The 54,752-nt window shown below is 63.3% G+C and carries 59 protein-coding genes and 1 pseudogene (2 of these 60 only partly in view); 23 read left to right on the plus strand and 37 right to left on the minus strand.

From position 1 onward, the window contains the following. Positions 1–313, minus strand: partial view of a nuclear transport factor 2 family protein gene (locus ACWW36_RS29135; RefSeq protein WP_456142671.1) — the 5' portion only. The gene continues 218 nt to the left of window position 1, outside the view; the window shows 313 of its 531 coding nt (coding positions 1–313); the start codon lies at positions 311–313; its stop codon lies beyond the left edge, outside the window. Positions 314–412: 99 nt separating this feature from the next. On the opposite strand from ACWW36_RS29135, the gene ACWW36_RS29140 reads away from it, so the two are divergent. Then, entirely contained in the window at positions 413–2,026 is a 1,614-nt protein-coding gene (locus ACWW36_RS29140) for a class I adenylate-forming enzyme family protein (protein WP_456139374.1), read from the plus strand. Between the two features lie 3 nt (positions 2,027–2,029). On the opposite strand, the gene ACWW36_RS29145 is transcribed toward ACWW36_RS29140, so the two are convergent. After that, positions 2,030–2,449: a VOC family protein gene (locus ACWW36_RS29145; protein WP_456139375.1), complete on the minus strand. Its 420-nt coding sequence runs from the start codon at positions 2,447–2,449 to the stop codon at positions 2,030–2,032. A 78-nt stretch (positions 2,450–2,527) separates the two neighbouring features. Here ACWW36_RS29145 and ACWW36_RS29150 point away from each other — a divergent pair, with 78 nt between their 5' ends. Together ACWW36_RS29150 and ACWW36_RS29155 are read left to right on the plus strand one after the other, a co-directional pair. Beyond that, complete coding sequence (locus ACWW36_RS29150) at positions 2,528–3,316, plus strand: SDR family NAD(P)-dependent oxidoreductase (RefSeq protein WP_456139376.1); 789 nt, start codon at positions 2,528–2,530, stop codon at positions 3,314–3,316. Positions 3,317–3,332: 16 nt separating this feature from the next. Further along, positions 3,333–4,412, plus strand: a complete 1,080-nt coding sequence (locus ACWW36_RS29155) for an NAD(P)H-dependent amine dehydrogenase family protein (protein WP_456139377.1) — start codon at positions 3,333–3,335, stop codon at positions 4,410–4,412. Here the strand turns inward: ACWW36_RS29155 and ACWW36_RS29160 are convergent. Next, the gene (locus tag ACWW36_RS29160; protein WP_456139378.1) at positions 4,409–5,191 is read right to left on the minus strand and encodes an SDR family NAD(P)-dependent oxidoreductase; all 783 of its coding nucleotides are present in this window, start codon (positions 5,189–5,191) and stop codon (positions 4,409–4,411) included. The genes ACWW36_RS29155 and ACWW36_RS29160 overlap by 4 nt on opposite strands. A gap of 87 nt (positions 5,192–5,278) precedes the next feature. Here ACWW36_RS29160 and ACWW36_RS29165 point away from each other — a divergent pair, with 87 nt between their 5' ends. After that, complete coding sequence (locus tag ACWW36_RS29165) at positions 5,279–6,091, plus strand: mycofactocin-coupled SDR family oxidoreductase (protein WP_456142672.1); 813 nt, start codon at positions 5,279–5,281, stop codon at positions 6,089–6,091. A 7-nt stretch (positions 6,092–6,098) separates the two neighbouring features. Here the strand turns inward: ACWW36_RS29165 and ACWW36_RS29170 are convergent, their stop codons facing one another. From ACWW36_RS29170 to ACWW36_RS29195, 6 genes are all read right to left on the minus strand, one after another. Then, positions 6,099–6,506, minus strand: a complete 408-nt coding sequence (locus tag ACWW36_RS29170; protein ID WP_456139379.1) for a hypothetical protein — start codon at positions 6,504–6,506, stop codon at positions 6,099–6,101. A 25-nt stretch (positions 6,507–6,531) separates the two neighbouring features. Beyond that, a complete protein-coding gene (locus ACWW36_RS29175; RefSeq protein WP_456139380.1) occupies positions 6,532–7,206 on the minus strand; it encodes a hypothetical protein in 675 nt (224 codons plus the stop codon). A gap of 8 nt (positions 7,207–7,214) precedes the next feature. Continuing rightward, entirely contained in the window at positions 7,215–7,352 is a 138-nt protein-coding gene (locus tag ACWW36_RS29180; RefSeq protein ID WP_456142695.1) for a hypothetical protein, read from the minus strand. Between the two features lie 470 nt (positions 7,353–7,822). Continuing rightward, positions 7,823–8,887 (minus strand): hypothetical protein, encoded by a 1,065-nt coding sequence (locus ACWW36_RS29185; RefSeq protein ID WP_456139381.1) that lies wholly within the window; start codon positions 8,885–8,887, stop codon positions 7,823–7,825. Position 8,888: 1 nt separating this feature from the next. Next, the gene (locus ACWW36_RS29190) at positions 8,889–10,085 is read right to left on the minus strand and encodes a cytochrome P450 (protein ID WP_456139382.1); all 1,197 of its coding nucleotides are present in this window, start codon (positions 10,083–10,085) and stop codon (positions 8,889–8,891) included. 41 nt (positions 10,086–10,126) lie between these two features. Continuing rightward, positions 10,127–10,960 carry an SDR family NAD(P)-dependent oxidoreductase gene (locus ACWW36_RS29195; RefSeq protein ID WP_456139383.1) on the minus strand — a complete coding sequence of 278 codons (834 nt, stop codon included), beginning with the start codon at positions 10,958–10,960 and terminating at the stop codon, positions 10,127–10,129. A 98-nt stretch (positions 10,961–11,058) separates the two neighbouring features. Between ACWW36_RS29195 and ACWW36_RS29200 the strand changes: the two genes are divergently transcribed. The 4 genes and pseudogenes from ACWW36_RS29200 to ACWW36_RS29215 form a co-directional block, all read left to right on the plus strand. After that, positions 11,059–11,703, plus strand: a complete 645-nt coding sequence (locus ACWW36_RS29200) for a fatty-acid--CoA ligase (RefSeq protein WP_456139384.1) — start codon at positions 11,059–11,061, stop codon at positions 11,701–11,703. Continuing rightward, complete coding sequence (locus ACWW36_RS29205; protein ID WP_456139385.1) at positions 11,703–11,897, plus strand: (2Fe-2S)-binding protein; 195 nt, start codon at positions 11,703–11,705, stop codon at positions 11,895–11,897. The genes ACWW36_RS29200 and ACWW36_RS29205 overlap by 1 nt, the downstream gene beginning before the upstream one ends. Beyond that, positions 11,894–12,652 carry an SDR family oxidoreductase gene (locus ACWW36_RS29210; RefSeq protein ID WP_456139386.1) on the plus strand — a complete coding sequence of 253 codons (759 nt, stop codon included), beginning with the start codon at positions 11,894–11,896 and terminating at the stop codon, positions 12,650–12,652. Before ACWW36_RS29205 ends, ACWW36_RS29210 begins: the two co-directional genes overlap by 4 nt. Positions 12,653–12,778: 126 nt before the next feature. Beyond that, positions 12,779–13,108: pseudogene (locus tag ACWW36_RS29215) on the plus strand (SDR family oxidoreductase); the annotation flags it as partial. Between the two features lie 6 nt (positions 13,109–13,114). On the opposite strand, the gene ACWW36_RS29220 reads toward ACWW36_RS29215, so the two are convergent. Then, positions 13,115–13,957, minus strand: coding sequence for an SDR family oxidoreductase (locus ACWW36_RS29220; RefSeq protein ID WP_456139387.1), 843 nt, complete (start codon positions 13,955–13,957; stop codon positions 13,115–13,117). A 239-nt stretch (positions 13,958–14,196) separates the two neighbouring features. Between ACWW36_RS29220 and ACWW36_RS29225 the strand changes: the two genes are divergently transcribed. Then, a complete protein-coding gene (locus ACWW36_RS29225; protein WP_456142673.1) occupies positions 14,197–15,213 on the plus strand; it encodes an NAD(P)H-dependent amine dehydrogenase family protein in 1,017 nt (338 codons plus the stop codon). 106 nt (positions 15,214–15,319) lie between these two features. Here the strand turns inward: ACWW36_RS29225 and ACWW36_RS29230 are convergent, their stop codons facing one another. From ACWW36_RS29230 to ACWW36_RS29240, 3 genes are read right to left on the minus strand one after another with little or no spacing between them, the layout of a single operon-like run. Further along, a complete protein-coding gene (locus ACWW36_RS29230; RefSeq protein WP_456139388.1) occupies positions 15,320–16,243 on the minus strand; it encodes an SDR family NAD(P)-dependent oxidoreductase in 924 nt (307 codons plus the stop codon). After that, positions 16,236–17,318 carry an NAD(P)H-dependent amine dehydrogenase family protein gene (locus ACWW36_RS29235; protein ID WP_456139389.1) on the minus strand — a complete coding sequence of 361 codons (1,083 nt, stop codon included), beginning with the start codon at positions 17,316–17,318 and terminating at the stop codon, positions 16,236–16,238. Before ACWW36_RS29235 ends, ACWW36_RS29230 begins: the two co-directional genes overlap by 8 nt. 12 nt (positions 17,319–17,330) lie before the next feature. After that, the gene (locus tag ACWW36_RS29240) at positions 17,331–18,578 is read right to left on the minus strand and encodes a cytochrome P450 (protein WP_456139390.1); all 1,248 of its coding nucleotides are present in this window, start codon (positions 18,576–18,578) and stop codon (positions 17,331–17,333) included. A 141-nt stretch (positions 18,579–18,719) separates the two neighbouring features. On the opposite strand from ACWW36_RS29240, the gene ACWW36_RS29245 reads away from it, so the two are divergent. After that, positions 18,720–19,799 (plus strand): dihydrodipicolinate synthase, encoded by a 1,080-nt coding sequence (locus ACWW36_RS29245; protein WP_456142674.1) that lies wholly within the window; start codon positions 18,720–18,722, stop codon positions 19,797–19,799. Here ACWW36_RS29245 and ACWW36_RS29250 read toward each other — a convergent pair. Then, positions 19,770–20,915 (minus strand): ABC transporter substrate-binding protein, encoded by a 1,146-nt coding sequence (locus tag ACWW36_RS29250; protein WP_456139391.1) that lies wholly within the window; start codon positions 20,913–20,915, stop codon positions 19,770–19,772. The two genes, ACWW36_RS29245 and ACWW36_RS29250, sit on opposite strands and share 30 nt — an antisense overlap. 99 nt (positions 20,916–21,014) lie before the next feature. Here ACWW36_RS29250 and ACWW36_RS29255 point away from each other — a divergent pair, with 99 nt between their 5' ends. The 5 genes from ACWW36_RS29255 to ACWW36_RS29275 all read left to right on the plus strand — a co-directional run bounded on the left by ACWW36_RS29255 (position 21,015) and on the right by ACWW36_RS29275 (position 26,345). Then, on the plus strand, positions 21,015–22,118 hold the full coding sequence (locus ACWW36_RS29255; RefSeq protein WP_456139392.1) for an NAD(P)H-dependent amine dehydrogenase family protein: 1,104 nt from the start codon (positions 21,015–21,017) through the stop codon (positions 22,116–22,118). Positions 22,119–22,161: 43 nt separating this feature from the next. Continuing rightward, positions 22,162–22,794 (plus strand): TetR/AcrR family transcriptional regulator, encoded by a 633-nt coding sequence (locus tag ACWW36_RS29260; RefSeq protein ID WP_456139393.1) that lies wholly within the window; start codon positions 22,162–22,164, stop codon positions 22,792–22,794. Between the two features lie 119 nt (positions 22,795–22,913). Beyond that, a complete protein-coding gene (locus ACWW36_RS29265; protein ID WP_456139394.1) occupies positions 22,914–23,702 on the plus strand; it encodes an SDR family oxidoreductase in 789 nt (262 codons plus the stop codon). Positions 23,703–23,733: 31 nt separating this feature from the next. Continuing rightward, complete coding sequence (locus ACWW36_RS29270; protein ID WP_456142675.1) at positions 23,734–25,185, plus strand: aldehyde dehydrogenase family protein; 1,452 nt, start codon at positions 23,734–23,736, stop codon at positions 25,183–25,185. Then, positions 25,182–26,345, plus strand: coding sequence for an NDMA-dependent alcohol dehydrogenase (locus ACWW36_RS29275; RefSeq protein ID WP_456139395.1), 1,164 nt, complete (start codon positions 25,182–25,184; stop codon positions 26,343–26,345). The genes ACWW36_RS29270 and ACWW36_RS29275 overlap by 4 nt, the downstream gene beginning before the upstream one ends. A 37-nt stretch (positions 26,346–26,382) precedes the next feature. Here the strand turns inward: ACWW36_RS29275 and ACWW36_RS29280 are convergent, their stop codons facing one another. From ACWW36_RS29280 to ACWW36_RS29305, 6 genes are all read right to left on the minus strand, one after another. Continuing rightward, complete coding sequence (locus ACWW36_RS29280; protein WP_456139396.1) at positions 26,383–27,579, minus strand: cytochrome P450; 1,197 nt, start codon at positions 27,577–27,579, stop codon at positions 26,383–26,385. Between the two features lie 19 nt (positions 27,580–27,598). Beyond that, the gene (locus ACWW36_RS29285) at positions 27,599–28,435 is read right to left on the minus strand and encodes a mycofactocin-coupled SDR family oxidoreductase (protein WP_456139397.1); all 837 of its coding nucleotides are present in this window, start codon (positions 28,433–28,435) and stop codon (positions 27,599–27,601) included. 82 nt (positions 28,436–28,517) lie between these two features. Continuing rightward, a complete protein-coding gene (locus ACWW36_RS29290; protein ID WP_456139398.1) occupies positions 28,518–29,966 on the minus strand; it encodes an aldehyde dehydrogenase family protein in 1,449 nt (482 codons plus the stop codon). Then, positions 29,963–30,769 carry a carboxymuconolactone decarboxylase family protein gene (locus ACWW36_RS29295; RefSeq protein WP_456139399.1) on the minus strand — a complete coding sequence of 269 codons (807 nt, stop codon included), beginning with the start codon at positions 30,767–30,769 and terminating at the stop codon, positions 29,963–29,965. The genes ACWW36_RS29290 and ACWW36_RS29295 overlap by 4 nt, the downstream gene beginning before the upstream one ends. Further along, positions 30,766–31,569, minus strand: coding sequence for a mycofactocin-coupled SDR family oxidoreductase (locus ACWW36_RS29300; RefSeq protein ID WP_456139400.1), 804 nt, complete (start codon positions 31,567–31,569; stop codon positions 30,766–30,768). Before ACWW36_RS29300 ends, ACWW36_RS29295 begins: the two co-directional genes overlap by 4 nt. Continuing rightward, positions 31,566–32,396, minus strand: coding sequence for a mycofactocin-coupled SDR family oxidoreductase (locus tag ACWW36_RS29305; RefSeq protein WP_456139401.1), 831 nt, complete (start codon positions 32,394–32,396; stop codon positions 31,566–31,568). Before ACWW36_RS29305 ends, ACWW36_RS29300 begins: the two co-directional genes overlap by 4 nt. 74 nt (positions 32,397–32,470) lie before the next feature. Between ACWW36_RS29305 and ACWW36_RS29310 the strand changes: the two genes are divergently transcribed. Then, positions 32,471–33,070, plus strand: a complete 600-nt coding sequence (locus ACWW36_RS29310; RefSeq protein WP_456139402.1) for a TetR family transcriptional regulator — start codon at positions 32,471–32,473, stop codon at positions 33,068–33,070. A gap of 101 nt (positions 33,071–33,171) precedes the next feature. Here ACWW36_RS29310 and ACWW36_RS29315 read toward each other — a convergent pair whose 3' ends face one another. After that, positions 33,172–33,927: an SDR family NAD(P)-dependent oxidoreductase gene (locus tag ACWW36_RS29315; protein WP_456139403.1), complete on the minus strand. Its 756-nt coding sequence runs from the start codon at positions 33,925–33,927 to the stop codon at positions 33,172–33,174. Positions 33,928–34,011: 84 nt separating this feature from the next. Between ACWW36_RS29315 and ACWW36_RS29320 the strand changes: the two genes are divergently transcribed. From ACWW36_RS29320 to ACWW36_RS29340, 5 genes are read left to right on the plus strand one after another with little or no spacing between them, the layout of a single operon-like run. Beyond that, entirely contained in the window at positions 34,012–34,644 is a 633-nt protein-coding gene (locus ACWW36_RS29320; RefSeq protein WP_456142676.1) for a TetR/AcrR family transcriptional regulator, read from the plus strand. 12 nt (positions 34,645–34,656) lie between these two features. Next, a complete protein-coding gene (locus ACWW36_RS29325) occupies positions 34,657–35,667 on the plus strand; it encodes a zinc-dependent alcohol dehydrogenase (protein ID WP_456139404.1) in 1,011 nt (336 codons plus the stop codon). Between the two features lie 12 nt (positions 35,668–35,679). Then, positions 35,680–36,981 (plus strand): acyl-CoA dehydrogenase family protein, encoded by a 1,302-nt coding sequence (locus tag ACWW36_RS29330; protein ID WP_456139405.1) that lies wholly within the window; start codon positions 35,680–35,682, stop codon positions 36,979–36,981. Positions 36,982–37,016: 35 nt separating this feature from the next. Continuing rightward, positions 37,017–38,000: a phosphotransferase family protein gene (locus ACWW36_RS29335; RefSeq protein ID WP_456142677.1), complete on the plus strand. Its 984-nt coding sequence runs from the start codon at positions 37,017–37,019 to the stop codon at positions 37,998–38,000. A 1-nt stretch (position 38,001) separates the two neighbouring features. Further along, the gene (locus ACWW36_RS29340) at positions 38,002–38,967 is read left to right on the plus strand and encodes an NADPH:quinone oxidoreductase family protein (RefSeq protein ID WP_456139406.1); all 966 of its coding nucleotides are present in this window, start codon (positions 38,002–38,004) and stop codon (positions 38,965–38,967) included. 15 nt (positions 38,968–38,982) lie between these two features. On the opposite strand, the gene ACWW36_RS29345 is transcribed toward ACWW36_RS29340, so the two are convergent. The 8 genes from ACWW36_RS29345 to ACWW36_RS29380 form a co-directional block, all read right to left on the minus strand. After that, complete coding sequence (locus ACWW36_RS29345) at positions 38,983–39,483, minus strand: hypothetical protein (protein ID WP_456139407.1); 501 nt, start codon at positions 39,481–39,483, stop codon at positions 38,983–38,985. Further along, a complete protein-coding gene (locus ACWW36_RS29350; RefSeq protein WP_456142678.1) occupies positions 39,480–40,121 on the minus strand; it encodes a TetR/AcrR family transcriptional regulator in 642 nt (213 codons plus the stop codon). The genes ACWW36_RS29345 and ACWW36_RS29350 overlap by 4 nt, the downstream gene beginning before the upstream one ends. Positions 40,122–40,258: 137 nt before the next feature. Continuing rightward, positions 40,259–41,461 carry a cytochrome P450 gene (locus ACWW36_RS29355; RefSeq protein WP_456139408.1) on the minus strand — a complete coding sequence of 401 codons (1,203 nt, stop codon included), beginning with the start codon at positions 41,459–41,461 and terminating at the stop codon, positions 40,259–40,261. Continuing rightward, positions 41,451–42,017, minus strand: coding sequence for a carboxymuconolactone decarboxylase family protein (locus ACWW36_RS29360; RefSeq protein WP_456139409.1), 567 nt, complete (start codon positions 42,015–42,017; stop codon positions 41,451–41,453). The genes ACWW36_RS29355 and ACWW36_RS29360 overlap by 11 nt, the downstream gene beginning before the upstream one ends. After that, positions 42,014–42,883, minus strand: coding sequence for a TIGR03619 family F420-dependent LLM class oxidoreductase (locus tag ACWW36_RS29365; protein ID WP_456139410.1), 870 nt, complete (start codon positions 42,881–42,883; stop codon positions 42,014–42,016). Before ACWW36_RS29365 ends, ACWW36_RS29360 begins: the two co-directional genes overlap by 4 nt. After that, positions 42,880–43,710 carry a TauD/TfdA dioxygenase family protein gene (locus ACWW36_RS29370; protein WP_456139411.1) on the minus strand — a complete coding sequence of 277 codons (831 nt, stop codon included), beginning with the start codon at positions 43,708–43,710 and terminating at the stop codon, positions 42,880–42,882. The genes ACWW36_RS29365 and ACWW36_RS29370 overlap by 4 nt, the downstream gene beginning before the upstream one ends. A gap of 5 nt (positions 43,711–43,715) precedes the next feature. Beyond that, positions 43,716–44,039: a hypothetical protein gene (locus ACWW36_RS29375; protein ID WP_456139412.1), complete on the minus strand. Its 324-nt coding sequence runs from the start codon at positions 44,037–44,039 to the stop codon at positions 43,716–43,718. Beyond that, positions 44,036–45,310: an aromatic ring-hydroxylating oxygenase subunit alpha gene (locus ACWW36_RS29380; RefSeq protein ID WP_456139413.1), complete on the minus strand. Its 1,275-nt coding sequence runs from the start codon at positions 45,308–45,310 to the stop codon at positions 44,036–44,038. The genes ACWW36_RS29375 and ACWW36_RS29380 overlap by 4 nt, the downstream gene beginning before the upstream one ends. Positions 45,311–45,399: 89 nt before the next feature. Here ACWW36_RS29380 and ACWW36_RS29385 point away from each other — a divergent pair, with 89 nt between their 5' ends. Next, positions 45,400–46,317, plus strand: a complete 918-nt coding sequence (locus ACWW36_RS29385; RefSeq protein WP_456139414.1) for a LysR family transcriptional regulator — start codon at positions 45,400–45,402, stop codon at positions 46,315–46,317. A 13-nt stretch (positions 46,318–46,330) separates the two neighbouring features. Here the strand turns inward: ACWW36_RS29385 and ACWW36_RS29390 are convergent, their stop codons facing one another. The 8 genes from ACWW36_RS29390 to ACWW36_RS29425 form a co-directional block, all read right to left on the minus strand. After that, positions 46,331–46,837: a nitroreductase/quinone reductase family protein gene (locus tag ACWW36_RS29390; protein WP_456139415.1), complete on the minus strand. Its 507-nt coding sequence runs from the start codon at positions 46,835–46,837 to the stop codon at positions 46,331–46,333. 2 nt (positions 46,838–46,839) lie between these two features. Then, the gene (locus ACWW36_RS29395; protein WP_456139416.1) at positions 46,840–47,988 is read right to left on the minus strand and encodes an acyl-CoA dehydrogenase family protein; all 1,149 of its coding nucleotides are present in this window, start codon (positions 47,986–47,988) and stop codon (positions 46,840–46,842) included. 7 nt (positions 47,989–47,995) lie between these two features. Further along, positions 47,996–49,141 (minus strand): thiolase family protein, encoded by a 1,146-nt coding sequence (locus ACWW36_RS29400; RefSeq protein WP_456139417.1) that lies wholly within the window; start codon positions 49,139–49,141, stop codon positions 47,996–47,998. Further along, entirely contained in the window at positions 49,134–49,946 is an 813-nt protein-coding gene (locus ACWW36_RS29405) for an enoyl-CoA hydratase/isomerase family protein (protein ID WP_456139418.1), read from the minus strand. Before ACWW36_RS29405 ends, ACWW36_RS29400 begins: the two co-directional genes overlap by 8 nt. Further along, positions 49,946–51,157: a CaiB/BaiF CoA transferase family protein gene (locus ACWW36_RS29410; protein WP_456139419.1), complete on the minus strand. Its 1,212-nt coding sequence runs from the start codon at positions 51,155–51,157 to the stop codon at positions 49,946–49,948. Before ACWW36_RS29410 ends, ACWW36_RS29405 begins: the two co-directional genes overlap by 1 nt. Next, on the minus strand, positions 51,157–51,915 hold the full coding sequence (locus ACWW36_RS29415; protein WP_456139420.1) for an SDR family NAD(P)-dependent oxidoreductase: 759 nt from the start codon (positions 51,913–51,915) through the stop codon (positions 51,157–51,159). The genes ACWW36_RS29410 and ACWW36_RS29415 overlap by 1 nt, the downstream gene beginning before the upstream one ends. Further along, positions 51,915–53,081 carry an acyl-CoA dehydrogenase family protein gene (locus ACWW36_RS29420; RefSeq protein WP_456142679.1) on the minus strand — a complete coding sequence of 389 codons (1,167 nt, stop codon included), beginning with the start codon at positions 53,079–53,081 and terminating at the stop codon, positions 51,915–51,917. Before ACWW36_RS29420 ends, ACWW36_RS29415 begins: the two co-directional genes overlap by 1 nt. 98 nt (positions 53,082–53,179) lie before the next feature. Beyond that, the gene (locus tag ACWW36_RS29425) at positions 53,180–54,472 is read right to left on the minus strand and encodes an amidohydrolase family protein (RefSeq protein ID WP_456139421.1); all 1,293 of its coding nucleotides are present in this window, start codon (positions 54,470–54,472) and stop codon (positions 53,180–53,182) included. Between the two features lie 250 nt (positions 54,473–54,722). Here ACWW36_RS29425 and ACWW36_RS29430 point away from each other — a divergent pair, with 250 nt between their 5' ends. Beyond that, a protein-coding gene (locus ACWW36_RS29430; protein WP_456142680.1) for a carboxymuconolactone decarboxylase family protein crosses the window boundary here: on the plus strand, positions 54,723–54,752 show its beginning. Its footprint extends 501 nt past the window's final position; the window shows 30 of its 531 coding nt (coding positions 1–30); its start codon is at positions 54,723–54,725; its stop codon lies off the right edge, out of view.

Below are 54,752 nucleotides of genomic sequence, written 5' to 3' on the forward strand. Positions count from 1 at the left end.
CGTCGTAGCGCATCGTGATGACGTACCAGCCGTCACCGTCCTCATGCTCGGCGCGGCAATAGACCGAGCCCGTCGCATGATCGGCGTCGGTGAAATCGAACTGGTGCCCGCAGATCAGGTGAATGCTGCGGTAGAACCGCCGGAGGACCTCGTCGTACCAGCGCTTCAAGGCCTCCCGTCCGCGGCCCTGCGCGCCCGCCTCGACGTCCTCAGCGAAGAGCGCCACCAGTCCGTCCAGGTCACGGGCGTCCAGCGCCATGGCGTAGCGGCTCGGCAGCTGGCCGATCGCCAGACTGGACTTGATCCGATCCAGAGGGTCCGCAGGCGCCATGGCTGCAGTGTAGATCGCCGAGTCCGCCTGGCGAGAACCAGTGTTCTCGTTTTCGCGGAAAGGCCACTATCCTGTTGGGCCATGCCCTTCCCAACCATCACGCCCACGATTCCTGCGCTGGTGAGGTCGAGTGCCGCGCGTTTTGCGGACAAACCGTTCCTCATCTCCGACGGGCAGGTCTTGACGTACATCGACCTGGACATGCGTTCGTCGAAGTTGGCAACAGCCCTACTGGCCGAAGGCGTTGGCAAGGGTGACCACGTCGGAATCCTGATGCCCAACAGTGTGGAATGGGCGATCGCGTGGTTTGCGACGACGCGCATCGGCGCCGTCGCAGTTCCCCTCAATACCTTCTACAAAGCTTCTGAACTTGCCTGGACGGCCCGTCACGCCGACCTGAAAGCAATTCTGGCCCGGTCAGCCTTTCGCAACCACGACTTCGTCGAGCGGCTCGAGGAGGCGTTACCGGGACTGGCAGACCAGCAGGATCCCGGTCGCATCGTCCTGCGCAAGACGCCCTACCTACGCACGATCGCTGTATGGGGAGCGTGTGATCGCGCCTGGGCGACCGCTCTCCCCGACGAGGACTCCCCGCCGGGAATTGAGTTGGACTTCATGGTCGACGTCGAATCGTGTGTGACTCCTGCTGACGACGCAATGATCATCTACACCTCGGGCAGCACCGGAGACCCGAAGGCACCCGTACACACGCACGGCACACTCGTCCGCCACACCTACAATCTGACCTTCGACTACGGAGTCACCGCAGACACCGTGATGTTCACCGCCATGCCGTTCTTCTGGGTGGGAGGTCTGATCACCGGCGTGCACGCCGTCATTCACCATGGCGCCACACTCGTGACACAGCCCGCGTTCGATGCCGCCGAAGCGCTGGAACTGATCGAGCGCCATCGCGCGACCATTGCGCTCGGGTGGCCGCAGCAAGGCAAATCATTGTCGGAGCACCCTGATTTCGCACGGCGCGATCTCAGTTCGGTGAAGCGCACCAGCATGCCTGCCATGGTGCCGCCTCATCGGCGACCCCAGGGACCGAATGCGCTCGGCATGACCGAACTGTGCGGAAACCACATCGGAGTCGATCCTTATCCGCCGCAGCCACCGGATCGCGCTGAAACGGGCGGGGTCTCGATCGAGGGCCTCAGCCACCTCTTGGTTGATCCCGATACAGGAACACCGGTCCCGGTAGGGACGGACGGCGAGATCTGGGTGCGCGGTTACTCATTGATGCAGCGACTGTATAAGCGCGAACGTGAAGACGTTTTCACCCCTGACGGCTACTACCGCACCGGCGACTGTGGCGTCGCTTACGACGACGGCTGGATCAAGTTCACCGGGCGGTTGGGTGATCTGATCAAGACGGGCGGTGGAACCAACGTCACACCGAGCGAAGTGGAACTGGCACTGGCAGATTGCGACGGCGTGCTCGAGGCCTACGTCGTCGGCGCGGAGAGCGGAAGCAATGGCACTGTAGTCGCGGCAGCTGTCGTGCCGCGTGGGGATTCAGAACTAGATACGGAGGAACTACGGGCTCAGCTACGAACTCGTCTGTCGGCGTACAAGGTGCCGAAGTTCATCTGGATCACCCAGAAGGACGCGCTGCCGTTCACTGCGACCGGCAAGGTCAAGAAGTCAGACCTCGCCAAACAACTGAGCGGATTGCTGGGGGAACGATAACTGTCAGGGCAGGTTGGTCTCCAGCAGCGTCAAGGGGATCCCGAAAAGAGGCCGCAGTTTCACTTCGGTGACCGTGAAACCATCGCCCTCGACATGTTGGCGGAAGTCGGGCTGGGTGCCATGACGTATCGCGATGTCCTCGGCCACTTCGCAATCGGCTGTCCGCACGACCACGGAGAACAATCCGGCGCCGTTGCAGGCGAGGAAATCGGCCGCAGTTCCTGGCTCGTTCGGCGCCTCGGGCAGCGGCGATATCAACTCGAACCCGCGGTCCCAATCGAGCCTGATTGCGAGGCCGAGCTCCTCGTGGTCGAACGCCTGAAATTGAAAGCCCAGCGCTGTGAGGTATTCGGCCGCCCGATCGAGCCGCTCCCGTGCGATGGCGAAGACCACGTGATGCAGCACCGGCGGCGACTGGGTCATGCCGTTACCTTATGCCGGTTGTGAAGTCGGGTTTCCGAATTGCGGAAACTCATATTCTCACTGCGGTAGATTCGCCGCGTGGCGTTAGAACAGTTCCAGCTGGACAGACAGGTGGCGGTCGTGACGGGCGCCGGCCGTGGTGTCGGTGAGGGCATCGCGAAAGTGCTCGCGGAAGCCGGCGCGGCGGTCGTCGGGACCGCGCGCACGTCGTCCGAAATCGAGGCGACGATCGAAGAGATCACCGCTGCGGGCGGCAAGGGGCTCGCTTTGACGGCGGATGCGCTCAAGCGCGAGGACAGCGAGCGAGTGGTACGGACGGCGGTAGACGCGTTCGGCCGCATCGACATCCTGGTGAACAATGTGGGTTTCGCGACCTACGGCCCGTTCCTGAGCCTCACGTCAGACAACCTGCGCCGCACATTCGACTACTGCGTGACGTCGGCCTTCGACATGAGCCAACTCGTTGTGCCTCACATGCTGAAGGTGGGCCGCGGTTCGATCGTCAATATCTCCTCAGGGGCAAGCCGATTCGGCATTCGTGGGCTGCTGCCGTATTCCGTGGCCAAGGGTGGGCTCGAGGCGCTCACCAGAGCCATGGCACAGGAACTCGCGCCGAAGATCCGTGTGAACGCCATCGCCCTCGGCGCATTCTTGACGACCGGGCTGCAGTCGAGCTTCGACTTGATGCCGGGCTCCGAGGAGAAGCTGAAAGAGCGGACGCCGCTACATCGCATCGGCGACGTGGCCGACCTCGGCCGCCTGACTCTCTATCTATGCACGCGGGACTGCTACGCCACCAACTCGACCTTCATCGTCGACGGCGGCCTGCAAGGCCCCAATTCCGAATTGCCAATCCCCGATCTGTGACCACGTAGGAGCAAGCATGAGCGACAAGGTGTTGCGGGTAGCCGTCATCTCCACCGGGTGGATCAGCAGCCTGGCGATACGCGCGATAGTCCGCCGCTCGCATCTCGAGCTCGTCGGGGTGTGGGTGCACAGCGCAGAGAAGGTCGGACGCGACGCCGGCGAGATCGTCGGCATCGGCGACATCGGGGTGCCGACGACCAACGATCTCGACGACATCATCGCTTTGAAGCCCGACTGTGTCGTCTACGGGGCCGCGAGCGCGGAGATGGATGCCGCTGCGGTGCGGGACTACGTGCGCCTGCTCAACGGCGGACTCAACGTGGTCACCACGAACACGCCAGGAATGATGTTCCCGGACAGATGGATGCCCGAACTGGCCGATCAGGTGCGCGCAGCCGCGCTGGCGGCTGGGGTCACGATATACACCTCGGGGATCGAACCCGGTTTCGCCGGAGATCAGTTCGCGGTATTGCTCACGACGCTGTCGAACAGAATCACCTCGATTCGCGCGCAAGAGATCTTCGATTACTCGGCGTATCCCAATCAGGACCTGTTGATCACCGCGATGGGGTTCGGTAGACCGCTCGACTTCACGCCGCTGCTGGAGCTCGAGGGTGCACAGCAGTTCGCGTGGGGGCCGCCGATCGGGCTGGTGGCCAAAGCCCTCGGCGTCGAACTCGACCGTATCGACGAGTCTTACGAGCGCGCGCTCACCCCGCGCGACCTGTCCGTCGCGTGCGGAACGATTCCCGCCGGTACGGTTGGCGCGGTCCGCGCCGTGACCAGTGGCGTCGTCAATGGCCGCCCAGTGATCACTATCGAGCACATCAACCGGATGGCTCCTGATTTGGCCCCCGAATGGGCGACCGCCCCAAATGGCACATACCGACTGATCATCGAGGGTCAGCCACATATGCAATGCGATCTGAAGCTCGGGACTGAAGACACTCCGGAGTCGGGAAATGACAACGCGATGGAAGCGACGGCCATGCGCGTCGTCAATGCCATTCCCTATGTCGTCAACGCGGCACCGGGAATCGCAACATCGCTGGATCTGCCGATCACCGCGCCGCGCAACGCGATCGATATCGGCTAGACGGTGAACATCGGTCCACGGGGCGCGCCGCGGACCTCGTTGCCCCCATCGATGGCGAAACTCTGCCCGGTCATCCAGCTCGACTCGGGCCCGGCCAGATAACGGACGCCAGGAGCGATATCGTTGGAAACCCCAAGCCTGCCCAGCGGAACCCTTTCGAGGAAACTGCTCGTGAGCTCCTCTAGATGGATGTAGCCCTGGGTAGTCGCCGCTTCGGTCAGACCCGGGCGTACCGCGTTGACGCGGATGCCGCGCGGCCCGAGCTCAGAAGCGGCAACCCGGATCATCATCTCGAGCGCGGCTTTGCCCGCCGAGTAATGGCCAAGTCCCTCCATCGGGATCTTCGAAGAGGTCGACGAGATGAACACGATCGAGCCACCGTCGGTCATCAATGGCACCGAGTAACGCATGGCCAGAAAGTTCGACCGCAGGTTGCCCATAACCAGATCCGTGAATTTCGCGAGGTCCTGTTCCACGAGCGGGCCCGTGCCGCCAGTGGCGACGGTACCCACGACGATGTTCAATCGGTCGTGTACGTCATGGGCCGCCTGGGCGGCCGCCTTGACAGTGGCCTCGTCCTCCGGATCACCTTTGTGCAAGACGATTTCGGCACCCGGCGCGGCCTGAAGAACGTTCTCGCGGGCGGCCTCCAGCCTCGTCATCGATCTGCCCAGCAGGTACAGCGTCGCGCCGTCGGCGGCGAGCAGTTTGGCGCTGGCCTGTGCAATACCCGCCGAGGCGCCGAGGATGAACGCGGTCTGACCATCGAGCACACCCATGCAACCACGCTACCTTGCCGCCAAGGATGATTCTCCATATTCAACAATGCCGATTCTCACCTGCGGTAGCGTAAGTACGTGCCAGACATGACGGACAAGGTTGCGCTCATCACCGGCGCCGCGCGCGGCCAGGGCCGCGCACACGCGGAACGCCTCAGCGCCGACGGAGCCGACGTCATCCTCGTCGACATCGCCGGCCCGCTCCCGCCAAGTGTCCCGTATGACTCAGCGACCCCGGAAGACTTGGCGGAAACCGCGAAACTAGTCTCCGCCAACGGCCGCCGCGCAGTCACCGCGATCGTGGACACGCGCGATCACGAGGGCCTCTGCGCGGCCGTCGAGGATGCCGTCGCCGATCTAGGACGTCTCGACGTGATCGTGGCGAACGCAGGCATCTGCGTCCCGTCGACGTGGGATCAGGTGTCAGCGCGCGACTTCCAGGACACCATCGACATCAACGTCGTGGGTACGTGGAACACCGTGATGGCGGGTGCCAAGCACATAATCGCCGGCGGCCGTGGCGGGTCGATCATCCTCATCGGGTCAGCGGCGGGTGTGACGATGGAGCCTTTCATGATCGCCTATACCGCGAGTAAGCACGCGATCACCGGCCTGGCCCGTTCCTTCGCCGCCGAACTCGGTAAGCACATGATCAGGGTCAACAGCCTGCATCCGGGATCGGTAGTCACACCGATGGGAAGCGTAGAGATGGTCGAGGCCATGGCGAAGGCGGCGGCGTCGAACCCTGTTCTGCGGCACGGCTTCACCAAACAACTGCTTCCTGATTCGATCACCATGCCCGAGGACATCGCTAACGCAGTCGCGTGGCTCGCCTCCGACGAAGCGAGATACGTAACAGGCGCCGCAATTCCCGTCGACGTCGGTGTGACGGGAGCCTAGCGCCCGATCAGTGCTTCTCTCGCTCTTCGTGGATGCGCACCAGTTCGCGGAAACCGACGCGAGGATACTGCGGAACAGGCTGAATTCCCCAGTCGTCCCTGGCGGTCTGCTGCCCGGCGGCTTCCGGTGCACCGCCGAAGGGCGGTCCCGAAAGGGGGTATGGCTGAGTGCATTCGAGCGTGTCGTCAGAATATCGGACCTTCATCAGCTCGCTGCAGATCTCAGTCAGCGACAGGCTGGGCCATCCGTACCAGACGGCCAACGCCGGTACCGTCAGCGCGCCCTCGATGACGAGGCCGAACAAACAGACGAAGAGCCCCCGCTTCAGCCACTTGTGCATTCGGGCGAAAGGGGGGGTAGTACCGACCGGGAGTTCGGGCGAGGGGTCGGCTTCCGCCACGGCGTTTTCGCTCATGAGTTCGCTTCCTGATTCAGGGCGTTCAGTCCGAGAAGATCTCGCGGTTCACGGTGTGCAGGTACGGAATCGCCAGGAATGGCGTGATGTAGAAGATGTTGTAAAGCCACCAACCGAGCACAGGAAAAGCCACACCGGCGTAGCGCACGTCGGCGTACATCGTCATGTTGAGGATGTACCCCAGCCACACGATGAGGCCGAACCAGCAGGTGACGATCATCCACTGGTGGCCCCAGCGCCTCATCTGCAGGAAGGCGATTCCCGCGGCGATGCGCATCGGGAAGACGACGACGATGCAGATGATGATCCAGGACTTCTCGCCCGGTGCTCCCGCGCCGCCGATCCAAAGTTCGTTGTAGTGCCAGAAGTAACCGCCGTCCATCAGGTTGCCCCATGCGGTGAAGATCGTGCGGGTGATCAATGCATGGTTGGCGAAAATGTCCAGGCCCCAACCGATGCTGTTGATCGCCGCATCGAGAATGATGACGTAGCCGATCAGCGTGACCATCATCGGCCGCACCGAGAGCCCTGCGGTCTGCGCTCTGCGAAATAGGTATATTCCGCGGCAGAAGACGGGGAGACCCAGCGGTCCGAGCACCAGGGTGCCCATCAGTATGGTTCCGACGATCAGCCAGCGGTCGGCCGACTTCTGCGCACGGCTACTCTCGTCCTCGTGCAGGTCCAGCGTCATCGATGTCATGTAGCCGCCTACCAATCGTTGACGAAGAGCATCTGAAGTTGGATGAGAAACATCGCGATCAGCGCTCCGTAGACCACGATCTGGAAAACAATCAGGGCGCGGTAACGACGACGGTCCTGTTCGCTTATCGGCGGTCGCTCGGCCATCAGAAGGTTCCGATGTTCGAGAGCAGCCAGTACCAGAACCAGATGATCCCGACCATCGCTCCCCACGCGAACGTCAGCCGCAGCAACTCTTGGAACATGCGAGTCTCCTAACGTCTGTTCTCATTGTCGAGAACAACGATTCTCGCCGTGAGGATTGTTCAATGTCTGCCGAATGTCAACCAGGGCCGCTCGAGCTCGCGATCAGAGATCAGGCCCGCGGGGCAGTCAAACCGACGAACGGGACTGTCTGCTGACGATGGATGAGCCGGCCAACGGATTGGTGATCACACGCATCGGCGCATCGACGACATCAGGGATTGAGTTGATTGCAGCACCCTCGACCCGGAAAACCATTCCGCCTTCGCAGGGACAGGCCCGCTGATGCATCGTCGGTCGCCACTATGCCGACATCCGTTGTCCCACATAGTTAGCGGGCTCAGTCCAGTCCCGACATGGACCTCGGTAGCTTCTCATTTGAAGAACGGTCCTGGTCTACCGGACTCCTCGAGATGACCGTAGGGGTCGTACACCTTGACGTTCGGATACGGGTTCTGGTCGTAAGCGGGCCTCGACAGTCCCGCTTCACGAAGACCGGCGAGCACCGCCAGTGGTGCGGCGAACGAGACGAGACCCACCGTGACCGAGATAAGCAGCTGGCGAGTCAGCGTCACCTTCGGTCGGCCCGCGCGCGCTGGAAGCCAGCGCGCAATTCGGTTGATCAGCACCAGCTCATCGTTCTCGTCGCGGACACACATCACCGCGACCATGCCGAAGATGATCGAATCATAGATCGCCATGATCAGTGGAAAATGGATGTGTCCGATTTGCAGAACCGGCCCGACGGCTTCGGTGTAAAAGAAGATTCCTGCGCGCATCCATGTGAACTGGATCAGCCCGTTGATCGGGATTGCCACGATCGTCGCACCGATGAACACCGCGACCAGCCGGTGCCGGACAAGCCAATTCGAGCGTCGCATGAGCGGGTCGACGAGGCGGAGGTGTAACTGCAAGAATCCCAGCCCGTTGAGCAGGTAGTAGGCCGCATAGCCACCGAGGAACGCCAGCGCAGGTTCCAGATTCGGCGAAATGTTGACATACGGCCAGGACAGGGGGAAGTGCAACATGCGTGGATCGAAGATCGCGAACGTCGCCCAGTTGGCGAGCGGATCCAGGGCGCCTGTGATGAGCCCGGCGAAGGCGATGATGACCGCCCAGTGCACCTTTCGCTGACGCCATGACAGCCACACCAGAACCGAAACCAAGCCGATCGCCATGGGGATCGAACTGATAGCCACTGCGATCGGCCAATTGTCGAAGCCGAGAAACGGTGGATAAGGCGCGGGGCCTGGGTTGGGATTGGTCCGCTCAGGGTCGCCGTGCAGCCCGGACTGGACGGTCGCGGCGGTCACCACTGCGAAGATCAGATAGGCGACGATGAACAGTCCCCACCCGATCCGTGCGGGCCAAGGTGAGTGCCAGGCTTCGGCCGCGTCGACGGCACCTGATTCGGCGCTGGAATCAACGATATTCGTCATGTCACACCCTCACCGGAAGCGTCGCCCAGCCTCTGACGCTCGTGGTGTGAGCGCGCTTCGCGCTTGCATAGTCGACTTCCCAGTCAGGCCAACGGGTCAGCACTTCCTCAAGAGCGATACGCGCCTGAACCCGCGCGAGTGCCGCACCAAGGCAGAAGTGGATACCGTGTCCGAACGACAGATGAGCGGCCTGCCGGTGGATGTCGAATCGGTCCGCGTCGGCGAATTGGCGCTCATCGCGGTTGGCGGATCCGTTGATGAGCAACATGATCGAACCTTCTGGCACCGTCTGCCCGTAATGCTCGACCTCACGGGCGACATGACGCGCCTGTACGGGCGAGGGGGCCTCGTAGCGCAGCACCTCTTCGACCGCATGGGGGATGAGGCTGAAATCGGCAGCGAGCTCTCGGCGCTGATCCGGGTGGTCGGACAGCAGCTGGCCGGCGAAGCCGATCAACCGCGTTGTCGTCTCATTGCCCGCACCGACGACAGTGCCGGTATAGGTCAATACTTCCTCGCGGGTCAGCCGCCTACGGCTATCGTCGGGTTCTTCGACTTCGGCGTTGACCAGTTCGGTCATAAGGTCATCCGACGGATGGTCGTAGCGCCAGTCGATGAACTCCTCGAGCATCGAGCCTTGACGCGTCAGCATGTCGTCGGCGACGTCGACAAGGTCGCCTTCTTTCAACTCGAGCATCCGGTCGGTGTTGTGTCGGATCGCGAGCTGTCTGTCCTCGGGTATGCCTAGCAGGTATCCGATGGTGCGCATCGGCATCCAGGCGCCGAGGTCTGCAATGAAGTCGAATGCGTCCGCGTCCGCGAGAGGTTCGAGCGCACGCCTGCAGAACTCCCTGGCCAGCGGCTCGATAGCGGCCATGCGCCGCGGTGTGAACACACCCGACAACAGCCGTCGGTGCAAGTCGTGAATCGGGGGGTCTTCGAAGAGGATGATCCCGGGTGGCACGTCGACGCCGTTGAGGATGATGTCGATGGTTGTGCCCTTGCCGGACCGGTAGTCCTTCCAGTTCACCAGCTCACGCGCGACATCTGAGTGCCTGCTCAGTGCGTAGAAGCCGTACTTGTCGTTGCGATACAGCGGAGCGACGTCACGCAACTGCTTCCACACCGGGTACGGGTCGTCGTCGATCTCGAAGTCGAAAGGGTCGTAGTACGGCTCAACCTTCACCCTGTATGTCACCACCTGAGAATAGGCGTTATCGGCTGCGGATAGGCATTTTCTCATTCAGCCGGGCGGGCACTGTTTCCTTTGATCACCGGCATGTTCGTCCATTTTCCCTGGTCGTCGCGATACCACCCGGCGGCCGCCAACGATCCTCCGTCGGCGCGCATGACCGTCCACGAGACCCACCCCGCCAGCGGGCTAGCCAAGAACAGCACACATCCGGCGATGTCCTCAGGGGTACCGAATCGACCCATGGGAATCCATCGCGGAATGTTGTGTCGCTGCGACGGGTGGATCATGCGATCGAGCGGTACCTGTGCGCTGTCGGTGGTTTCCGGAGCGACCGCATTCACGCGGATGCCTTCTGGACCCAGTTCGAGCGCCAGACTCTTGGTGAACCCGGTGATCGCCGTCTTGAACGCCCCGTACACCGCGAATCCCGGGATTCCGCGAAAGCCCTCCACCGACGAGACATTGACGATGCTCGAAGTGCCGGCCGCAGCCCGCAACAGCGGCAACATCACGCGGGTGACCAGAAAAATATGCTTCAAATTCACGCGATAAATGTCGTCGATCTCTTCGTCGCTGAACTTTTCAAACCGCATCGGCCTCGTCACCATGTGACCGACGTTGTTGACCAGCACGTCGAGTCGACCGAACCGACCGCTGATCGTCTCTGCGAGTGCCGCGACGTCGGCTGCGTCTGTTGCGTCGCCTTCGACCACAAGGACCCGCTGCGTAGCCGATGCGCGAAGTTCTTCGGCACGTGCACGGTCCATCTCGAGCGCGACGACCAGGGCGCCGAGTTCGGCGAATGCCGAAACTGTCGCGCGGCCGATGCCGGCGCCACCACCGGTCACCAGGATCACCTTGCCCTCGAAGTCGATCACATCGCCTCCCGTGTCAGCAGATCGATACCGCAATGAGAATATTAATTCTCACATGCGAGAATGTCGTTGACATCGGCGAGGTGCACATAAGGAGGCGCATGACGGCGCGCGCCAAGATTCGCAGCTTCGTTTTCGCCGTCGAGTTCCGGGTCGCCGAATCGCGGCGGGTGGGGTCTGTACTCGCGAGTCACGAGCAGAATCTTCGCGGTCTCGGCGCGCAGTACGCCTTCGTCTACGAGTCGGTCGTCGAACCCGACAAGGTGCTAGTCGTCATCGGTATGCGGACCGAGCAACCACTGCTTGACCTGTTGCGCTCACCTCACTTCTTCGAATGGTTCGACGCCGTGGGTGTCGACGACATACCCGCTATTTTCGCGGGCGAGACTCTCGGGCGCTTCGACATCGGCGAAGCCCCGCTGCCAGGCGAGGAAGTGGTCGTCGCTGCCATCGCCCCAGTGCAGAGCGTCGATGACTTCATGGTTCGCGTGCGCGACTCGCTTGAAGACTTCGAGAAGGCGGGCATCAGCCGCACCCTCGTCTATCGGGCCTTCGATACTCCGAGCGAAGTGCTGTTCTTGCAGCAGCTAGCTAGCGTGCGCACCGCAATGCAATGGATCGAACGCTCGGAAATCGCTGCCAACTGGCTCACCGCGGCGGGCGTCGGGGGATATCCGCCAGTCTTCGTCGGTCGGTTCCTCCATGCGATGCGGTTACCGGACACGAGTCGAACGGACCCGGACTGATGTACGTCTGCCTGTGTCTCGGCGTGACGATCGAGACCGTGTCGGCCGCCGTCACGGCGGGCGCGATGACCTCAAAGCAAGTGTCCGAGGCGTGTGGCGCCGGGTCGGAGTGCGGGAGGTGCCGCCGCACTATCCGGGCGATCATCAATTCTCGGTCGGCTTATACAGATTCAGGCAAAGGAGGCAAAGTATGAGCGATCGGCACTCCAACATCGTCGGCACTCGGATGCTGATCGTCGGGGCGTCTTCGGGCATCGGTCACGCGCTGGCAATTGCCGCGCATTCCAGGGGAGCCAAGGTGGCCCTTGCCGCCAGGCGTATCGAACTCCTTTCCGCGCTGGCCGAACAACTCGACGGATCCGCCCACGAACTCGACGTCTCCGATCCGTCGGCGATCGAGCGGGTGATCGGCGAAGTCGCCTCCGGCTTCGGCGAGCTCGATGCCGTCGTATTCACAAGTGCGGTCGTGCCCTTCGCGCTCATCGAAGACACCGATGCGACGACCTGGTTGCATGCATACGCCGTGAATGCCGTAGGCGCGTCACACGTGCTGCGTGCCGCACTCCCCCACCTTGCCGACGACGCAGTCACTCTTGTCGCCTCGAGCCATGACGTCGGTCACCCTCGCGCCGGAGTCGCGGCGTACCACGCGAGTAAGGCTGCGCTGGATGAGATCTTGCGATCCTGGCGGGCCGAACACCCCGACCTCGCCGTCATCCGGGCCAGCGTCGGCCCGACCGCGGACACCGAGATCCTGCGCGGGGCCGACCGGGATCTGCTGGCCGAGCTGTATCGGGCGTGGGCGCAGGAGGGTCAGATTCCAGCCAAGATGTCTGCCCTCGACGACGTTGCCAACACGATGCTGTCGCTGATCGCTATGTCGCGGGCGAATCCGACGGTGGTCAGCGACATCGTGCACTTGGCACCCCGGGTTACCAAAGGCAATTAGAGGAGGCGACATGGATCTGGGGTTCGACGGAGCGAAGGCCGTTGTCACCGGTGGCAGTAAAGGCATGGGCCTGGCGATCGCCGAGACACTAGCTGCCGAGGGTGCGTTGAACGCGCTGGTGCACACACCAAGGCAGCACTGTGGAGCTTCACCAAGAACCTTTCGAAGAGCCTTGGGCCCGAAGGCATCCTGGTGAACTGCGTGTGCCCGGGCACCATCGTCACGGCCAGCTTCACCGGAATTCTCAAAGATGTCCTGGCCGCTGAGGGACTCGACTCGTCCGACCCGCACGACGTGATGAAGTGGGTGGAGCAGACCTACGGCCATCCCTGCGATGTCGGGCGTGCGGCCCTGCCCGAGGAGATCGCCTCGGCGACAGCGTATCTCGCCTCCCGCCGCAACGGCTATGTCACCGGCGCGACCGTCAACGTCGACGGAGGCTCTGACTTCATTTGAGGTCGATCACTCGGCCTTCGACATCTCCCCTGCCGCGGTATCAGCCCACTGCGCCTGATGGCGGCCCATCGTCATAGCACCGTTCCAGCCGCCGTCCGTCCACAGAATCCCGCCGCCCACCATACTCAGCCTCGGGCTGCCCAGGCACACCAGCGGCCAAGCCTGTTCCTCGGGCGTGGAATATCGTCCAACCGGTCCGACGGACGAATCGATGACCTCCTTGCCTGCGAAGTCCTGGAAGGCCGGCATCATTCCCGTCTCCGTGGGCCCCGGGTTGGTGCAATTGATGCGGATGCCTTTCTGGGCGAGTTCGGGATACCACCAGCCGACCCACGCGTCGATGACGTATTTCGAGTAGGCGTAGCCACTCCACGACCACGTCTTCTCATTGGCTTGCAGCCACGCCACCGCGCCGTCGAACCCTTTGGTCTCCAACAGTTCGGTGATGACTTTGATGTGGTCCTGCCACCCGATCGCTGCCGACGAAGAGATCACGCTGATCGCCGAGCCCTTCGACATCTTGGGCACCAGCTGCTCGGCGAGATGGCGGGCGCCGACGAAGTTCACCACGATGGTGTCCATTTCGCTGAACGGCGGACCGGGAAGCCCGGCGCAACTGAACAGGCCGTCGATTGGGCCGTCGATGGACGCCGCGACCTCCTCGATGTTGGCGCGGTCGCGCAGATCGATCGTCAGTGAGCGAGCGACCGGCACTGTGGTCGGGTTGATATCCAGCGCCGTGACGGTAGCACCGAGGTCGACGAGGATCTGTGCAGCCGCCTGGCCCATGCCGGACGCAGCGCCCGTCACGACGACCGATTTGCCCTGATAACCCAGTACGTCATCCATTTTGAGAACGATACTTTGCAGTTTTGCAAATTGCTACTCTCATCGTGTTCAATCAGCCAACTCCCTGAACTGGGCGGCGACGTTGGCGGGAGAACGAAACCTCCGAAAGCGAGAAGGCTGATTACCGCTGTGGATATGGTGGCGACATCTCCGATGACTCGCGAAGGGATCTACTCTTGACCGTCAGCACCCGTCCGATTCGGGTCATCCAATGGGCCACCGGTGCGGTGGGCACCGAGATGGTCACCGCGATCCTCGATCACCGGCCCGACATCGAACTCGTGGGAGCGCGCGTCTACTCCGACGCCAAGAACGGCACCGACCTCGGCACGATCGTCGACCGGGCGCCGATTGGCGTCACCGCGACGACCGATACGGAAGAGATCCTCGCACTTGATGCTGATCTGGTCCTTTACGCACCGTCGTTCACTGACCTCGACGACGTATGTGCGCTACTCGAGAGCGGCAAGAACGTGGCGACGCCGTCGTTCCTGTTCCACCCCAGGCGCATCCCCGAGGCGGACCGTGTCCTCCTGCAGGCGGCCTGCGACAAAGGCAACAGCACGATCCACGGCAGCGGCCTCAATCCTGGGAACCTATCCGGCGTGCTGCCGCTGGCGCTGTCCGGGATGAGCCGCACCATCGATCAGATCAAGTTGCAAGAGCGGGCCGATTGGACTCTATGGGAGAGCACCGAAATCACCTTCGACGGCATGTGGTTCGGCCGACCAACCGACGAGGTGACACCGACGGCGAACAAGTACCTCAGCTTCTTGGCCCGATTGTTCGTCGAACAGACCTGGTTCCTCTCCGACACGTTGAACGGGGGCATCGACGACGTAACGGTCGACCTCGAAACCGTTCCGGCGACAAAGGACTTGCAGATATTCAGCCGGGTGGTGAAGGAGGGAACCACTGCAGGGCAGCGATGGAAGTTCCGGGGCCTTCGCGACGGCCAGACGCTGATCGAGTTCGAGACGCTGTGGACGGTCGGCGGTGAATATCCCGAGCATTGGCCAAAGCCCCTGGACGGCTGGACGCTGACCATCGAAGGGGATCCGTCGATGCAGACGCACTTCTTCCCGTTGGCCAGCTTCTCCCGCGAAGCCACGATAGAAGAGCACGTTAAAGCGGGGCTGATCACGGTGGCGATGCAGGTCGTCAACGCCATCCCAGCCGTCTGCGATGCGCCCGCCGGCTTCGCGACGATGGCGGATCTTCCCTTGATCCGCTGCTACACGGGCTTCGGCAACTGACTGGAACGACGGGCCAACGATAATAGTGATTCTCATCTATGTAAAGCAGCGTTCTCATTGGAGCTCCGCGTGGCTCACGCGGGTATGAAGCGACGAATGTCGATCGTCATGCCGTCGTCGCGTCGAACGCCATCTCGTCGAAGATCGAACCGGGCACCAGGATCCCGGCAGCGTCGGTGATCTCGGGCAGACGTGATGCAACATCCTCGGCGCTGAGGGTTCCGGTCGGGCTGGTCCACCCGCGGGTGACGCCGATCTGAAGTGCCGCGACCCGGCCTCGGAAGGCGCTCAGCACGGTGTGCGTCTGCGTGCACGCCTCGCTCGCCAAGTACGCCACGACGGGCGCCACCTGATCCACGCGCAGAGTGTCCAGAAACGCACGCCCGTCGGCCGTCTCGGCGGCATCCGCCATCAGCGCCAGCGCCATGCGCGTGCCCGCCATCGGCATGATCGCGTTGGCCGCGATACCTGACTCGGCACCCTCCAGGGCCGCGACATTCATCAGCCCCAGAACCCCCATCTTGGCCGCTGCGTACCCGGCGAGGCCCGGCTGACCGAAGACTCCCGCCGCCGAGGTCACGAAAACCAGGCGACCGTAGGTGGCCTCCTTCATCACCGCGAAGCCAGGGCGAACGACGTGGAAGGCCGCCAAGAGATGGTGCCGTAAGAGCGCCTCGAACCTTTCGGTCGGCCAATCCTGGAACGAATCGTCATGGATGATGCCCGCATTCGCGACGATGACGTCCAGTCGGCCGAACTCCCGGAGCGCGACCGCAACCGCCTCGCTTCCCCCTTCCTGGGTGCTGGCATCCGCGGTGCACGCCACGGCGCGCCCGCCGTCGGCGACGATCGCCGCCGCGAGATCATGTGCGGGCGTTGGGCTCTGGCCTCGACCTCCGGTGTCACAGCCGTTGTCGTGCACCACTATCGCGGCGCCGCGGCGCGACAACTCGCGACAATAGGACTCGCCGAGCCCTCGAGCTCCGCCAGTGACTATCGCAACGCGGTCGACGAACGAGATCTCACTCATCGCTGGAACAGGACTGGGCGTTCGATACGGTGCGATTGGTCCAGTGCGGGACGAAGGGCGAGATCGTCGACAGGTCGTACAGTCCCGGGTCTGCGCTGATGACCGCTGGTATCGCGTTGATCGCGTGCATCGCGGTCGCGAGACAACCCTGCTCAGCGTGGTCCTCGCCGTGCGATCCGATCTCGAGATGAAGCCGCAAGTTGGGTTCTCCCTCGAACGTGACCTCGTAACCGATCTCTTTCGGCCAGTCCGGCGCAAGGTCGTCCGCCATCCGCGTGAGGTGCTCCACGGACAGTGTCACGTCCCCGCAATCGACGACCACGCCGAAGCGCATCGCGCCGACGGTGCCCGCCGGAATCTCACCTGCGGCCACGGTCAGCGCGCGGGGCGTGGTGGCGACTTCGCGATACCCCTCAACGTCGCGAATCTCGAGACCTAGCGACTGCGCAAGGACCGTCGCACTCCCGATCCAGGCGCTTGCGGCGTAGTCGGTGTTCGCCAGCAGCGGAGTCGTGTCGTCGGCGGCGAATCCGAACCCCATGGCGTTGAAGATGAGGTCGTGACTGGCGTAGGTGGAGTAGTTCAGCACCTCGCGAACGTTGATGCGATCTGCACGTTGGGTCAGCCGAGCCAGGATCGGTCCGAGTGATTCGCCGAAGAATCCCGGGTAAAGCCCCAAGCCGAGGAACGATGAGTTGCCTGCGCGGCAAGCACTTTCGATGCCGTCGGCCAGAGATTCGTGCAGCGACCGTGGGTGGATGAACCGGCTCCCGGTTGCCACGACGTTCTTGCCGGAGGCGAGCAGATCACACACGTCGGCAAAACATCCCGGGGTGTCCGTCTCGACCTTTCCCATGTACAGCACTACGTCCGCTTCGGCATTGATGAGCGCCTGGCGATCGTCGGTCGTCGTCACTCCGGCTTCGTCCATGCCGCAAAGCGTTCCGGCGTCGACACCCGCCTTCGAGGGGTCGTAAACCTTCACCCCGACGAGTTTCAAGTCGGAGCGCTCGACCACGTGACGCAGCGACATCATCCCCGTAACGCCCGTCGCCCACTGGATCACTCGAGTCATGTCAGCCCTTCCTCAGTCCCACACCACGTCCAGTCGTGGCGGCGAACGGAACATGGTGCCGGTGATATACGGCGGTGGTGCGTCCGGATCGAGTCGCAGTCCGGGAAGCTCGTCGAACAGCGCATTGAAGATCTTGGTGCTCTCCAGTCGCGCCAGGTGCATCCCGAGGCACACGTGGGCGCCGTGCCCGAAACCGATGTGCGGCTTGCGTTCCCGGAATATGTTGAACTTCTCGGGCTCGTTCCATCGGGTTTCGTCGTGGTTGGCACTCCCGAGGCTGAGCATCATCGTCGCGCCCTTGGGAATCCGTACCCCACCCATCTCCGTGTCGCAGGTGACCTCACGCATGAAGTTGAGCAACGGGGTCTCCCAGCGAATACCCTCCTCAATCGCCTGAGGCAATAGGCTCCGATCTTCGCGCACGGCGTCGAGCTGATCCGGGTGGGTCAGCAGTCCCATCGCCAGACTGGCGGTCGACCGCGACGTCGTCTCCGCACCCGCGGGCAGAAGGTTGCGCATGAAGCCGTAGATCTGCTCGTCGGACATCTTGACGCCATCGATCTCAGCGGCCGCGAGGATCGACACCATGTCGTCCTTCGGGGCCTTTCGCCGATCGGCGAGTATCCCGACGAAGTACTCCTTCATCTCGGCCGACGCGCGCATCGCACAGTCCATATCTCCGCGAAAGCCCAACAGGTTGATGGCCAGCCGGTGAAATTGCAGGACATCGGAGTCCGGTAGTCCCAGTAATGCCGCGATCACCCGGACCGGAACCGGCATGAACACCGCATCGACGAGGTCGACACGCTTGGCGTCTTTGAACTTCGAAATCGTCCGGTCAACCAGCGGCCCAACGAGTTCGGCATCCCATCGCTTCATCGATGAGCGGGCGAACGCAAACTCGTGCAGTTTGCGGTACACGGCATGTTCGGGTTCCTGCATCTCCAGAATCGTCGGTCCCTGGAGGGGGCGCACGACGTCCTCATAGCACCGCGTACTGAAGGTGATGTTGTCGGTGAAGATCGCCTTGACGGTGTCGAACGTATAGGCCGTGAACGTCTGAGGGCCGTCGCCGCTGTTGCCGACCATCCCCATCTCCGGCCAGCCGGCGTGCACCGGGCTCTGCGCACGCAGCTCCTTGAGCATCGGATACGGCGATGCGTCGCCGTCCGCGCCCATACCTTCGTTGAATTTCTCCTGCGCATCCCGGATGCTCTGTTCGAGTTCCTCTTGGCTTGTCCTGGTCGCCGGCTTGCCCATCACACGGCTCCTCCCTGCTACATGTGCCCGAACAACATACACCCTGATGGTTGGAAACCTACATGATGTAGGTTGAACGGATCCACCAACCACGGTGACCGCGAAACTGCAACCAGGAGCGTTCGATTGGCAACTCGAGTCGTGCAGTGGGCAACGGGTGCGGTCGGAACACCCGCGCTGGCCGAACTTATTGAGAATCCCGATTATCAGCTGGTCGGGGTCCTTGTATACGATCCCGCTAAGGCCGGTCAGGACGCGGGGGCGCTGTGCGGGCTGCCGCCGACGACGGGGGTCCTGGCAACGACGGACAAGGAAGAGATCTTTGCACTGGGCGCCGATATCGTCATCCACGCCGCCAGCAAGGCCCACGCCGTCGAAACCAACGCCGAGGACATCTGCCGGCTGCTGGCTTCGGGCACCAGCGTCATCACGACCACCTCCTACAACCACCTGCCTACCTACGGCAAGGAGACCGAGGCCGCCTTCGTCGAAGCGTGCCGCGCGGGCAACTCCCGCTTCCACGCCGCCGGTGAGAATCCCGGGTTCATGTTCGAACGACTCGTCGCGACAGTGACGGCGCTATCCAAGACGGTCGACAGAATCGATCTCTACGAGGCCACGGACGTGTCGGCCGTCGACAGTAGGCCGATGCTCGTCGACCTCATGGGCATGGGGCGACCCCCCGAAGACGTCAGCGCCGACTCGCTCATCATCAAGAAGCTCGACCTCGCCTATCGGCAGGCGCTCAACGCCACCGCCGATGTCCTCGGGATCACGCTGTCGCACGTCGACGTGTCCGTGGACGCCACCACGCTGCCGTACGACATCGAAGTGCGCGCCGGCACCATCGAGGCGGGAACGGTGGTCGGACAACGGTTCTCGTGGGTAGGCCATTGGTCGGGTCGGCCTCTGCTGGCCATCCATGAGGAATGGATCCTCACCCGAGACCTACCCCAGTGGGGGCTTAAGCCACTGGCGCCCGGCGAGAAGGCACCGTTGATCCGCGCCGTCATTAAGGGCAAGCCGAGCTTCGAACTGCAGCTCGATGTCGGGTTTGACGACAAGCCGGCCGATGGCACACACGCTCAGCCCGGCCATCTGATGATCGCGATGGGCGCGATACGTGCCATACCCGACGTGCTGGCCGCACCGCCGGGTGTGGTTGCCGCTCCGGTATTCGGTGCGATCCGGCTAGCCGGGGCTGACGCCAACCGCGCGTGAGATGTGGTCGCTTGGCGCGGCATGGAACACATGTCCGCTGCCGTCCGGCAGCACCCTGCGCGCGACCAGGTAGTCCGACCCCAGCCAGCCCTGGCGGATGAAGCGGCCGAACCGCAGGAACGTGCCCGGTGCACCGCTGGCCGACGGGACGAGCTTTACCTGCTCGATGCCACCCTTCACGCCCTCGCCGGTCAACGGCCGCGCCGCAGAAAGCCCACGAACGATCACCGTCGCGACGTCATGGCACAGGCCCGGCATCGAGTGTCCCGGCCTGCGGCCGTAGCGAGCCTCGAACCGGTCGAGGAATGCCTGCCCCACGGTATTGCGCTCGTCGTAGCTGTCCAATCCAATCCAGCCGCGAAGATGCCGCATCCAATCGGCATTGATATGCGCCATCTCGAACGCGGTGGTGGTGTAGCGCGGCGGATCCCAGCCTGCGGTGGCAAGCGCATCCGAGAATCCCCAAAGGCCGTGGCCGAACCCGACGTGCACCAGCGCATCGGGCTCGGCCGCCCGAAGCTCGGCGACCGCTACGGCCTTTTCGGCTTCGACCTGTGGAATCGCGACCGTTGTGACCACCTTCAAACCCGCTGCCGAATACGCCTTCTCGGCAAAGGCCAGATACTCCTTACCGATCAGCGATGTCTCATAGGCGATCGCGATGCGGGACCGGCCGTCGCCCAACATCACCGCGGCCAGCATCACTGGCTCCTCCGGCATCGAGCCGTTGTTGAGCGCGAAGGTCCATTCGCTCAGTGCGCCTTCGGAGCCCGACAGGATGATGTTCGGGACCTTCGCGACGCGGTCGGCGTGCGGTGTCAGCGGAACCGCGTTGTCGGACACATACGGCCCGAAGATCGCGAGGCAGCCCTCGGCGACCAGCTCGTCGTATGCGGTCTCCACGGCATGGTAGGTGCCGTTCGGCAGACCGATAACGTGGCGCTCGACCAGTTCGATCGGCCGGTCGACGAGTCCGGACGCCACCGCCTCGTCGAAGACCAGCCGCAAGGTGTCGACCGTGTCGTTGTCGACCCCGGCCTGCGTCGGATAGTCGTTGAGCAAGCCGACTTTCAACGGGGCCACCGAGCCGTACGCGCGAACCTCATCGTCTGCCATTAGGGCAACATACAACATGAAGGTTGTAGTCGATGGAACGGAAATCGTCGTTCACGGAATCGCATATGGCGATTCCCGCACGTTGGTAGCGTCGCCGCCATGTCCGTCGAATCGACCGCCGACAAGAAGTATCGCGTCATCCAGTGGGGCATGGGCAATGTCGGTACGCTTGCGCTGCGCCACATGGCCCACAATCCCACCTTCGACGTCGTCGGCGTCCTGTGCAACCGCCCGGAGAAGGTCGGCAAAGATGCCGGCGAGCTCGTCGGGGTCCCACCCATCGGCGTTCTGGCGACTACAGACAAGGACGCCCTCGAGGCCCTGGACGCCGACTGCGTCTTCTACGCGCCGCTGTGGTCGGACGTCGACGAGATATGCCGACTACTGCGCGGCGGCAAGAGTGTCGTCGCGTCGGGCGGCGCCTGGTGGCACCGGACCGAGACCAACAGCGCGGATATCGACAAGATCGAGGCCGCCTGCCAAGAGGGCGGCACATCGTTCCACGGCGGCGGAATCCATCCCGGGTACGCCGCGGACCTGCTGGTGCTCACCCTGGCCCGCATCGTCGGCAAGACCGACCACATTCACATCTACGAAGCAGTGAACTTCAACAAGGACACCCTGAAGTACCTAGACGAGATGGGATTTGGGAAGACACCGGCCGAGTTCGCCAAGAGCAATCTCTTCGCCGACGCGTGGTCACTGTTCGCGCAGTCGCTCACCATGGTGGTGGAAGGGCTGGGTAAGACCGTCGAGAAGTTCACGACCGACGTCGAACTGGGCCTCGCGACGCGCGACATTCCCTACGAAGGGTCCCCCGACATGGACATGCCCGGCCTGAAGGGCGTGATCAAAAAGGGCACCGTCGCCTCCCAACATCACCTGTGGACGGCATGGGTGGACGGCAGGCCGTTCATCACGCTGCACGAGCTCTACTCGTTCATCGAACACGACGCCATCGAACCCAAGCCCGACTGGGAGCCGTACTACCACTACCGAATCGTGATCCAGGGCGACCCGGGAACCGAACTGATCCTGCGCGGTGACCAGCATGCTCGCGATACGGCCCAGCCCGGCTATGTCGGCTATGCGTGGACCGCGATGGAGCCGGTGAACTCGATTCCCGCTATCTGCGACGCGCCGCCGGGTTTCAAGTCACACAGCGAGCTCGGACTGATGCCCGTGATCGGCATCGTGCGCTGAGGGTGCCGCAACCTACAGCCTGAAGGTTGCTACGATGCTGAGCATGGCCAAGCGTGGTGGCACCGATGTCGAACGCCGGGCGCGCGGGGATCAGACACGCCGCGATCTCGTCGACGCCGGCCGGGCGCTGTTCGTGGAGAAAGGATATTTCGACACCAGCATCTCAGACCTCGTGACGAGGTCCGGTGCAGGCACCCGCGGCGCGTTCTACCACCACTTCAAGGACAAGGCCGAACTGTTCCGAGCTGTCTTCGAAGAGGTTGAGCGCGATCTGACGCTGCGCTCCCTCGCCTCGCCACCACCGGGCACCGATTCGTGGGAGCGGCTGTCCGTCGGAATGCGCGGTTTCCTCGAGTCGGCACTCGAACCCGAGGTTCAGCGCGTGATGCTGATCGATGGTCCGGTGGTGTTGGGCTGGCAGACACTGCGCGCCATCCAGGAGAGCAACAGCATTGCCCTGATCAACGAGATGGTGGCCGAAGCCATCTCCGAGGGCATCATCGACGACCATCCGATCGGCGAGTTGACCCATCTGCTGGTCGCCGCGGTCGAGGAAGCCGCGCTCCTCGTCGCGCATGCCGACCGTCCAGGCAAGGCACGGGAGCGGGCGGCCAAAGTCCTTGAGCGGCTACTCCTCAGCTTTGCGGTGGAGCCGCGAAAGGTCCTGCGACGATAACCGCGTTGCCGTCGCGGCGGCGCTTTCAGCACCCACGTGGAAATGACTGTTTGCGATAAGTGAATATTGTCCTTCTACCGAACTGATAATGTTCCTCTCGACTTCTTCTAGGAGAGCCGATGCCCCAGACACCACCGCTGAGAGTTGCTGTCGTTGGAGCGTCCGCCGGCCTGGGCCGGTGCATCGCCATGGGCCTGGCGAATAAGGGTGCACAGGTTGCCTTTCTCGCCCGGCGCCGTGGCCGCCTGGAAAGTGCAGCCAAAGAGGCGGGCGGTGGAGCGGTCGCGATTGTCTGCGACGTCACCGACGCTGCGACCTGCCAGGAGGCGATGGCAGCAGTGGTCGAATCGTTTGGCGGCCTGGACGCCCTGGTCTACACCACCGGCGTCGGTGTGCTCTCGCCCTTGGCCGACGTCACCACCGAGCAGTGGGGGAAGTTGTTCGCCACCAACGTTACCGGTGCGTCCGTGATCACTGCGGCCGCCGCGCCTCACCTGGCGGCCTCTGCGGGGTCAGCGGTCTACATGTCGTCCCTCAGCGCCTCCTACTCGGCGCCCTGGCCGCTGCTCGGCGCCTACGCGGTTTCCAAGGCGGCGCTGGACAAGCTCGTCGAGGCGTGGCGCATCGAACATCCGAACATCGGCTTCACCCGACTGGCCGTCGGAGACTGTTTCGGGGGTGAGGGAGACTCACAGACCGAGTTCAACAAGGCCTGGGACCCCCAGGCGCTGGAAGAAGCCATCCACTACTGGATGGACAACGGCTACATGCAGGGCGGCCTCGTAGAGGCCGACCACCTCGTCGACGTGGTGCACTCCGTACTGCGTTGCGGCAACAGCAGTTTCATTCCGTATCTGACCTTGGCTCCTCGGCCGTCCGGCGCCGTGGCCGAACTCCGACAGTGGTAAGGGACATCAAACGGTGACGCACGAAACCCGCATGCTCATCGACGGCAAGCTCGTCGAATCCGAAACCGGCCGCCAGTTCGACAACATCAACCCGGCAACCGAAGAGGTGCTCGGCGGAACGGCCGATGGCACCCGAGCCGATATGGAGCGTGCGGTGGCGGCCGCCCGCCATGCCTTCGATCACACGGACTGGTCACGCGACGGCGAAGCGAGAGCTGCTGGTCTTCGCCAGCTTCAGGCGGCACTCGAGGCTGAGCGGGAGGAAATCCGCAGCGAGCTGATCGCCGAGGTCGGCTGTCCGTTGTTGAGCACGTTCGGACCGCAGCTCGACGTACCGCTCAAAGAGGCGCTGAGCTGGCCTGCCGACATGATCAGCCAGTTCCCTTGGAAGCGAACCCTTCCCGACAAGGATGCATTCGGCATGGGCACCCCCGCTGCGCGCGAGGTGTGGAAGGAACCGATCGGCGTCGTCGGCGTCATCACACCATGGAACTTCCCATTCGAGATCATCCTCAACAAGATCGGCCCAATCCTGGCCATGGGTAACACCGTCGTGCTCAAACCGGCACCGGACACGCCCTGGAATGCCACCCGCATCGGCCGGATCATCGCCGAGCACACCGACATTCCCCCAGGCGTCATCAACATCGTGACGTCATCGGATCACCTTGTCGGCGAGGTACTCTCGACCTCGCCGCTGGTCGACATGGTGGCGTTCACGGGTTCGACGGCCACCGGGCGGCGCATCATGAAGGCGGCGGCCGATACGGTCAAGCCAACCTTCCTCGAACTGGGCGGCAAGTCGGTGTACCTGGTGCTCGAAGACGACGGCGACATCAGCGCGACGGTCGGCGGAAGCGCCTTCATCATGATGCATGCGGGCCAGGGTTGCGCGATGCCGACCCGACTGCTGGTGCCGAACTCCCGGTACGCCGAGGCTGTCGAGATCGTCAAGGTCGCGATGGAGAAGAACAAGTACGGCGATCCGACCGACCCGTCGGTGCTGCAGGGCCCGCAGGTATCCAAGAGACAACAGCACCGGGTGATGGGCTACATCGAAAAGGGCAACCAAGAAGGCGCCCGCCTGGTCACCGGCGGCGGCATTCCAAAGCATCTTCCGAAGGGCTACTTCGTTGAACCGACGGTCTTCGCCGACGTCGACAACCGGATGACGATCGCTCAGGAGGAGATCTTCGGGCCCGTGCTGTCGGTGATCGGCTTCGATGACGACGACGACGCGGTGCGCATCGCCAACGACTCCATCTACGGGCTATCGGGCGTGGTGTTCGCCAACGACCTCGAACGCGCCAAGTCGGTTGCGAGCCGGATCAGAACCGGAACGCTCGGCATCAACGGCGGCCTCTGGTATGGCGCCGATGCGCCGTTTGGCGGCTACAAGCAGTCAGGCATCGGCAGGCAATGCGGCATCGAAGGTCTCGAGATCTTCACGGAGACCAAGACTGTCGGCTGGCCGGCGTCATGAGATCCAAGGCAGCAGTCCTGCGTGGTGTCGGCGTGGACTGGGAAGTCACCGAGGTGGAGTTAGACCCACCACATGCGGGCGAAGTGCTTGTCAAGATGGCCTACGCAGGTGTGTGTCATTCCGACGAGCACTTCTACACCGGGGACAGCGTGCCCAGCGCCGAGATGGAAGAAATGATGCGGGCTTCCGGTGTGCCGGTACCCGAATGGTTCCCCATGCTCGGCGGCCATGAGGGGTCCGGTGTGGTCGAGGAGGTCGGTCCCGAAGTAAAGACGCTCAAACCTGGTGACCACGTGGCAATCTCGTTCCTGCCGGCGTGCGGCAGCTGCAGGTGGTGTGCCACGGGGTACTCGTATCTCTGCGATATCGGCGCTGACCTCTACAGCAAGGCGATGACTACCGACGGCACGCGCCGCCGTCATCTCGGCGATGAAGACCTGATGGCGATGATGCAAGTCGGCACATTCGCCGAGCACGTTGTCGCGTCTGAACGCTCGCTGGTCAAGGTGCACGACTGGATCCCGCTCGAGGCCGCGTCACTGGTCTCCTGCGGTGTGACAACAGGTTTCGGATCGGGATCGGTTGCCGCGGGCACGAAGATCGGTGACACGGTCGTGGTGATCGGTGTGGGCGGAATAGGAATGAACGCCGTGCAGGGCGCGAAAGCCGCGGGCGCGAAGCAGATAGTCGCCGTCGATCCCAATGAGTTCAAGCGTGAGATCGCACCGACTTTCGGTGCGACGCACACCGCGGCCGATGCAAGCGCCGCACTGGAACTCGTCAAGGAGATCACGTGGGGCGTCATGGCCGACAGGGTCGTCCTCACGCCCGGCGTAGTGCCGGTCGACATGGTGATGTTAGGTATGATGCTGCTGCGCAAGGGCGGCACGTGCGTGCTCACCGGCATGGCCAAAGTGAGCGACATGATGGTGCCGTTGATCCTGCCCGACATGGTCAGCTCCTGTAAGACGCTGAAGGGCGTGCTGTACGGGGAAATGAACCCTCGCGATGCGATGCCGATGCTGCTGTCGATGTACGAGGCCGGCACGTTGAAGCTCGACGAGCTCGTCACTCAGAAGTACAAGCTGGACGACATCAACGAAGCGATGAAGGATCTGCGCGCTGGCAAGAACATTCGAGGGGTCATAGCCTTCGAGTGAGCAGTTGCGCTTTCTGATTCGCAGTCACACACGCGGATCACGGCAGGACCAGCCGCAGCCTTTCCCAGCCACGAACGGTCGATGTGGGCGCTAATTCCGCTGTCTCGTAGTCGATGTCCCACTCGGGCCACCGATTGAGTAGTTCATCGAGAGCAACGCGGCCTTCCAGCCGCGCAAGGTTCGCGCCGAGGCAGTAGTGCACACCCTTGCCAAAGGTCAGGTGCGAGATGTTGTCCCGGTGGATGTTGAAGGTTTCGGCGTCCTTATAGCGGCGCGAATCACGATTAGCCGCTCCGAACAACAGCAGCATCGCGCTGCCGGCGGGCACCGTGGTGCCGTAGCACTCGAAATCCTTTGCCATCCAACGTGCTACGTGCGGTCCAGTCGGCTCGAACCGCAGCGTCTCGTCAACAGCGCGCGTCAGCAGCGACCGATCCTGTTCGATCTCACGGCGTTGATCGGGATGCTCGGCAAGCACCTTGGCCAGCCAGCCGATGAGCCGTCCGGTCGTCTCGTTGCCTGCGCCGGCGACCACTTGCGTGTAGCGCAGGATTTCGTCGCGGGTGAGCTTGCGCGTCACGCCGTTCTCGTCTTCGAACTCAACGTTGAGCAAGGCCGTCATCAAATCGTCGGACGGATTCTTTGCGCGCCAGTCGATGTAGTCGGCGTAGATGCGACCATCCGCGATCTTGTCGGCGGTGACGACCTTCATCGGGGCGCCCGGCTTGGTGCGCAGGTTCGCATCGTTGGCGTCGCGGACCTGGACCTGCTCCGACTCAGGGATGCCCAGCAGCATGCCGATCACGCGCATCGGCATCATCGAGGCAAGCTCCGCGATGATGTCGAAGCCATCCGAACCCACATGCGGGTCAAGGCAGTTGACGCAATACCGCCGGATCTGGTCTTCGATCTCGGCCATCCGACGCGGCGTGAACACCCGAGACATCAGCCCGCGCAGCATCGTGTGCACGGGCGGATCCTCCATCATCATCACGCCCTTGGGCATGTCGAAATCCGACTGGATCAGTTCGAGGATGTCGCCGCGGCTGTTGGAGAAGGTCTCCCAGTCAGCCAGCGCCTTCTCCACGTCGGCGTACCGCGAGATCGCCCAGAAGTTGAAGCACTCGTTGTAATAGATCGGCGCTTCCTCCCGCAGCCGGGCATAGACCGGATACGGATCATTGACGATGTCGATGTCGTAGGGGTCGTAGTAGACGTCGTGCGCAATTGTCATGCCGCGGCGGTCCTTTCGATTACTTCAGGCAGCTGCCCGCGTCGACGGGAAGCGTAACGCCGGTGATGTACCGCGCCTCATCAGAGGCCAGGAACAGCACCGCGTTGCTGATGTCTTCGGCGGTCACCCAAGGGATGGGCAGCATATGGAAGGTCTGACAAACCGGGGCCATATCGTCGGGGCTTGGATTCTCCAGATCGGGACGGAACATCCCGTACGTCTGCTCGTTGTGCAGCAGTGGCGTGTTCACGTGGGTCGGATGCACCGAATTGACCCGGATCGACTGCGCGCCAAGCTCAACGGCGAACGTCCGCATCAGCCCGACCACGCCATGTTTGGCTGCGACATAGTGGCCGGTATGCGGATACGTTTTCAGGCCCGCGACCGAACTGGTCAAGATGATCGAGCCGCCGCGGCCGCCGGCCAACATATGCGGGACACCAGCCTTCACCGACTTCCACACCCCGGTGAGGTTGACATCGATCATCTCCTGCCAGATGTCTTCCTTCATCCGCTCGAGCCGCGTTCCGACTGTGCCTATGCCTGCGTTGGCGACGATGATGTCCAAACCGCCGAGTTGTTCGACCCCGCTGTCGACCGCGGCCTTGAGCGCGTCGTAATCGCGGACGTCGACTTCGGCTGTGACGATGCGCCGGTCCAGCGCCTTGACCAGGTCTGCGGTCTCAGCGAGGTCTTCGGGTGTCGCCGGCGGAGCCGGTGAGTCGGCGAACGGTTGGCAGATGTCGACGGCGATGATGTCGGCGCCCTCCTGCGCCAGCCGCACCGCGTGGCTGCGGCCCTGGCCGCGCGCGGCACCGGTGATGAATGCGACCTTGCCCTCTACCCGACCGGCCATCGAACCTCCCCGTTGACGTCGCTGACCATCTTCACCTGACGCCCATGTCGATGCTGTGCAGTTGCACAAATTCGTGCGGTCTTCACCGCATGCCGATGCGAATGTTCTTCACTTGAAGGAATTCGTGGAGCCCTTCGAGACCACCGGTGCGACCGAACCCGCTCTGCTTGTAGCCGCCGTATGGGCCTTGCGGTGAGATGTCGCTGAACGTGTTGATCCACACCGATCCGGCCTCGAGCTGGCGCGCGACCCGATGTGCCCGGCTCAAATCGTTGGTCTGGACAAATGCGTTCAAGCCGTATCGGGTGTCGTTGGCGATGCGCACCGCTTCGGCCTCGTCGCTGAACTTCATTACCGACACGACAGGTCCGAACGTCTCGGTTTGCGCCAGTGCGGACGCGTTGTCGACGACGGTGAACACCGTCGGCTCGACGTAGTAGCCGTCCGCCAGCTCACCACCAAGCCGCTTGCCGCCGACAACCAGTTCACCCGACCGCTGAGCCACCGCTTCGTCGATCACGCCGAGAATGCGGTCGGCTGCGGCCTGGCTCACCACAGGTCCGAACACCACCGCAGGGTCGAGCGGATCGCCGATCGTCGAGGCCTCGATAACCGCGACGAACTTCTCGAGGAACGCGTCGTACACCGGGTCCTGAACCAGCACGCGGCTGGCACACGCGCAGCTCTGCCCCGACTGCATAAGTGGGCCCTGATGCGCCGACAGCATCGCTGCGGCGCTGAGGTCCGCGTCGTCGAAAACGATGTTGGCCGACTTGCCGCCCAGTTCGGTGACCACCGGTGTCAGGTTGACCGCCGCTGAGGCAAGCACCTTGCGCGCGGTCGCATCTCCCCCGGTGAAGTGAATCTTGCGGACGCCAGGATGTCGCACCAAGGCGTCGCCGCCCTCCGGTCCGGCGGGGACCACGTTGACCAACCCCACCGGCAGCCCAACCTCGAGGCACAGTTCGCCGAAGCGCAACGCGGCCAGCGGCGCTACCTCGGATGGCTTCAGCACCACCGCATTTCCCGCGGCCAATGCTGGCGCCACACACGATCCGGTCACCACCAGCGATCCGTTCCACGGGGTGAGGACACCGACGACACCGTACGGCTCACGTTCGATCAAGTTGACGTCAAACGAGCCAGTCACCGGAGTCGAGATCCCGTGCGGTTTGTCGACGTAACCGGCGAAATGACGCAAGAACCGTTCCAGCAGAATTGCGTTGCCTGCGAAGGAGATTGGCACCGCATAGTCGTCCACGTTCAGATGGGCCAGATCGTCGAGGTTCTCGTGTACGGCATCGGCGAGGTCGAACAGCTGGTCGCGCCGCCGGTCGACGGTTCGCGACATCCATTCCCGATGCGCGTCCCACGCCGAGGCGACTGCGCGGTCGATCTCGTCGGGGCCTGCCAGCGGGATATGCGCGTTGGGTTGGCCGGTCGCCGGGTAGATGTGGGCGTACGTCCCGCCGGACGTTTCGGTGACCCGGTCGCCGCCGATCAGCAATCCGCCGGCCACTGTCGCTGTCACTGCGCCTCCTGACGCCACTCATCGAGCACGCGTTGCTTCTGTTCGCCGATCACCTGGTTGAGATGCGACGCCTTCGCCCATCCGTAGTAGGCGCCGAAATGCAAAGCCACTTCATCCATTTCGTCGAACGACACGTCGCGGCTCTTCAGCGCGGCGTAGACGTGACTCAGGATCGGGATCGGTGCATCCTGGAACGCCACGCACGCAACTGTGACCAGCCGTCGTTCCTTCATGCCCAGTCCGGGCCGCAGCCACATCTCGCCGAAGACGAAATTCAGAATGCCCGCACCGGAATACGGGTTGTCGCGGATCGGCGCGAAAGGGATGCAGTTGATGTCCCTGAACGACTGCTCGCCGGTCAATAGTCGCTCTTCCGGGTCGCTCGGTGTCACCAGCGGCAGCAGCGGTTCGGGCGGCGGCACCGTCTGCCCGCGCTCACGGTGGAGCCGGTCCCACTGCTCGTCGACGATGATGTTGAAACGGGATGCCTTCGGCCAGCCGCTGTACACCGCGAAATGCAGGACCGTTTCCCGCATTTCAACGATCGAGAGGTCATCGCTGTTCAAGGCTGCATAGACGTGGTCTCTCAGCGGTTCTTCCGCATCGGCGGCAGCCACGCACGGAAGCGTGATGAACCGCCGATCCCGCCTGCTCAGCCCCGGTCGTGTCCAGACCTCTCCGAACACGAAGTCGATCAGGCCGTTCTCCGTCGCCGGGCTGGAATCCTCGGGCGGCGCAACCGTCATCACTTCCGCGAACGCGCGCTTGCCGCGTTCGGAGCGTTCGGTGTCGACTGCTGTCATCGGATGGTGACCCCCGCGTCGACCTTGAACTCCAACCCCGTCACCATGCGCGACTCGTCGGACACCAGGAACAGCACGGCGTTGCTGATGTCGATCGCCTCCGCCATCACGGTCGGCAGGGCGTTGAGGAAGATTGGGATCAAATCCGGCCGCCCTTCGCCGAGAATCTGTTGCAGGTTCTCCGGCCGCATCCCCGTCTCGACACCGGTCGGATGGACGGTGTTGACCCGAATGTTTTGTGCGGCAAGCTCGTTGGCTAGAGCGTGGCTCAGCCCGACGACGCCGTGCTTGGACGCCGTGTACGGCAGGTGCAGTGGAGTGCCCTTCAGGCCCGCCGCCGAGCTGATGTTGACCAGGCTGCCACCGCTCTCCACGAGGTGTGGAATCGCTGCTGCGCAGGTGTTCCATGTGCCGATCAGGTTGACGTCCAACACGGTTCGCCACTGCGCCTGCGTCGTCTGGTCCCAGGTGCCCACGGTCAGCACACCGGCGTTGGCCACGGAGGCGTCCAACCCGCCCAGTTCGGCCACGCCGTCGTTGACCACCGTTGCCAAGGCGTCGGCGTCTCGCACATCAACAATGTGAGTGACCACCCGACCGCCGTGTTTCTCGGCCAGCCGAGCCGTCTCCGCCAGATCCTCGGGTGTTGCCAGCGGGTATTCCAGCTCCGGCAGCGACTCACAGATGTCGACAAGAATGAGGTCCGCGCCCTCCTCGGCGAGCCGCACCGCATGGCTGCGGCCCATCCCCCTGGCTGCGCCGGTGATCAGTACGCGCTTGCCGGCGACTCGACCGCTCATAATTTGTTGCAAAATCCGGCGTCGACGGGGAACGTGACACCGGTGACGTACTTGCCCGCGTCGGACACGAGATAGGCGATGGCCTCGCTGATGTCCTCGGGCTCCAACAACGCGACAGGCATCGGGTTCTGCAGGTGCGGGCCGCCGTCGGGATAGTTCTCCAAGAACGAGAGCATGGCGGGGTTGACGGCCATCATCGTGTTCACCGCTGTCGGGTGCACGGTGTTCACCCGGATGCTCTGTGGGGCAAGGGCATTGGCGAGAGTCCGCATCAGACCGACGATGCCGTGCTTGGACGCCGCATAGCCGAGCCCGCCTCCTTGCATCCCGCCGAAACCCCGCAACCCGGCGGTCGAGCTGGTGAAGACGATCGAGCCGCCCTGTCCCCCGGCGATGAGATGCGGAATCGCTGCCTTGGCGGTGTGAAATGCTCCGACGAGGTTCACGTTGAGGACGTCGGTCCACTGTTCGAGGTCCTCTTCGTCGGTTAACTCGCGAAACGCCATGGTCGCAATGCCGGCGTTCGCGAGGACGATATCCAGCCGGCCGAACTGCTCCACCCCGGAATCGAGTGCCGCCTTCAACGCGCGAAAGTCACGGACATCCGCGACCGAGGCGAGCATCTTGCCGCCCTTGGCCTCGACCAGCGCGACGGTTTCGTCGAGTTCTTCGCGAGACGCCATCGAATAGCCGTTGGATGGAATGTCCGCGCAGATGTCCACGCCGATGATGGCGGCGCCATCGGAGGCAAGCCGCACGGCGTGGCTCCTCCCCTGCCCGCGCGCGACGCCGGTGATGAAGGCGACCTTGCCGTCCAATGAGCCCATCGATCCTCGCTTCGTTGCGTTGAGTAACCGCGTTACAGTCGGTACAGTAACCTGGTTACTCACAAACGGCAAGGATGATTGCGGACGTGACTAGTGCTGAAGAATCCGGCGGCGAGGTGGAATCGCAGCGCGACCGGATCCTGGACATCGTCGTCGAGTTACTCGAAACCGAAGGCTACGACGCCGTGCAGTTACGCGAGGTCGCCCGGCGCGCCCGCACGTCACTGGCCACTATCTACAAGCGCTACGGCACCCGCGACGAGTTGATCCTCGCCGCTCTCGATTCCTGGATGGAGGAAAACCGCTACGCGGGCTTGACGAAGCCACACGACCCAGACGAGTCGCTGTATGTCGGGTTGATGCGCGTGCTGCGCACCATCTTCGAGCCGTGGGAGGACCACCCCGCGATGCTCAAGGCGTACTTCCGAGCGCGAACGGCCCCGGGCGGGCAGAAGCTGATCCGCCGCGGCTTCGATGCGGTGGTTCCGGCGGTGATGGAGGTGCTGGCCGAGGCCGACCCGGATTTCGTCCGCGACATGGATGCCATCGTGACCAACGTCGTGTATGGCCTTCTCGGCCGCTTCGCCGCCGGGGAGATCGAAATCACCGATATCGTGCCCAGCCTCGATCGGACCGTGCAGTATCTGACCACGAGCTACGAGCGCTCAGACTGACGACCGCAATTTACGGCGACTTGCGTACCGCTGTGGTGTTCTTGCGGCCGAATTTCCGCCATAGCGTTACGTAACGGGTCTGTCGGCGTTCGAGCTCGTCGTCAGGCGCCCAGCATCACCAGGCCGCCGTCGACGGCGATCAGCTGTCCGGTGATGAAGCGAGATCCCTTGCCGCACAAGAACACCAGCGTCGGTCCGAGATCGTCGACCGGATCTCCCAGCGCGCCGCCGAGTGGAATCGTCTTCTTGATTTCTTCGTCGATGAACTCCGCGGCCTCCGGTCCGAGGAACTCGCGCAGACGCTCAGCGCCCGGCGTCTGTACTGCCGGCGCCAATGCGATCGCCGAAATCTTCTCGGCCGCCCACGCCTTGGCGATCGATCTTGTCCACGCCGAGACCGCGCCCTTGGTCGCCGCGTACACCGCCGAGATCGGACTGCCCATCACCGCCTCGCCAGACCCGAAGTTGATGATGCGGCCGCCACCGCTCTTCCGCATGACCGCATACGCCGCCTGGTTGGTGAAGATCGTGGCCTTCAGGTTCGTGTCGACGAGGAAGTCGATGTCCTCGGCGGTGATCTGACCGGGGATCCCTGGCTGCCACAGGCCCGCGGCGTGCAACAGCACGTCGAGGCCACCGAGGCTGTCGGCGGCGCCGCTCACCATGTCGTCCACCGCCGCTGCGTCGCGGACATCGCACTGCATCCACGACACTCCCGCCAGTTCCGGCGGAGGTGTGTGGTGATACGTCGCGACGACGCCGGCGCCCGCCTCGCTCAGTACTTGAACCGCGGCCGCGCCGATGCCCGTCGCGCCGCCAGTGACCAGGATGCGCCTGCCATGCAAAGATTGCGTCATATGTAGATAGTTAGACAAACGTCAACTATATGCAAGACTCAATCTGGCTGTTACAGTGCGTCTGTGCCGAAGAACAACGGAGCTATGGTTGCTAACGGTAGTCAGCGCCGCGCTTCGTTTCAGCGTGCCCGCTCACATGAAACCAAGCGCGACCTCGTACAGGCCGCGATGGCGCTATGGCGCACCAACGGCTACGCGAAGACGACTGTCGCCGACATCTGCCGCGCAGCTGGCGTCTCGCGGGCGCTGTTCTACTTCTATTTCCCGGCCAAGGAAGACGTGCTTTTCGAAGTGGGCCTGTTGTCGACCCGCGCGGCTCAAAAGACCGTACGAGCGAAGCTGCAAACCGACTACGAAGTCGAGGCGGTTATCGCCGAGGCGCTGCGCAGCCTCGAACGCTCCATGGCGAAGAACCCTCGCGAATTGATCATCGAGACGATCCTGGAGGGCTACCGCCACGAGCACAGGATCCTTGCTGGTGAACTGGCTGACGACACCGACGCCGACATGTTCGGCGAGCTGTTCGCAAAGGCACAACAAGACGGCAAGCTCGGCGCGCACGTCGATGTCGACCACCTCTCCCACCTGGCCGGCATGCATGTCAGCGAGGGCGTCCGGCATTGGGCTGCAGGCAGTTACGGCAACCGCTCGTTCGCAGACGTCGTCACTCGCGATATCGCCGCCCTCGTAGCCGGTTTCAACCACGTCCATGCCTAAAGAAGCGCGCACATGAAGGTGTCGGTGGTGACTGCGCCCGGCGAGACACAGGTGGTCGATGCGCCGAAGCCGGCGGTCGGCGCGACGGACGTGCTCGTCAAGATCCGGGCATGCGGAATCTGCGGTACAGACTCGTTTTTCATCTCGATGGGCGGTATCCCCGGACACGACGGCGGCATGCCGTTGGGCCACGAACCGGCAGGCGAGGTCGTCGAGGTCGGTAGCGACGTCACCGGCGTCGCGGTAGGCGACCACGTCGTGATCAACCCCATGGCCGCACCCAGCGGGATCATCGGCAACGGCGGAGCCACCGGTGCGCTTTCGGAATACCTCCTGATCGAAAATGCAGTGCGCGGCAAGAGTTTAGAGGTCGTGCCCGACCACATCCCGTTCGAAGTGGCCGCCCTCAACGAACCGATGGCCGTTGCCCGCCACGGTGCGAACCGGTGCCGACCAACGCCGTCCGACAAGGTGGTGGTCTTCGGCGCGGGCCCAATTGGCCTCGGCGCCACCATCGCGTTCAAATCCCTCGGCGTCAGCCACGTCGTGGTCGCCGATTTGATCCCGGCGCGCCTGGAAAAGGCGCTCAAGGTTGGTGCCGACGCGGTGATCAACGCGGCCGAGGACGATGTCGCCAACCGGCTCCTCGAGCTGCATGGTGTTGGCGAGTCGATGTTTCCCGGCAAGGTGGGTAGCGATATCTATTTCGACGCCGCCGGAGCCCCGACGGTGATCAACACCGCGCTGGCGTGCGCCAAGCCTGGCGCACGGTTCGGGATCGTTGCCGTCCACAAACAGCCCGTGCCAGTCGACTTCGTGAACATCATGAGCAACGAGATCACGATCGTCGGCTCGATGGGGTATCCCGACGAGATCTTCGAAGTCACCAATGACTTGATCGCCAACTGGGAAAAATACGCGGTGATCGTCAGCCACACGGTCCCGTTCGACAACGTCAACGAGGCGCTGAAGACCGCCTCGACACCAGGCGCCGCCGACAAGGTCGTCGTCACCTTCAATTGAGAGGAGCCCCCGATGGCGTGGGATTTCGAGACCGATCCCGAGTACCAGGAGTTACTGGATTGGGCGGACGAGTTCGTCCGTGAAGAGGTCGAGCCGCTCGACCTGGCGTTTCCACACCTGCAGTTCGTCCCGCTGGATGACAAGCGCCGCAAGGTAATCGACCCACTCAAGGAAGAGGTACGCCGCAAGGGTCTATGGGCCACTCACCTCGGACCCGAGATGGGCGGGCAGGGATACGGCCAGCTCAAGCTCGCGTTGCTGAACGAGATCCTGGGCCGCTCGCAGTGGGCCCCGATCGTTTTCGGCTGCCAGGCGCCGGACACCGGCAATGCCGAGATCATCGCGCACTACGGCACCGAGGAGCAGAAGAAGAAGTATCTTCATCCCCTGCTTGAAGGTGAGCTGTTCTCTTGCTATTCAATGACTGAACCACACGCAGGGGCAGATCCGACGCTGTTCAAGACCCGGGCCGAGCGCGACGGCGACGACTGGGTGATCAACGGTTGGAAGTTCTTCTCCTCCAACGCTAAAACGGCGTCGTTCCTGATCGTGATGGTGGTAACCAACCCCGATGTCAGCGCTTACCAGGGCATGTCGATGTTCCTGGTGCCGACCGACACGCCCGGCGTCAACATCGTCAGAAACGTCGGCCTGTACGGCGAGCGTGACAACGAGGGTTCCCACGCGTTGATCCACTACGACAATGTGCGCGTGCCCGCCGAGGCGCTACTGGGTGGTGAGGGTCAGGCGTTCGTCATCGCACAGACCCGGCTGGGCGGCGGCCGCATTCACCACGCGATGCGCACGATCGGGTTGGCGCGCAAGGCACTCGACATGATGTGCGAGCGTGCCCTGAGCCGCGAAACCCAGGGCAGCAAGCTCTCGGACAAGCAGTTTATCCAGGGCTACATCGCCGATTCCTATGCGCAGCTGCTCCAGTTCCGGCTGATGGTGCTCTACACCGCGTGGGAGATCGACAAGTACAACGACTACAAGAAGGTGCGCAAAGATATCGCCACGGTCAAGGTCGTCATGCCGACGGTGCTGCACGATATCGCCTGGCGGGCAATGCAAGTGCACGGTGCTCTTGGGGTGACAAATGAGATGCCCTTCATGGGCATGGTCACCGGCGCCGCGGTGATGGGACTCGCCGACGGCCCGACCGAAGTGCACAAGACGACGGTCGCCAAACAGGTCTTGCGAGCCTACCAAGCCACCGACGACACATGGCCCACGGAATGGACCCCTCGCAAGCGGGAGGCCGCCCGGGCAAAGTATGCCGACTATCTGGAGAACGAGGTGGGGAATCTGTGAGCGACGAAATCGACGTTGCGCGCCTTGCTGATTGGATGGATGAGGCCGCGTTGCCCGGCAAGGGTGAGCCGCTCGATGCGCGGTTCCTGTCCGGCGGAACGCAGAACGTCATATACGAGCTGCGCCGCGACGACGAGCGCTGCGTGTTGCGTATGCCGCCACCGGACGCTCCCCCCGACCGCGACAAAGGCATCCTGCGCGAGTGGCGAATCATCGAGGCGCTCGACGGCACCGAGGTACCGCACACCAAAGCGGTCGGCGTGTGCCCCGATCCCTCGGTGCTCGGGCGTCCGTTCTACCTGATGGGTTTCGTCGACGGCTGGTCACCCATGGATCAGCACGGTAAGTGGCCCGAGCCGTTCAACACCGATCTCAGCACCCGCCCGGGGCTGAGTTATCAGCTGGCAGAAGGCATTGCGTTGCTGTCGAAGGTCGACTGGCAGGCAAAGGGACTGCAGGATCTCGGTCGCCCGGACGGTTTCCACGAGCGTCAGGTCGACCGGTGGATCGGCTTCCTCGAGCGGATCAAGAAGCGTGAAATCCCGGGTCTCGAGGTGGCCACCAACTGGCTGCGCACCCACAAGCCACTGGACTTCATTCCGGGCCTGATGCATGGCGACTACCAGTTCGCCAATGTGATGTACCGGCACGGCGCCCCAGCCCAATTGGCGGCCATCGTCGACTGGGAGATGGGAACGGTCGGCGACCCAAAGCTGGATCTGGGCTGGATGGTGCAGAGCTGGCCGACGGACGCCGACGGCTCCAGCGAGATCAGCTACGTCGACATGCGCGGCATGCCGACGCGCGACGAGGTCGTCGCGCACTATGCCGACGTATCGGGTAGGCAAGTTGACGATCTGGACTACTACTTGGTGCTCGCGAAGTGGAAGTTGGCGATCGTGTTGGAGCAGGGCTTCCAGCGAGCGGGCAACAATCCGAAGCTGCTCGCCTACGGGCCGATCATCCTTGATTTGATGCGCTCGGCGGCCGAGCTGGCCGAATCCACTGACTACCGCTGACATGCGTGCCGCGGTCTGCCCGGGATACGGGCCGCCGGACGTCGTCCGCATCGAGGAACAGCCGTCACCGACCGTCGCGCCGGGACACGTCCGGGTAAAGGTCGGTGCGGCCGCGGTGAACTTTCCCGACGTGCTGCTGATCGCCAACGAGTATCAGATCAGCGTGCCGCCGCCGTTCGTGCCGGGCAGCGAGTTCGCCGGCACGATCGTCGAGACCGGCGACAGCACAGAAGGTTTCGCGGTTGGTGACCGAATCACCGGCACCGGAATGTATGGAGCATTCGCCGAAGAGGTCGCGGTACCCGTCGCGGGACTTTCGCGGATAACCGACGGCGTCGACGACCACACCGCCGCAGCATTCGGCGTCGCGTATCGGACGTCATATCACGCGCTGCGGTCGATGGCCCGCATCCAGGAAGGCGACGAGGTGATCGTGCTCGGCGCCGGCGGGGGCGTCGGCCTGGCCGGGGTCCAGCTTGGCGTGCAGCTCGGCGCCTCGGTGACCGCTGTCGCGTCGTCATCCGAAAAGCTCGATGTGGCAGCAGGTTACGGTGCCAAACGCCTGGTCAACTACAAGACGGGTGACCTTCGGAGCGCACTGAAGGAAGTCGTGCCCGGCGGCGCCGACGCGGTGATCGACCCCGTCGGTGGCGAGCTCTCCGAACCTGCATTGCGGTCGCTGGGCCGCGGCGGCCGATTCGTCACAGTCGGATTCGCCTCCGGCGTCATCCCCCGCATCCCGCTCAATCTGGTGCTCGTCAAGGGGGTACACGTTCTCGGTTTTCAATTCCAGGACGTGCCGCCCGATGAATTCGCCCGCAATGAGCGCGAATTGCGTGAGCACCTCGTCAGCGGCCGGGTGCTACCTCATATCGGCGCGGTGTATCCATTGGCCGAAACGGTGGCGGCGCTCAAGCATGTCGCCGAGGGGCGCGCCATCGGCAAGGTCTTGATCGACCTCACCTAACTCCCGCGAGCTGGGTCAGCTGGCCGGGATCAAGTCCGCGGCGACCGACGCCATCATGCCGCAGCGGAACGTCTCAGTGTTGCCGACAGCAGCCTCCGCGTCGTTGGCCGCGGCGAGCGCCTGAGCCTTGAAAGCCCGTGCGGCCGCGCTCAATCGGTGTTGTACCGAATCCACGCTGTCATCGAGCTCTGCGGGCAGGCTGTCGCCCCACAGCGTCACCTCAGTTGCGCCCTGATCGAGCGCGTTGATGACATGCGCGCGGACCCGGGCATCCACCGCGAAAAGATCGCCGGCGACCGCGACGGTCTGCGGATGTGGACGGTCCTCCCACGACGCCAGCACCGATTCCAGATCGCGCACCTCGGCACCGAGGATCTCGAGAGGCCGGACATCTTCGTCGCCGCCGATCAGGACCGTGACGTCCCAGCCGGCCATCACCCGGTCATAAACCCAGCCGCCTGCGAACCGCACCGCGTCGAGCACGGTGGGGGCCACGACGTCGAGCCGGTACCTCATGTCGAGCTCCGCGGCTCGATCTCGCGTCCCAGCGACTCCGCGTACCCCTTGAACACCTCGGTCAGCGGTATTGAAGGATCGAGCAACCATAAGGTCTCCATTCCGTTGATGAAGGCGAGGATCTCCACAGCCTTGTTGGCCGCGTCGAAGTCTGTGCGGTACAGCCCTGATCGCTGACCGCGCTCGATGATGTCGGTGATGATGTCGATCGCGTCGCGGTATCGCTTGTGGAGGCGGTCGTGTAGCGGGGCGTCCGGCGCGATGTTCTCGACAAGCAGCACCGTGAACGTGCCGATGAGCTCCGGGGCGCGTTCGAACCGCTCGGGGACCCGGCTCAGTTCCGTGATGAGATCGCCGCCTCGGTAATTTGCGTGGGCGTCGTCATCGGCGTCGCGGGCGTCGAGGACCGCGTTGAGCAGTTGCTCCTTCGATTCGAAGTGATGCAGCAGGCCGGCCGGTGTGACGCCGGCTTCCTTCGCGATCTGGGCCAGGGAGGTGTTGCGCCAGCCGTTGCGGGCCAGCAATCTCTCGGCGACGGCCATGATCCGCTGCCTGCGGTCCTCGCCCTTGGCGAGGAGCGTGGCGTAAGGCCTGTGATGAGCGCCGGCGTGAAGGGCCGATGCGTCAGGGCCTGACACCGATGTCACGAAACTCCTTCGTCCAACCAACCTAGTGAACACACAGTAGGTAGGTTTGCGGGCTGTGACAAGGGTCTCAGCGGAAAAAGGTTCCGTTCGCCGTCACGCCGCAGGTCAGCGGGCTTGCCAGCCATCGATCAGACCCGTGCGGGCATGCTGTCCCAGCCTCGTACAGCTGATGAGGACGAGAAGATTGCGTCGTCGAGGTCGATGTTCCACTCCGGAAAACGATTCATGATCTCGTCCAGTGCGATGCGCCCCTCGATGCGGGCCAGCGCGTTACCCAGGCAGTAGTGGGCACCCACGCCGAAGGTCAGGTGTTGGCGCGGTGCACGGGTGACGTCGAACGTTTCGGCATCGTCTCCGAAGCGCCTTTCGTCTCGGTTGGCCGCTCCGATCAGCGTCAGGATTGCGCTGCCCGCCGGCACGGTCGTGCCGTGGAACTCGACATCGCGGGTCACGTAACGCGCGGCTTGGAGCGCGGGTGGTTCGAATCTGAGGATCTCTTCGATGGCCCCGGGTAAGAGGGACCGATCGTCGACCAACAGCTTGCGCTGATCGGGATGTTCTGACAGCAGCTTGCCCGACCACCCGATCAAGCGCGTGGTGGTCTCTGCGCCCGCCACGGCGACGACGTTCATGAACATCAAGAGTTCTTCGCGCCGCAGCTTTCTGGTGGCGCCGGTTTCGTCGGTGAACTCGGCGTTGAGAAGTTCGGTGGTGAGGTCGTCACCGGGGTGGTCGACGCGCCAGTCGATGAAGTCCGCGAAGATCTGGCCGTCGCTCAGTGCGCCGTCCGCGTTGTCGGTCATCTGCCCGCCGCGCTCGGTGCGGACATGCCGGTCACCGTCTTCTTGGACGCGCCGTTGGTAGTCCTCGGGAATTCCGAACAGCATGCCCACGACGCGCAGCGGCATGATCGAGCCGAGATCCCTGACGAAATCGAAACGCCCGCTGCCGACGACGGCGTCCAAACACTTCTGGGTGAACTCGCGGATCATCGGTTCGAGCGCGTTGATCTTGCGAAGCGTGAATGCGCGCGCGAGCAGGTTGCGATGGATGTCGTGGATCGGAGGATCCTCGAAGATCAGCAATCCCGGAGGTATCTCCATGCCCGACTTGATGATCTCCAGAACGACGCCACGGGCGGAGCTGAAAGTTTGGTGGTCGACGAGTGCACGGTTGACGTCCTCGAACCGGCTCAGCGCGTAGAAGTCGTGCACGTCGTTGTAGTACACAGGTGCTTCGTCGCGGATCCGCCTGAACATCGGATACGGGTCGGCGTTGAGCTCGGCATGCCACGGGTCGTAATAGAGCTTATCGGTCGCGCTAGTCGTCATGAACGAGCCCCCAGGTATCACATGCCATCGCCAACATCGCATACGTGCCCACAATGAAGATGAGCTCCATCGCCTGATGCGTGCCCAGTTCCGCCACGAGCCGTTGCCACGTCGCCGGTTGAGCGCGACCTTCGGCAAGGAGTTCGTCGGTCGCCTCGAGCACTAACCGGTCCGCGCCGCCGAAATCGCTGTTGCCTCGGGCAAGACCCGCAATGTCGTCCTCCGGCACACCGCCGGCGGTCGCGACCTTGACGTGCTCGCCCCAGAAAAACGTGGACCGTCGAGTGTGAGCAAGCCGCAGAATCGCCAATTCCCGCAGCCGTAGCGGAAGTTCGCTGCGCTGCAATAGAAAGGCGTTGTACGCCAAGAAGACTCGGGCCATTTCTGGATGACGTGCCAGCACACCGAGGATGTCGAAATTCAGCGGATCTCTTGCGTCACCCGAGCCGGCGCGTGGGATGTCGTCACCCGGTATACCGAACAGCGCGCCGACGGCGGCATAGGCGTCGTCTGTCCATTCATCCGCGGACAGGGGCCTCAGAAGCGGATCAGTCATGCGCTCCGCCCTCCGATGGGACTATGCAGTTCCGCGAGGGCGTGGAGCTGCTCGAGATAATGCTCCAGCGAGCGATGAACGAAACGGGCGGACAATGTCGTCGTACCACCGGCGGCCATCGTCTCCAGCGTTTCCTTCGTCTCCCCCGGCTCACTCATCGGGTCCAGCGGCTTGTCGGCGGGCATCACCACCTCGAAACCGGGCGGGACGTCAAACGCTTTCAGCCACTCGGCAGCGGTCTCGATGGAGACGGAGAACGGGCTCCATCCGTCGGCCAGCGTCACCGCCCTTCGCAGCGAGCGTTTGGTCCGGCCACCGATCCAGATCGGCATGTGTGGCTGCAACGCGCAAGGATCGACGACCAAGCCGCCGAACGAATAGAACTCCCCGTCGTATGTCGGCTCATTACTCGGCAGCGCTGCCCGCACCGCCCGCAACGCGTCGTCGCCGCGGGCTCCACGGTCTTCGAAGGGTGCGCCGAGAAGGTCGAACTCCTCCTTCAGCGAGCCGACGCCGACGCCGAGAATCACTCGGCCGTTGGTGACATGATCGAGTGTGCCGTAACGCTTTACGATCGCGAGCGGGTGGTGATATCCGAGCACCAGCGTCATGGTGGCGAACCGGATCTGTTGGGTGCGAGCCGCCGCATAGCCGAAGGTGGCAAGCGGATCCCAGTAGCGGGCGCCACGCCGCGCGGTTTCGCCCGCCGGCAGGCCGATGTGCTCACTGCACGTCATATGGTGATAGCCAAGGCGATCGGCCGTCTCGGCGACACGGCCGATGTCCTCGATTGTGCCGTCCTTCTCCCACTCCAGGGGAGCCCCGCCGACGTTGGTGACGACGGGTGTCGCGATGCCGAGCTTCACTGCAGGGGCTCTTCGCCGGCCAGGATGGTGCGGTGCATAAGCCGCCCACTGTCGGCCGGATACGGCAGCGCCCGATGCATCGTGCCGGTGTTGTCCCAGATGATCAGGTCGCCGAGTTGCCACTCATGCCGATACACATATTGCGGCTGGGTGGCCCAATCACGAAGCCGCGCAAGCAGTGCCCGGCTCTCTTCCACGGGCAGTCCGACGACGTAATCGGCGGTCGCGCCGAGCAGTAGCGACTTGCGCCCTGATTGGTGCGTCCACACGATCGGGCAGGCCTTCGTCGGTGACTTCTGCCAGAAGGCGATCTCGTCGTAGCTCATCTCCGGCGTCACGTAGTACTGCGATCGCTCGGCACTATGCACGACGCGCAGATCCGCGATGAGGTCTTTGTCGGCCTGCGGAAGGTCGTCGTAAGCCGCATAGGTGTTGCAGAACTCGGTCTCTCCCCCGGTCTCGGAGAGCTTGATGGCCCGAAGCAGAGTCGCGAGGTTCGGGTACGGCTGCAGCGAGCCGTCGAAATGCCAGAACATCGATCCCTTCAAGTATTCGGCTCGCTGGTTCACGTTCTTGTCGAGCGAGATCTTGTAGATGCCGCCCTCCCCCTCGTTCTGCACGATGTTGCCGAGGGTCTTGGCGATGACGACTTGCTGCTCGTCGGTGATGTCCAGGCCGCGGAAGAAGACCACGCCACGCTGCTCGAGCGTCGCACGGATGTTTCGGGCCTCGTTGCCGTTGAGCAGCGTGTCGAGATCGGTCCGAATCTCACTGCCGATTCTCGGTGTGAGGTCGATGATTTCCAGCTGCGCGGAAGTAAGTCCCATGCGGATCAGCTCACTCTCGTAAGGATGGTGTTGGCCGAATGCTTCACACGCGGTTGCTTCCACAGCTCGACCGCCAACGAGACCGTGATCAGCGAGTAGAGCAGGTTGCGCAGGTTTGCGACGTCGTCAGGCGGCGGCTCTGAGTAGTCGAATTTGTCGATGTAGGCGACGGCTTCCTCGGCGTGGGGAAACACCTCGTCGTAGAACGCCCGGATCTCGTCCATGGAACTGTTCACGCGCTTCACGTAGCGCTCGTGTCCATCCTCGATCGCCCATTCGGGGACCAAGTGTTCGAGTTGTGAGAACTCAGGTGGCAGAAGCGCTTTCATCGGCCGGCCTCGCCAGCGTGGACATAGTCGGCGACCGTCTTGTGCAGATGACGCAGCAGGATCTCCTCGTCGTTCATCGTGAAGTGCGTGAGCGCGCCGCTATTCAGCATCGCTTGCAAGCCTTCGGACGGGCTGGCGTCTTCCAAGATGATGTCGTTGAGAAACGTCACGGTCAGCTCTTGGCCCAGCCGTTCCTTGTGTGACTTCGGCGGCTGGTAGTACATCTCAGTTTCGAAGATGTGCGAATGCGGACCGGTCGGCCAGTGGGTGTGGACCGTAAAGCCCGACGCACCGAAGATCAGTACGAAGTTCGGGAAGAACTGGAATGAATCGAAGCCGTACTTCTCCGACCGGGTGGGGTTGATTCCCGGTGGCATCGTGTCGCGATCGATCCGCTTGTTCCAGGGCCCTGCTGCACTGGCCTCCATCACGCACTCGATTGGTTTGGAGTACGGCGTCTTCTGCGAGGGCTCGCCCGAGAACGAGAACATGCGATGCGGGCCGTTGAGTTGGTAGGCCAAGGCATCGGTGAACGGGTTCGGTTTGTCCAGCGCCTCCTTGGCCTCAGCGGTGAGGTTGCCGAAGGAGGACGCGTGCAAATACGGTCCGTGATAGCTCTCTGCGAAGCCGTCGAGGAAGATCTTCCAGTTGCACTGCAATTCGGTCTTGAACCGGTAGACCTGGTGTGGTCCCGCAAAGGGATAGCCCTCGATGCCGTGCGCCAGCGGGCCGAGGAAGGACCGCAGCGGCTCGGTGTTGTGTGGGTTGAGATTGATGAAGATGAAGCCTTCCCACACTTCGCATTGAATGGCGGGCACCCTGCAACTGTCGGCGTCGAAGTCGAGCAGCAGATCCTTGCGGGTGGCCGAATGCAACGTCCCATCTAGCTTGTACCGCCAACCGTGGAACCGGCAGTACAGCAGCGGCGCGCGACCCTGCACCTCTTGGAAGGGGTCGTCCTCCCACAACATCTTGTTGCCGCGATGCGGGCAGATATTGTGGAACGCGCGGATCACGTCATCCTTGCCCCGCACGATGATGATCGAGGTGTTGAGGAATTGCAGCTCGCGGGTGAAGTAACTGCCCGACTTCGGCACGCGTTCGACCCGGCCCATGTAGAGCCAGGTCTTCTTGAAGACGTGCTCGCGTTCCTTCTCGTAGAACTCGGGCGAGACGCAGTCTTCCAGCGACACCGGACCACGGCCTAGTTCGGGATAAGCATCCGTCCAATGGCCGCTCGCTGGCTTAGTGACCAGGGCGTTTTGACTCATGAGGTCCTCCTCCGGGCCGACGGTACAACCGCTGAAATGGTCAAAACAGATGCAAAGCCGCAACACCCTGTTGCATATTTGGAACAGGTATGGAACAGAATCTGCCCTTTGACCTCGCTGCCTTGCTGGTATTCGGCAAGGTGGTGGAGACCCGGAGCCTGTCGAAAGCGGCGGCATTACTCGGAATGCCCAAGTCCACGGTCAGCCGCAAGCTCACGAAGCTCGAAGCCGATCTCGGCATCAAGCTGTTGCGCAAAAACACCCACCAGATCACCGTCACCGATCTCGGCGACAGGGTCTACCACCATGCGGTCAACATCCTGACCCAGGCCAACGAGGTCCGCGCGTTGGTGGAGGGCAGCAGGCAGGAGCCCCGGGGTGAGCTGCGAGTCGCGATACCGGTGTTCGTCGGGATCGACTACGCGTCAAGGGTCGGTGCCACCTTCCTGCAGCGCTATCCCCACTCGCAGTTAGACATTCGGCTCGTCGATGACATGGTGGACCCCATCAAGGACGGGTTCGATGTGGTGTTCGGGACGGGCCCGTTGCAGGATTCGACACTGATCGCGCGAAAGGTGTTCGACCTCGAGCTTTTCCTTTGCGCATCACCGGATTTCGTGGCACGGCTGGCGGAGCCGATCACCGACCCGGCGCAGTTGAACGGCTTACCCTTTATCGAGTTCGGCTTCCGGGGGCCGCACAAACTCAGCGTGACGAACGACAAGCGTCGATTCGACCTGTCGCCCCAGGTACGGGCACGGGCCAACAACTTTCAGGTATGCAAGCAGTACATCATGCAGGGGCTTGGCATCGGGCCGATGCCGACCCAGATCATCTGCACCGACGAGCTGCGAGAAGGCAGCATCGTGCCGGTACTACCGGAATGGAAACCGGATCCGCTGGAAGTGCACATGATCTATCCGTTCGAGCTTTCCTTCTCCACCCTGATCAGTGCGTTCTACGAGGCGGCGTGCGAGATCATCGTCGAGAACACAGCACGAACGTAGAGTGAGCGCCGGTCTACGAAGACTGTATGTCGGACTCGCTGAACACCTCGATGGGCGATACCGGCGTCATCATGATCACCGGAATGTGTCGTGTCGTTGATTTCTGATACTTGATGTAGGGCGGAAACGCACGCACCATGAAGTCCCAGACCTTGTGCCGCTCTTCGCCTTCGGGCTCACGCCAGGTCCCCCGGAAGGCTTGGGTGGCAATCTGGAAGTCAATCTCGGGGGCGGCCCTGAGGTTGAGATACCACTCGGGATGCTGATCGGCGCCACCCTTCGACGCGACGATCACAACCTCGCCACCGATATCGCCGTAAATCAGCGGAACGATTTGCGTCCTACCGGATTTGCGACCCTTCACTTTGATCAAGCAGTGCGTCGTGAATGAGTGGCCACCGACTTCGGTGATGTCAACGATGTGACCCTCTGCGCCGCCCGTTCGGAGATACGCATCACGATGCGCGGCCGCCCAGTCGCGGCGTTCTTGCCGAATGGCCGCTGCCGACTCATCGCTCATGCTCACAGGCCCAACGATTTCGCGATCATGACCTTCATCACCTCACTCGTACCCGCGTAGATACGCGCCACCCGCGCATCCGTGTAGAGCCGGGCGATGGGGTATTCCATCATGTAGCCGTAGCCGCCGAACAGCTGCAGGCACCGGTCCACCACCCGAGCCTGCATCTCGGTGCAGAACAGCTTTACCCGGGCGGCGTCGGCGCCCGTCAGCTCGCCCTCGACATGGAGAGTGACCGCGCGGTCCAGCATCGCCTGCGCAGCCTCGACCTCCGTCGAACACGCGGCGAGTTCGAACTTGGTGTTTTGGAATGACGCGACGGGCGTGCCGAATGCCTTGCGGTTCTTGGTGTAGTCGATTGCGGCATCGATGGCAGAGCGCGCCTGGGCGACGGAGCCTACCGCCACCGTCAGCCGTTCTTGGGCCAGGTTGTGGCCGAGGTAGCCGAATGCCTCGCCTTCCTCTCCCAGCTGGTTGGCCACCGGCACTCGCACATCTTGGAAGGACAGTTCCGCGGTGTCCTGCACCTTGCAGCCCATCTTGTCCAGCTCGCGACCGCGGGTGAATCCGGGCATACCGTCCTCGACCACCAGCAACGTCAGGCCGCGTCGACGATTGTCGGGATCGGTGGACGTGCGGGCCACGACGATCACGAGGTCGGCCTGCATGCCGCCGGTGATGAAAGTCTTTGCGCCGTTGACGATGTAGTCGTCGCCGTCGCGCACTGCAGTTGTGCGCATGCCGGCCAGGTCCGAACCGGTACCCGGCTCGGTCATCGCGATAGCGGTGAGCAGCTTGCCCGCCGCCAGCCCGGAAAACCAACGGTCACGCTGTTCGGCGTTCGCATAGTGCAGGAAGTACGGGAGGATCACCTCCAACTGGGTGCGCACCGTCGACAGCGTGACCAGCGCGCGGGCCGCCTCCTCCTGCATCACCACGTTGTAGCGATAGTCGACGATGCCCGCCCCGCCGTACTCCTCGGGAATCGCCATGCCCAGCATGCCGAGCGAGCCCATCTGTTCGAAGGCTTCGCGCGGCATCCTTCCGGCCTTCTCCCACATCGGATAGTCAGGAACGATCTCTTTTTCCACGAAGTCGCGACACAGCTCGCGGAACGCCTCGTGGTCCTCGGTGAACAGGTCGCGGCGCATAGATCTCCTAGTTGATGAGTTCGACCAAGGTGGCGTTGGCGGTGCCGCCGCCCTCGCACATGGTCTGCAGGCCGAAGCGAATTCCGTTGTCACGCATGTGATTCACCATGCGGGTCATCAGCACCGCGCCCGACGCGCCCAGTGGGTGGCCAAGCGCAATCGCCCCGCCAAGCGGGTTGAGTCGTTTCTCGTCGGCACCCGTTTCGGCCAGCCAGGCCAGCGGTACCGGGGCGAACGCCTCGTTGACCTCGAACACGCCGACCTCGTCCAGTGTGACGCCCGCCTTGTGCAGTACCTTCTCCGTCGCCGGAATCGGCCCGGTGAGCATGAGCACCGGGTCCGCCCCGGTGACCGCGCCGGCGCGGTAACGCGCGATTGGCCGCAGCCCCATGGCCACCGCGTTATCGGCGGCCATCACGAGCAGCGCGGCGGCGCCGTCGGAGATCTGCGACGAGTTCCCCGCGTGGATGACGCCGTCCTCCTTGAACGCGGGTTTGAGTCCGGCAAGCTTTTCGACGGTGGTCCCGCGCCGGATCCCCTCGTCGGCCACGACCGGTTCGCCGTCGGTGAACACCGGCATGATCTGCGTCTCGAATGCGCCGCTGTCCTGCGCCTTGGCGGCGAGCTCGTGTGACTGCGCGGAATACTCGTCGAGGCGCGTCCTCGAAAATCCCCACTTCTGCGCGATCAACTCCGCCGAGATGCCCTGATTGAACGAGAAATCGCCATAGCGGGCAAGGACTTTCGGCCCGTACGGCATGCCCGTGGACCGGGCAGAGCCGAGCGGCACTCGACTCATCACCTCGACGCCGCCTGCCACGACGACGTCCTGCTGACCCGACATGACGGCCTGCACAGCGAAGTCCAACGCCTGCTGGCTCGATCCGCACGCGCGGTTAATCGTGGTTCCGGGGATGCTCTCCGGCCAGCCTGCGGCCAGGACCGAGTACCGCCCGATGTTGCTCGACTGGTCACCGACTTGAGAAACGCATCCCCACACGACGTCGTCGACGATCTCGGGGTCGACGCCTGCGCGCTCCATCAGCGCGTTGAGGACGATGGCTGACAGGTCGGCGGCATGCATGTCGGACAGCCCGCCGTTGCGCTTTCCGACGGGCGTGCGCACCGCCTCGACGATTACGGTTTCACGCATCTTGTTTCTCCGATCTGGACAAGGCCCACCGTCCCGTGAACGCGGGCTCGCGCTTCTCGGCGAACGCCGCGTAGGCCTCGGTTGAGTCTGCGGTTGCGAAGTTACCCGGTTGAGCGCGTGCCTCGTTGCTCAACGCCTCGCGCAACGTCGTGTTGGCGCCGTCATTGAGCAGTGCCTTGCTCTGCGCGAGCGCGACTGGCGGACCGGCTGCGAGCCGCCCGGCCAGGTCGTCGACGAACCCGTCGATCTCCGCAGCCGGCTTGATCCATGTGACCAGGCCCAGCGACCGGGCCTCGTCGGCGTCGATCGTTTCGGCCAGCAGGACAAGCCGTTTGGCCTGCTGGAGGCCGACGAGCTTAGGCAACAGCCAGGATCCGCCAAGATCGACCGAAAGCCCGCGCTTCGAAAAGACCTGACAGAAGCGGGATTCGGGGGTCGCCACGACTAAGTCGCAGCCGAGCGCGAGGTTCCAGCCGGCGCCGACGGCAACACCCGACATCTTGGCGATCGTGGGGATGGTCAACTCATGTAGGGCCAGCGCGACGTCGGTGAGTCGCTGCAGTTTGTACCGTGGGTGGATGTCTTCCGGCGTGGAGATGTCCGCGCCCGAACAGAACGCTCCCCCAGCGCCGGTGACGACCAACGCCCGTACATCGCGGTCATCGGCGGCGCCCCTGAGCGCATCGCGCAGCTCCACCCACAGCTGCGCGTTGATGGCGTTCTTTACCTGCGGCCGGTTCAGCGTCAGCGTCCGGACGCCGTTGGAATCCGTCGACAGCAGCACGCGGGCATCGTTCGCGGTCATCAGGTGTACGCCGGACCAATCACGCCTCGTTGGTGAAGCACCGCGATCTCATCCTCGCTGAGACCGAACTCGCCCAGCACGGCGTCCGTGTGCTGGCCGAGCCCGGGAACTGCACCCATCGGCGGTTCGTATCCGGCGATCACCGGCGGTGGCAGTAACGCCTGGATCGGCCCCGCGGACGTCTGGACCTCGCGCCAGCGGTTGCGCGCGGTCAGCTGGGGATGCACGACGACCTCGCTCGGCACGTTGTACCGGGAGTTGCCGATACCCGCGGCGTCGGCCGTCTTCTGCACGTGGTCGAGATCGTGTTGTGCGCACCAGGCGCCGATCGCCTCGTCGAGCTCGGCACGGTTCGCGACGCGGTCCGCGTTGGTCCTGAACCGCGCATCGTCCGCCAAGTCGTTGCGCTGCAGTATTTCTCGTGCGAGGCGCTGCCATTCGCGGTCATTCGTCGTGCCGAGCACGACGATCTGGTCGTCGGCCGTGCGGTAGGCCCCATACGGCGCAACCGCAGGCGAACTCATGCCGAGCGGCTGCTGGTCGATGCCGGAGTGCTGGGTGTAGGTGAGCTGGTAACCCATCACGTCCATCATCGTGTCGAACAGGCTGACCGCCACGCTGTTGCCACCCGCGCTTCGGCCGGTGTCGCGTGAATACAGCAGTGCCATGATGGACAACGCCGAGTACATGCCGGTCGAGAAGTCGGCCACCGGCGGGCCCGGCTTGGCCGGCGCACCGGCTTGGCCGGTGACCGCGCACGTCCCTGATTCCGCTTGGATCAGCAGGTCGTAGGCGCGCTTATGCGACAGCGGTCCCCCCGGCCCATAGCCGTCGATCTCCACCGCGATCACATTCGGGTGGCGTGCCTCCATTTCGGCTGGAGTGATCCCAAGCCGGCCCGTCGACCCCGGTGCCAGATTCGACACCAGCACGTCGGCGCGGTCGAGCAACCGGTGCAGGATGTCCAGTCCCTCAGTGGTTTTCAGGTCGATGGTTACCGACTCCTTGTTGCGGTTACACCAAACAAAATGTGCCCCAAGGCCGTTGACGACGTCGTCGTAGTGGCGGGCGAAATCGCCACCGTTAGGGTGCTCCACCTTGATGATCCTGGCGCCGAAATCGGACAGGATCCGGGTGCAGATCGGCGCCGACACCGCCTGTTCGAGGGTGACAACCGTGATGCCGGACAGCGGCGCGTGCGCGTCGGGCATCACATCACCATGCCGCCGTCGACCGGCAGCACCTGCCCGGTGATGTACGACGCGGCATTGGACGCCATGAAAACGAATGCACCCGCGATCTCCGACGGTTCCGCCCAGCGCTTCATCGGAATGCGATTCATCATGTTGGCGGCGAATTTCTCGTTGGTGCGGATGGTTTCGGTCATCGGGGTGGCAGCGAGCGGCGCGAGCGCGTTGACGCAGATGTTCTTGGTGGCCAGTTCGCGCGCAAGCGATTTGGTGAAGCCGATGATGCCGGCCTTCGCGGCCGAATAGTTGACCTGACCGAGCGTTCCGGTGAGCCCGGCCGCCGACGTCACGTTGACGATGCGGCCAGTGCCGTCGGCCGGAATGTAAGGCAGCGCCGCCTGGGTGACGTTGAATGCGCCCATCACGTGGATGTCGAACAGCAGCCGGAACGACTCCTGGGTGGTCTTGTCGAACATCGACGGTTTGGTCACGCCCGCGTTGTTGATAACAATGTGCAGCGCACCATCGGCAAGTGCGGCCGTCTGAGCCGCTGCCGCATCGGCGGAACCTCGGTCGGACACGTCAAGAGCGGCGGACTCGGCGCGCCCACCCGACGCCGAAATGCGTTCGGCCACAGCGGCGGCGGCGTCCTTGTCAAGGTCGGTGACGAGCACGGCGGCGCCCGCGTCGGCCAGTGCCGCAGCCACCGCGGATCCGATTCCACCCGCGGCACCGGTGACCAGCGCGGAACGGCCGGTCAGGTCGAAGTAGTTCGTCATCAGTAGCTCCTCGGCATGCCTAGAACGTGCTCGCCAAGGAAATTGAGGATCATCTCCTGGCTGACCGGCGCGATCTTCATCAGACGGGACTCACGGAAGTAGCGCGACACGTGGTACTCCTCGGAGTACCCCATACCCCCATGCAGCTGCAATGCCCGGTCGGCAGCGCCGAAACCGGCGTCGGCACACAGGTACTTCGCGGTATTCGCTTCGCGCCCACACGGTTTGCCGTTGTCGTACAACCAGGTTGCCTTGCGCAGCACCAGCTCGGCGGCATCGAGCCGGGCCAGGGAGTCCGCCAGCGGGAACTGCAAACCCTGGTTCATCCCGATCGGCCGGTTGAACACGACGCGCTCGTTGCCGTACTTGACCGCCTTCTCCAGCGCGACCCGCCCGATGCCCAGCGCCTCGGCGGCTATCAGCATGCGCTCGGGATTCAGCCCGTCGAGGATGTATTTGAACCCCTTGCCCTCCTCGCCGACGCGGTCCTCGATCGGCACGACCAGGTCGTCGATGAACACCTCGTTTGAGCTGACGGCGTTGCGGCCCATCTTCTTGATCGGACGGATGTCGACGTGGTCTCGATTCAGGTCTGTGAGGAACAGCGTCATGCCGTCGGTCTTCTTGGTGACCTCGTCGTAGGGCGTCGTGCGGGTCAGAAGCAGGATCTTCTCCGACTCCAAGGCCTTGGAAATCCAGACCTTGCGTCCGTTGATGCGGTACGTGTCACCTTCTCGTTTGGCGAAGGTGGTGATGCGCGAAGTATCCAGTCCTGCACCGGGTTCCGTGACGCCGAAGCAGACGTGCAAGTCGCCGTTGACGATGCGGGGAAGGGTTCGCGCCTTGAGCTCTTCCGAACCGTGTTTGACCACCGGTTGCATTCCGAAGATCGACAGGTGGATGGCGCTAGCACCGTTCATCGCCGCCCCGGAGCGCGCGACCTCCTCGAGCAGCAGTGTCGCTTCGGTGATGCCGAGGCCGTGGCCGCCGTATTCCTCAGGGATGGTCATGCCGAGCCAGCCGCCCTTGGCGATGGCGTCGTAGAACTCCTGTGGAAATTCGTGTGCCAGGTCGCGCTCCATCCAGTAGTGGTCGTCGAACTTGCCTGCCAATTCGGCGACGGACTTGCGGATCAGCTCCTGATCCTCGGTCAGCTCGAAACTCATCCCGCCGGGCACAACTACTCTCCTCTGGTCACAAGCCAGTGCGCCGGTGCGTAAACGGTTCTTTTCGCACCGGCGCCCTTGACTCTAGAAGCTACGACTCAGTCCTTATTGCCGGTCAACTCTTTCGCGTTCGCCGCGAAATCGGCGAAGCTGGCGCCGCCGTGCTCGTGCTTGCTGAGGGCTTGGATGGAGACGTCGTGGCCTTCGGCGGCTTTGCGCAGGGCGCCGACGGTGGCCTGTTCGCGGGTGATGTGGGTGAACGGGTCCCAGTGATACCAGCGCATCGCGTTTTCGAAGGTCATCTTGTTGACCTCGTCATCGGGCACGTCGTTGTCGGTCAGCACCTCGTGCAGCTGCTCGGGCGCGCCCGGCCACATCGAATCGGAGTGCGGGTAGTCGGCTTCCCAGCAGATGTTGTCGACCCCGATATCGCGACGCAGCTTCACGCCGACATGATCGGAGATGAAGCAGGTCAAAAAGTGCTCACGGAACACCTCTGAGGGCTTCTTATCGCCGAAGTCCTGACCGGTCCACGTCGAATGCATCTCATACGTGCGATCGGCACGCTCCAGGAAGTAGGGGATCCAGCCGGTGCCGCCCTCACTCAGGGCGATCTTGAGGTCGGGGTATTTCTTGATCGGCTTCGACCACAACAGATCGGCGGCGGCTTGCACGATGTTCATCGGCTGCAAGGTGATCATCACGTCCATCGGGGCATCCGGTGCGGTGATCGCCAAGCGGCCCGAGGAGCCGATGTGCACGTTCATCACGGTGTCGGTGTCCACCAGGGCTTCCCACAACGGCGTCCAGTACTCGTCGTGGAACGACGGATACCCCATGGCGGCGGGGTTCTCGGTGAACGTCAGGGCGTGCACGCCGCGTTCGGCGTTGCGCCGCACTTCCTTCCCGCATGCCTCGGCGTCCCAGATCACCGGCAGGCACATCGGGATGAACCGCGCCGGATACGCGCTGCACCACTCCTCGACGTGCCAGTCGTTGTAGGCCTGCAACAGCGCCAGCGAGAACTCAGGGTCCTCGGTGGCGAACAGCCGGCCCGCGAACCCCGGAAACGACGGGAAGCAGATCGAACCCAGGATGCCGCCGGCGTTCATGTCCTTGACCCGCTCATCGACCTGCCAGCAGCCCGGCCGGATCTCATCGAGACCCTGCGGCTCGAGGCCGTACTCCTCCTTGGGCCGGCCCGCCACCGCATTCAACGCCACATTCGGGATCACCACATCGCGGAACTGCCAGGTATCCGACCCGTCGGGATTGTGCACCAGCCGCGGCGCCTCATCCAGGTACTTCTTCGGCAGGTGGTTCTTGAACATATCCGGCGGCTCGACAACGTGATCATCAACGCTGATCAAAATCATGTCGTCCTTGTTCATGCCTGTTCCTTCCGTCGGCGCCCGAGCGCCTTGGACCAGTGATGTTCTCTAGTTGAGGAAACTATCTTCTCATAGTACGAGAATCAACGTCCGAAACCCACCCCATAGGCCCCTGGCAGCACCGTTGCCGCTCGACGGGCACCGCGCTGACCGGCGCATCTGGTCTCTGGCATTGACCAATTGTCGAAAAAGTGGAAACCTATTGGCGAAATATGAGAACCTGATTCTCGTGAGCGAGAGGAGACTGGCTGTGCGGGTGCCCCCGCTGCCGGCGGACCAG

It is taken from the genome of Mycobacterium sp. MMS18-G62, from assembly GCF_053877835.1.

Excerpts from the sequence above, each read along its gene's own strand:
- ACWW36_RS29420 (WP_456142679.1), bottom strand. The coding sequence starts at position 53,081 with ATGAGTTTCGAGCTGACCGAGGATCAGGAGCTGATCCGCAAGTCCGTC.
- ACWW36_RS29275 (WP_456139395.1), top strand. The coding sequence starts at position 25,182 with ATGAGATCCAAGGCAGCAGTCCTGCGTGGTGTCGGCGTGGACTGGGAA.
- ACWW36_RS29410 (WP_456139419.1), bottom strand. The coding sequence starts at position 51,157 with ATGCCCGACGCGCACGCGCCGCTGTCCGGCATCACGGTTGTCACCCTC.
- ACWW36_RS29200 (WP_456139384.1), top strand. The coding sequence starts at position 11,059 with ATGACGGCGCGCGCCAAGATTCGCAGCTTCGTTTTCGCCGTCGAGTTC.
- ACWW36_RS29385 (WP_456139414.1), top strand. The coding sequence starts at position 45,400 with ATGGAACAGAATCTGCCCTTTGACCTCGCTGCCTTGCTGGTATTCGGC.
- ACWW36_RS29230 (WP_456139388.1), bottom strand. The coding sequence starts at position 16,243 with ATGAGTGAGATCTCGTTCGTCGACCGCGTTGCGATAGTCACTGGCGGA.
- ACWW36_RS29175 (WP_456139380.1), bottom strand. The coding sequence starts at position 7,206 with ATGACATCGATGACGCTGGACCTGCACGAGGACGAGAGTAGCCGTGCG.
- ACWW36_RS29270 (WP_456142675.1), top strand. The coding sequence starts at position 23,734 with ATGCTCATCGACGGCAAGCTCGTCGAATCCGAAACCGGCCGCCAGTTC.
- ACWW36_RS29325 (WP_456139404.1), top strand. The coding sequence starts at position 34,657 with ATGAAGGTGTCGGTGGTGACTGCGCCCGGCGAGACACAGGTGGTCGAT.
- ACWW36_RS29185 (WP_456139381.1), bottom strand. The coding sequence starts at position 8,887 with ATGACGAATATCGTTGATTCCAGCGCCGAATCAGGTGCCGTCGACGCG.
- ACWW36_RS29405 (WP_456139418.1), bottom strand. The coding sequence starts at position 49,946 with ATGACCGCGAACGATGCCCGCGTGCTGCTGTCGACGGATTCCAACGGC.
- ACWW36_RS29330 (WP_456139405.1), top strand. The coding sequence starts at position 35,680 with ATGGCGTGGGATTTCGAGACCGATCCCGAGTACCAGGAGTTACTGGAT.
- ACWW36_RS29250 (WP_456139391.1), bottom strand. The coding sequence starts at position 20,915 with ATGGCAGACGATGAGGTTCGCGCGTACGGCTCGGTGGCCCCGTTGAAA.
- ACWW36_RS29375 (WP_456139412.1), bottom strand. The coding sequence starts at position 44,039 with ATGAAAGCGCTTCTGCCACCTGAGTTCTCACAACTCGAACACTTGGTC.
- ACWW36_RS29355 (WP_456139408.1), bottom strand. The coding sequence starts at position 41,461 with ATGACGACTAGCGCGACCGATAAGCTCTATTACGACCCGTGGCATGCC.
- ACWW36_RS29320 (WP_456142676.1), top strand. The coding sequence starts at position 34,012 with ATGGTTGCTAACGGTAGTCAGCGCCGCGCTTCGTTTCAGCGTGCCCGC.
- ACWW36_RS29165 (WP_456142672.1), top strand. The coding sequence starts at position 5,279 with ATGACGGACAAGGTTGCGCTCATCACCGGCGCCGCGCGCGGCCAGGGC.
- ACWW36_RS29340 (WP_456139406.1), top strand. The coding sequence starts at position 38,002 with ATGCGTGCCGCGGTCTGCCCGGGATACGGGCCGCCGGACGTCGTCCGC.
- ACWW36_RS29400 (WP_456139417.1), bottom strand. The coding sequence starts at position 49,141 with ATGCGTGAAACCGTAATCGTCGAGGCGGTGCGCACGCCCGTCGGAAAG.
- ACWW36_RS29425 (WP_456139421.1), bottom strand. The coding sequence starts at position 54,472 with ATGAACAAGGACGACATGATTTTGATCAGCGTTGATGATCACGTTGTC.
- ACWW36_RS29285 (WP_456139397.1), bottom strand. The coding sequence starts at position 28,435 with ATGGCCGGTCGGGTAGAGGGCAAGGTCGCATTCATCACCGGTGCCGCG.
- ACWW36_RS29265 (WP_456139394.1), top strand. The coding sequence starts at position 22,914 with ATGCCCCAGACACCACCGCTGAGAGTTGCTGTCGTTGGAGCGTCCGCC.
- ACWW36_RS29415 (WP_456139420.1), bottom strand. The coding sequence starts at position 51,915 with ATGACGAACTACTTCGACCTGACCGGCCGTTCCGCGCTGGTCACCGGT.
- ACWW36_RS29390 (WP_456139415.1), bottom strand. The coding sequence starts at position 46,837 with ATGAGCGATGAGTCGGCAGCGGCCATTCGGCAAGAACGCCGCGACTGG.
- ACWW36_RS29315 (WP_456139403.1), bottom strand. The coding sequence starts at position 33,927 with ATGACGCAATCTTTGCATGGCAGGCGCATCCTGGTCACTGGCGGCGCG.
- ACWW36_RS29280 (WP_456139396.1), bottom strand. The coding sequence starts at position 27,579 with ATGACAATTGCGCACGACGTCTACTACGACCCCTACGACATCGACATC.
- ACWW36_RS29180 (WP_456142695.1), bottom strand. The coding sequence starts at position 7,352 with ATGGCCGAGCGACCGCCGATAAGCGAACAGGACCGTCGTCGTTACCGC.
- ACWW36_RS29380 (WP_456139413.1), bottom strand. The coding sequence starts at position 45,310 with ATGAGTCAAAACGCCCTGGTCACTAAGCCAGCGAGCGGCCATTGGACG.
- ACWW36_RS29305 (WP_456139401.1), bottom strand. The coding sequence starts at position 32,396 with ATGGGCTCATTGGACGGCAAGGTCGCCTTCATCACCGGCGTCGCGCGC.
- ACWW36_RS29255 (WP_456139392.1), top strand. The coding sequence starts at position 21,015 with ATGTCCGTCGAATCGACCGCCGACAAGAAGTATCGCGTCATCCAGTGG.
- ACWW36_RS29155 (WP_456139377.1), top strand. The coding sequence starts at position 3,333 with ATGAGCGACAAGGTGTTGCGGGTAGCCGTCATCTCCACCGGGTGGATC.
- ACWW36_RS29310 (WP_456139402.1), top strand. The coding sequence starts at position 32,471 with ATGATTGCGGACGTGACTAGTGCTGAAGAATCCGGCGGCGAGGTGGAA.
- ACWW36_RS29210 (WP_456139386.1), top strand. The coding sequence starts at position 11,894 with ATGAGCGATCGGCACTCCAACATCGTCGGCACTCGGATGCTGATCGTC.
- ACWW36_RS29170 (WP_456139379.1), bottom strand. The coding sequence starts at position 6,506 with ATGAGCGAAAACGCCGTGGCGGAAGCCGACCCCTCGCCCGAACTCCCG.
- ACWW36_RS29235 (WP_456139389.1), bottom strand. The coding sequence starts at position 17,318 with ATGACTCGAGTGATCCAGTGGGCGACGGGCGTTACGGGGATGATGTCG.
- ACWW36_RS29260 (WP_456139393.1), top strand. The coding sequence starts at position 22,162 with ATGGCCAAGCGTGGTGGCACCGATGTCGAACGCCGGGCGCGCGGGGAT.
- ACWW36_RS29225 (WP_456142673.1), top strand. The coding sequence starts at position 14,197 with ATGGTCACCGCGATCCTCGATCACCGGCCCGACATCGAACTCGTGGGA.
- ACWW36_RS29335 (WP_456142677.1), top strand. The coding sequence starts at position 37,017 with ATGGATGAGGCCGCGTTGCCCGGCAAGGGTGAGCCGCTCGATGCGCGG.
- ACWW36_RS29220 (WP_456139387.1), bottom strand. The coding sequence starts at position 13,957 with ATGGATGACGTACTGGGTTATCAGGGCAAATCGGTCGTCGTGACGGGC.
- ACWW36_RS29395 (WP_456139416.1), bottom strand. The coding sequence starts at position 47,988 with ATGCGCCGCGACCTGTTCACCGAGGACCACGAGGCGTTCCGCGAGCTG.
- ACWW36_RS29345 (WP_456139407.1), bottom strand. The coding sequence starts at position 39,483 with ATGAGGTACCGGCTCGACGTCGTGGCCCCCACCGTGCTCGACGCGGTG.
- ACWW36_RS29205 (WP_456139385.1), top strand. The coding sequence starts at position 11,703 with ATGTACGTCTGCCTGTGTCTCGGCGTGACGATCGAGACCGTGTCGGCC.
- ACWW36_RS29360 (WP_456139409.1), bottom strand. The coding sequence starts at position 42,017 with ATGACTGATCCGCTTCTGAGGCCCCTGTCCGCGGATGAATGGACAGAC.
- ACWW36_RS29295 (WP_456139399.1), bottom strand. The coding sequence starts at position 30,769 with ATGACAGCAGTCGACACCGAACGCTCCGAACGCGGCAAGCGCGCGTTC.
- ACWW36_RS29160 (WP_456139378.1), bottom strand. The coding sequence starts at position 5,191 with ATGGGTGTGCTCGATGGTCAGACCGCGTTCATCCTCGGCGCCTCGGCG.
- ACWW36_RS29140 (WP_456139374.1), top strand. The coding sequence starts at position 413 with ATGCCCTTCCCAACCATCACGCCCACGATTCCTGCGCTGGTGAGGTCG.
- ACWW36_RS29145 (WP_456139375.1), bottom strand. The coding sequence starts at position 2,449 with ATGACCCAGTCGCCGCCGGTGCTGCATCACGTGGTCTTCGCCATCGCA.
- ACWW36_RS29240 (WP_456139390.1), bottom strand. The coding sequence starts at position 18,578 with ATGGGCAAGCCGGCGACCAGGACAAGCCAAGAGGAACTCGAACAGAGC.
- ACWW36_RS29370 (WP_456139411.1), bottom strand. The coding sequence starts at position 43,710 with ATGGGACTTACTTCCGCGCAGCTGGAAATCATCGACCTCACACCGAGA.
- ACWW36_RS29300 (WP_456139400.1), bottom strand. The coding sequence starts at position 31,569 with ATGAGCGGTCGAGTCGCCGGCAAGCGCGTACTGATCACCGGCGCAGCC.